At 70.1% G+C, this 51,125-nt stretch carries 51 protein-coding genes and 2 tRNA genes; 28 read left to right on the plus strand and 25 right to left on the minus strand.

The features are described from left to right. Positions 1-128: 128 nt before the first annotated feature. Positions 129-1,817, plus strand: a complete 1,689-nt coding sequence (locus tag ASD66_RS08460) for a serine/threonine protein kinase (RefSeq protein ID WP_156388605.1) — start codon at positions 129-131, stop codon at positions 1,815-1,817. A 30-nt stretch (positions 1,818-1,847) separates the two neighbouring features. On the opposite strand, the gene ASD66_RS08465 is transcribed toward ASD66_RS08460, so the two are convergent. After that, positions 1,848-2,510 (minus strand): MerR family transcriptional regulator, encoded by a 663-nt coding sequence (locus tag ASD66_RS08465; protein ID WP_056676089.1) that lies wholly within the window; start codon positions 2,508-2,510, stop codon positions 1,848-1,850. Positions 2,511-2,777: 267 nt separating this feature from the next. Between ASD66_RS08465 and cimA the strand changes: the two genes are divergently transcribed. Next, on the plus strand, positions 2,778-4,361 hold the full coding sequence (gene cimA, locus ASD66_RS08470; RefSeq protein WP_056890697.1) for a citramalate synthase: 1,584 nt from the start codon (positions 2,778-2,780) through the stop codon (positions 4,359-4,361). A 24-nt stretch (positions 4,362-4,385) separates the two neighbouring features. Here the strand turns inward: cimA and ASD66_RS08475 are convergent, their stop codons facing one another. Beyond that, positions 4,386-5,015 (minus strand): TetR/AcrR family transcriptional regulator, encoded by a 630-nt coding sequence (locus ASD66_RS08475; RefSeq protein WP_414858568.1) that lies wholly within the window; start codon positions 5,013-5,015, stop codon positions 4,386-4,388. An 88-nt stretch (positions 5,016-5,103) separates the two neighbouring features. Here ASD66_RS08475 and ASD66_RS08480 point away from each other — a divergent pair, with 88 nt between their 5' ends. Further along, on the plus strand, positions 5,104-5,652 hold the full coding sequence (locus ASD66_RS08480) for an NADPH-dependent FMN reductase (RefSeq protein WP_056890698.1): 549 nt from the start codon (positions 5,104-5,106) through the stop codon (positions 5,650-5,652). A gap of 68 nt (positions 5,653-5,720) precedes the next feature. Here ASD66_RS08480 and ASD66_RS08485 read toward each other — a convergent pair whose 3' ends face one another. From ASD66_RS08485 to ASD66_RS08520, 8 genes are all read right to left on the minus strand, one after another. Beyond that, positions 5,721-6,428 carry a hypothetical protein gene (locus tag ASD66_RS08485; RefSeq protein WP_056890699.1) on the minus strand — a complete coding sequence of 236 codons (708 nt, stop codon included), beginning with the start codon at positions 6,426-6,428 and terminating at the stop codon, positions 5,721-5,723. Positions 6,429-6,525: 97 nt separating this feature from the next. Beyond that, positions 6,526-7,206, minus strand: a complete 681-nt coding sequence (gene bioD / locus ASD66_RS08490; protein ID WP_056890700.1) for a dethiobiotin synthase — start codon at positions 7,204-7,206, stop codon at positions 6,526-6,528. Further along, positions 7,203-8,351 (minus strand): 8-amino-7-oxononanoate synthase, encoded by a 1,149-nt coding sequence (locus ASD66_RS08495; protein ID WP_056890701.1) that lies wholly within the window; start codon positions 8,349-8,351, stop codon positions 7,203-7,205. The genes bioD and ASD66_RS08495 overlap by 4 nt, the downstream gene beginning before the upstream one ends. Continuing rightward, positions 8,348-9,622: an adenosylmethionine--8-amino-7-oxononanoate transaminase gene (locus tag ASD66_RS08500; protein WP_082599411.1), complete on the minus strand. Its 1,275-nt coding sequence runs from the start codon at positions 9,620-9,622 to the stop codon at positions 8,348-8,350. Before ASD66_RS08500 ends, ASD66_RS08495 begins: the two co-directional genes overlap by 4 nt. A 4-nt stretch (positions 9,623-9,626) precedes the next feature. Beyond that, a complete protein-coding gene (gene bioB, locus ASD66_RS08505; RefSeq protein WP_056890702.1) occupies positions 9,627-10,838 on the minus strand; it encodes a biotin synthase BioB in 1,212 nt (403 codons plus the stop codon). Positions 10,839-11,034: 196 nt separating this feature from the next. Next, the gene (locus ASD66_RS08510; RefSeq protein WP_056890703.1) at positions 11,035-11,658 is read right to left on the minus strand and encodes an energy-coupling factor transporter transmembrane component T family protein; all 624 of its coding nucleotides are present in this window, start codon (positions 11,656-11,658) and stop codon (positions 11,035-11,037) included. Further along, positions 11,655-12,356, minus strand: a complete 702-nt coding sequence (locus ASD66_RS08515; RefSeq protein ID WP_056676112.1) for an energy-coupling factor ABC transporter ATP-binding protein — start codon at positions 12,354-12,356, stop codon at positions 11,655-11,657. Before ASD66_RS08515 ends, ASD66_RS08510 begins: the two co-directional genes overlap by 4 nt. A 2-nt stretch (positions 12,357-12,358) precedes the next feature. Beyond that, positions 12,359-13,006 carry a biotin transporter BioY gene (locus ASD66_RS08520; RefSeq protein WP_056891404.1) on the minus strand — a complete coding sequence of 216 codons (648 nt, stop codon included), beginning with the start codon at positions 13,004-13,006 and terminating at the stop codon, positions 12,359-12,361. 101 nt (positions 13,007-13,107) lie between these two features. Between ASD66_RS08520 and ASD66_RS08525 the strand changes: the two genes are divergently transcribed. Further along, complete coding sequence (locus ASD66_RS08525) at positions 13,108-13,668, plus strand: TetR/AcrR family transcriptional regulator C-terminal domain-containing protein (protein WP_056676115.1); 561 nt, start codon at positions 13,108-13,110, stop codon at positions 13,666-13,668. A gap of 28 nt (positions 13,669-13,696) precedes the next feature. On the opposite strand, the gene ASD66_RS08530 is transcribed toward ASD66_RS08525, so the two are convergent. Beyond that, the gene (locus ASD66_RS08530) at positions 13,697-15,457 is read right to left on the minus strand and encodes an MFS transporter (RefSeq protein WP_156388606.1); all 1,761 of its coding nucleotides are present in this window, start codon (positions 15,455-15,457) and stop codon (positions 13,697-13,699) included. Positions 15,458-15,592: 135 nt separating this feature from the next. Here ASD66_RS08530 and ASD66_RS08535 point away from each other — a divergent pair, with 135 nt between their 5' ends. Further along, positions 15,593-16,210: a pentapeptide repeat-containing protein gene (locus ASD66_RS08535; protein ID WP_056890704.1), complete on the plus strand. Its 618-nt coding sequence runs from the start codon at positions 15,593-15,595 to the stop codon at positions 16,208-16,210. A 34-nt stretch (positions 16,211-16,244) separates the two neighbouring features. On the opposite strand, the gene ASD66_RS08540 is transcribed toward ASD66_RS08535, so the two are convergent. Both ASD66_RS08540 and ASD66_RS08545 read right to left on the minus strand, forming a co-directional pair. Next, positions 16,245-16,511, minus strand: a complete 267-nt coding sequence (locus ASD66_RS08540) for a DUF2087 domain-containing protein (RefSeq protein WP_056676124.1) — start codon at positions 16,509-16,511, stop codon at positions 16,245-16,247. Between the two features lie 42 nt (positions 16,512-16,553). Beyond that, positions 16,554-17,771 (minus strand): MFS transporter, encoded by a 1,218-nt coding sequence (locus ASD66_RS08545; protein ID WP_056890705.1) that lies wholly within the window; start codon positions 17,769-17,771, stop codon positions 16,554-16,556. 140 nt (positions 17,772-17,911) lie between these two features. Here ASD66_RS08545 and ASD66_RS08550 point away from each other — a divergent pair, with 140 nt between their 5' ends. From ASD66_RS08550 to ASD66_RS08560, 3 genes are all read left to right on the plus strand, one after another. Then, positions 17,912-18,295: a VOC family protein gene (locus tag ASD66_RS08550; RefSeq protein WP_056890706.1), complete on the plus strand. Its 384-nt coding sequence runs from the start codon at positions 17,912-17,914 to the stop codon at positions 18,293-18,295. Between the two features lie 114 nt (positions 18,296-18,409). Further along, complete coding sequence (locus tag ASD66_RS08555; RefSeq protein ID WP_056676132.1) at positions 18,410-18,823, plus strand: YciI family protein; 414 nt, start codon at positions 18,410-18,412, stop codon at positions 18,821-18,823. A gap of 2 nt (positions 18,824-18,825) precedes the next feature. Next, positions 18,826-19,977: an RNA polymerase sigma factor gene (locus ASD66_RS08560; protein WP_056891405.1), complete on the plus strand. Its 1,152-nt coding sequence runs from the start codon at positions 18,826-18,828 to the stop codon at positions 19,975-19,977. A 154-nt stretch (positions 19,978-20,131) separates the two neighbouring features. Here ASD66_RS08560 and ASD66_RS08565 read toward each other — a convergent pair whose 3' ends face one another. Next, positions 20,132-21,064: a hypothetical protein gene (locus tag ASD66_RS08565; RefSeq protein WP_056890707.1), complete on the minus strand. Its 933-nt coding sequence runs from the start codon at positions 21,062-21,064 to the stop codon at positions 20,132-20,134. Positions 21,065-21,216: 152 nt separating this feature from the next. Between ASD66_RS08565 and ASD66_RS24410 the strand changes: the two genes are divergently transcribed. The 6 genes from ASD66_RS24410 (at position 21,217) to ASD66_RS08590 (ending at position 25,097) form a co-directional block, all read left to right on the plus strand. Beyond that, complete coding sequence (locus tag ASD66_RS24410; protein WP_156388609.1) at positions 21,217-21,357, plus strand: hypothetical protein; 141 nt, start codon at positions 21,217-21,219, stop codon at positions 21,355-21,357. Positions 21,358-21,545: 188 nt separating this feature from the next. Then, positions 21,546-22,355, plus strand: a complete 810-nt coding sequence (locus tag ASD66_RS08570) for a fumarylacetoacetate hydrolase family protein (protein ID WP_056890708.1) — start codon at positions 21,546-21,548, stop codon at positions 22,353-22,355. Next, a complete protein-coding gene (gene gltX / locus ASD66_RS08575; protein WP_268788518.1) occupies positions 22,352-23,845 on the plus strand; it encodes a glutamate--tRNA ligase in 1,494 nt (497 codons plus the stop codon). The genes ASD66_RS08570 and gltX overlap by 4 nt, the downstream gene beginning before the upstream one ends. A 14-nt stretch (positions 23,846-23,859) precedes the next feature. Next, positions 23,860-24,825, plus strand: coding sequence for a CPBP family intramembrane glutamic endopeptidase (locus tag ASD66_RS08580; protein ID WP_056890709.1), 966 nt, complete (start codon positions 23,860-23,862; stop codon positions 24,823-24,825). Between the two features lie 35 nt (positions 24,826-24,860). Then, positions 24,861-24,932 (plus strand) — tRNA-Gln (locus tag ASD66_RS08585). A gap of 92 nt (positions 24,933-25,024) precedes the next feature. Next, positions 25,025-25,097, plus strand: a tRNA-Glu gene (locus ASD66_RS08590). 211 nt (positions 25,098-25,308) lie between these two features. Here the strand turns inward: ASD66_RS08590 and ASD66_RS08595 are convergent. The 3 genes from ASD66_RS08595 to ASD66_RS08605 form a co-directional block, all read right to left on the minus strand. Continuing rightward, positions 25,309-26,169 (minus strand): alpha/beta fold hydrolase, encoded by an 861-nt coding sequence (locus ASD66_RS08595; protein WP_056890710.1) that lies wholly within the window; start codon positions 26,167-26,169, stop codon positions 25,309-25,311. A 163-nt stretch (positions 26,170-26,332) separates the two neighbouring features. Next, positions 26,333-27,325, minus strand: coding sequence for an NADP-dependent oxidoreductase (locus ASD66_RS08600; protein ID WP_056890711.1), 993 nt, complete (start codon positions 27,323-27,325; stop codon positions 26,333-26,335). Next, positions 27,322-27,933: a TetR/AcrR family transcriptional regulator gene (locus tag ASD66_RS08605; protein ID WP_056890712.1), complete on the minus strand. Its 612-nt coding sequence runs from the start codon at positions 27,931-27,933 to the stop codon at positions 27,322-27,324. Before ASD66_RS08605 ends, ASD66_RS08600 begins: the two co-directional genes overlap by 4 nt. Before the next feature lie 93 nt (positions 27,934-28,026). On the opposite strand from ASD66_RS08605, the gene ASD66_RS08610 reads away from it, so the two are divergent. From ASD66_RS08610 to ASD66_RS24920, 5 genes are read left to right on the plus strand one after another with little or no spacing between them, the layout of a single operon-like run. Then, positions 28,027-29,274: an NADH:flavin oxidoreductase/NADH oxidase family protein gene (locus ASD66_RS08610; protein ID WP_056890713.1), complete on the plus strand. Its 1,248-nt coding sequence runs from the start codon at positions 28,027-28,029 to the stop codon at positions 29,272-29,274. Continuing rightward, positions 29,271-30,161, plus strand: coding sequence for an SDR family NAD(P)-dependent oxidoreductase (locus ASD66_RS08615; protein ID WP_056890714.1), 891 nt, complete (start codon positions 29,271-29,273; stop codon positions 30,159-30,161). The genes ASD66_RS08610 and ASD66_RS08615 overlap by 4 nt, the downstream gene beginning before the upstream one ends. A 1-nt stretch (position 30,162) precedes the next feature. Beyond that, complete coding sequence (locus tag ASD66_RS08620; protein WP_056890715.1) at positions 30,163-30,996, plus strand: alpha/beta fold hydrolase; 834 nt, start codon at positions 30,163-30,165, stop codon at positions 30,994-30,996. Next, on the plus strand, positions 30,996-31,424 hold the full coding sequence (locus tag ASD66_RS24915; protein ID WP_200949974.1) for a hypothetical protein: 429 nt from the start codon (positions 30,996-30,998) through the stop codon (positions 31,422-31,424). Before ASD66_RS08620 ends, ASD66_RS24915 begins: the two co-directional genes overlap by 1 nt. Beyond that, positions 31,382-31,738 carry a hypothetical protein gene (locus ASD66_RS24920; protein WP_200949975.1) on the plus strand — a complete coding sequence of 119 codons (357 nt, stop codon included), beginning with the start codon at positions 31,382-31,384 and terminating at the stop codon, positions 31,736-31,738. The genes ASD66_RS24915 and ASD66_RS24920 overlap by 43 nt, the downstream gene beginning before the upstream one ends. A gap of 116 nt (positions 31,739-31,854) precedes the next feature. Here the strand turns inward: ASD66_RS24920 and ASD66_RS08630 are convergent, their stop codons facing one another. The 5 genes from ASD66_RS08630 to ASD66_RS08650 form a co-directional block, all read right to left on the minus strand. Continuing rightward, positions 31,855-32,244, minus strand: a complete 390-nt coding sequence (locus ASD66_RS08630; RefSeq protein ID WP_056890716.1) for a hypothetical protein — start codon at positions 32,242-32,244, stop codon at positions 31,855-31,857. Positions 32,245-32,406: 162 nt separating this feature from the next. Further along, the gene (locus ASD66_RS08635) at positions 32,407-32,805 is read right to left on the minus strand and encodes a universal stress protein (RefSeq protein WP_056890717.1); all 399 of its coding nucleotides are present in this window, start codon (positions 32,803-32,805) and stop codon (positions 32,407-32,409) included. After that, positions 32,802-34,379: a tripartite tricarboxylate transporter permease gene (locus ASD66_RS08640; RefSeq protein ID WP_056676171.1), complete on the minus strand. Its 1,578-nt coding sequence runs from the start codon at positions 34,377-34,379 to the stop codon at positions 32,802-32,804. The genes ASD66_RS08635 and ASD66_RS08640 overlap by 4 nt, the downstream gene beginning before the upstream one ends. Then, entirely contained in the window at positions 34,379-34,897 is a 519-nt protein-coding gene (locus ASD66_RS08645; RefSeq protein ID WP_056676176.1) for a tripartite tricarboxylate transporter TctB family protein, read from the minus strand. The genes ASD66_RS08640 and ASD66_RS08645 overlap by 1 nt, the downstream gene beginning before the upstream one ends. Continuing rightward, on the minus strand, positions 34,894-35,883 hold the full coding sequence (locus ASD66_RS08650) for a Bug family tripartite tricarboxylate transporter substrate binding protein (RefSeq protein ID WP_056890718.1): 990 nt from the start codon (positions 35,881-35,883) through the stop codon (positions 34,894-34,896). Before ASD66_RS08650 ends, ASD66_RS08645 begins: the two co-directional genes overlap by 4 nt. Positions 35,884-35,979: 96 nt before the next feature. Here ASD66_RS08650 and ASD66_RS08655 point away from each other — a divergent pair, with 96 nt between their 5' ends. Together ASD66_RS08655 and ASD66_RS08660 are read left to right on the plus strand one after the other, a co-directional pair. Beyond that, a complete protein-coding gene (locus ASD66_RS08655; protein ID WP_056890719.1) occupies positions 35,980-37,593 on the plus strand; it encodes an ATP-binding protein in 1,614 nt (537 codons plus the stop codon). A gap of 10 nt (positions 37,594-37,603) precedes the next feature. Continuing rightward, positions 37,604-38,281, plus strand: a complete 678-nt coding sequence (locus ASD66_RS08660) for a response regulator (RefSeq protein ID WP_056676185.1) — start codon at positions 37,604-37,606, stop codon at positions 38,279-38,281. 118 nt (positions 38,282-38,399) lie between these two features. Here ASD66_RS08660 and ASD66_RS08665 read toward each other — a convergent pair whose 3' ends face one another. Beyond that, positions 38,400-40,574 (minus strand): alpha/beta hydrolase, encoded by a 2,175-nt coding sequence (locus tag ASD66_RS08665; protein ID WP_235530013.1) that lies wholly within the window; start codon positions 40,572-40,574, stop codon positions 38,400-38,402. Next, the gene (locus tag ASD66_RS08670) at positions 40,574-41,659 is read right to left on the minus strand and encodes a class I SAM-dependent methyltransferase (RefSeq protein WP_056890720.1); all 1,086 of its coding nucleotides are present in this window, start codon (positions 41,657-41,659) and stop codon (positions 40,574-40,576) included. Before ASD66_RS08670 ends, ASD66_RS08665 begins: the two co-directional genes overlap by 1 nt. Before the next feature lie 269 nt (positions 41,660-41,928). On the opposite strand from ASD66_RS08670, the gene ASD66_RS08675 reads away from it, so the two are divergent. From ASD66_RS08675 to ASD66_RS08690, 4 genes are all read left to right on the plus strand, one after another. After that, on the plus strand, positions 41,929-44,655 hold the full coding sequence (locus tag ASD66_RS08675) for an ATP-binding protein (RefSeq protein ID WP_056890721.1): 2,727 nt from the start codon (positions 41,929-41,931) through the stop codon (positions 44,653-44,655). Between the two features lie 109 nt (positions 44,656-44,764). Continuing rightward, positions 44,765-46,243 carry a DNA-3-methyladenine glycosylase 2 gene (locus ASD66_RS08680; protein WP_056676203.1) on the plus strand — a complete coding sequence of 493 codons (1,479 nt, stop codon included), beginning with the start codon at positions 44,765-44,767 and terminating at the stop codon, positions 46,241-46,243. 13 nt (positions 46,244-46,256) lie between these two features. Continuing rightward, positions 46,257-46,727, plus strand: a complete 471-nt coding sequence (locus tag ASD66_RS08685; protein WP_321163500.1) for a methylated-DNA--[protein]-cysteine S-methyltransferase — start codon at positions 46,257-46,259, stop codon at positions 46,725-46,727. Then, positions 46,727-47,452: an SGNH/GDSL hydrolase family protein gene (locus ASD66_RS08690; RefSeq protein ID WP_082599415.1), complete on the plus strand. Its 726-nt coding sequence runs from the start codon at positions 46,727-46,729 to the stop codon at positions 47,450-47,452. Before ASD66_RS08685 ends, ASD66_RS08690 begins: the two co-directional genes overlap by 1 nt. 134 nt (positions 47,453-47,586) lie before the next feature. Here ASD66_RS08690 and ASD66_RS08695 read toward each other — a convergent pair whose 3' ends face one another. Further along, entirely contained in the window at positions 47,587-48,309 is a 723-nt protein-coding gene (locus ASD66_RS08695; RefSeq protein WP_056676208.1) for an IclR family transcriptional regulator, read from the minus strand. A gap of 90 nt (positions 48,310-48,399) precedes the next feature. Here ASD66_RS08695 and leuC point away from each other — a divergent pair, with 90 nt between their 5' ends. From leuC to ASD66_RS08710, 3 genes are all read left to right on the plus strand, one after another. Continuing rightward, positions 48,400-49,830, plus strand: coding sequence for a 3-isopropylmalate dehydratase large subunit (gene leuC, locus ASD66_RS08700; protein WP_056676211.1), 1,431 nt, complete (start codon positions 48,400-48,402; stop codon positions 49,828-49,830). A 5-nt stretch (positions 49,831-49,835) separates the two neighbouring features. Beyond that, on the plus strand, positions 49,836-50,435 hold the full coding sequence (gene leuD / locus ASD66_RS08705; protein WP_056890723.1) for a 3-isopropylmalate dehydratase small subunit: 600 nt from the start codon (positions 49,836-49,838) through the stop codon (positions 50,433-50,435). A gap of 249 nt (positions 50,436-50,684) precedes the next feature. After that, positions 50,685-51,125, plus strand: a 441-nt coding sequence (locus ASD66_RS08710; protein WP_056891409.1) for an HU family DNA-binding protein, incomplete at its 3' end; no start/stop codon positions are given.

A 51,125-nucleotide genomic window follows, 5' to 3' on the forward strand; every position in this document is an offset into this window, starting at 1 on the left:
GCTGCGCTGCTCGCCAAACCGGCAGCAGCATGACCGTTGCTTAGACCGATTGACCTAGCCGGGTGCAAAGCGTCACGGACAGCGCGTTACACGGGGTTCGGGGCGGTGGGCACGGGTAATCTCACGACGTGACGACGACTCCGGGCCGGCAGGCCCCACCTGGAATGCGCGTGGGGGACTACACCCTCCTCTCGCGCATCGGCGAGGGCGGCATGGGCGTCGTGCACCTCGCCCGCAAGCCCGGGGGAGAGCGCGTGGCGCTCAAGGTGCTGCGCCCGCACGTCGTCGGCGACGACGAGGCCCGCGCCCGGCTGGCCCGCGAGGTCAACTCGCTCACCCGGGTGCGCAGTGTCCGGGTCGCCGAGATCGTCGACTCCGACCCGTGGGGGCCGGTGCCGTTCGTGGCCACCCGCTACGTGCCCGGACTCTCGCTGCACGACCACGTGCGCGAGGAGGGTCCACTGACCGGAGACGACCTGGCGTGGTTCGCCCAGGGCCTGGCCGAGGCGCTGCAGGCCGTGCACCGGGTGGGCGTGCTGCACCGCGACATCAAGCCGTCGAACGTGCTGATGGAAGGTCGCAACCCGGTCCTGATCGACTTCGGCCTGGCCCGGGTCGCCGACGACGCGAACATCACCCGCACCGGCTGGCTTCTCGGCACACCGGGCTACCTCGCCCCCGAGATCCTCTACGGCATCGAGCCCACCACCGCGGCCGACGTGCATTCGTGGGCGGCGACCGTGGCCTTCGCCGGAACCGGTCGTGCGCCGTACGGCAAGGGGCCGTCGGTGGCGGTGATGGACCGCGTGCGCCGCGGCGAGCACGACCTGACCGGCCTGGATCCCGTGGTCCTCTCGCTGGTGACCTCCGCGCTCGCGCCCGAACCGGACCAGCGACCGAGCCTGCCGCAGGTGATCGAGACCCTCGGTGGCTCGCCGACCGCCGAACGCCCCGCTGTCCCCGGACCGGCGCCCACGATGACGATGCCGATCACCCCCGGGTTCGCGCAGGCCGCCCAGGAGGCGCTCGACGTCGCCGCCCCGCAGACCCGCAGGTTTGAGGACGACCCGACCCGCAGGCAGCCGCCCCCGGCGCCGCCGTCGCAATCACTGAACCAACCGCTGGCCGGCCCGGCGACCGAGGCGGCCCCGCCGCGGCCGGACCACACCCTGCCGCCGCCGATGCGCGAGCCCTACCAGGTGCCTGCCCCGGCGGGGGCGGCACCGGCGCGGGTGTCGTGGACCGAGCGCCTCCGCCGCTGGATCCTGGGTGCTGCCGTCCTCGGTGCGGTCGCCGGGGGACTCGTGCTGGCGCCGTACGTCGTGAGCGTGTCGATCGCGGTCGTGACCGTGGTGCTGCGCAGCCTGTCGCTCTCCGCGACCGCGGCCACCGATCGACGTGGTCGCCGCGGCCCGAAGTGGTACGACGGGGTGCTCAACCTGATGGCCGCGCCGTGGCACTTCCTCGTCTCGCTGCCTGCGTCGATCATGCTGCTGGTCTGGACCGCCCTGTTGGTGGGCTGCGTCGGACTGGTGATGGTGGCCCTCGACGTCGACGACCTGACGGCGCTCGGGGTCTCGGGCGTGTTCCTCGGTGTCGTGCACTGGACCGGCCCGGGCAGCTCCCGGCTGAGGTCACCCCTGCGTCGGATCGGGTTGCCCCTGGCCCGCACGCCGCTGCCCTGGCTGGTCGGCGTGCTGCTGTTGGTCGCCGCCTCCGCCCTCATGGTGTGGTGGGCGGTGGACCACGACCCGGTGTGGGCGCCGTTCGACGAGTCGCCGTGGGCCCCCGGCACCTGGTTGGGCCGCCACCTCTGACGGGTCCGTGCGCTGGATCAGCGACCGGGTTCAGGCGCTGGCGGCGGGCTGACGCGGTCCGGGCAGGTGGCGGGCCCCGCGCGGAACACCCCGGGAGTCGACCGGGTCGTTCTCCATGGCCAGCCGGTGGAGCGCGATCAGCACCTGGTCGAGCAGGACGGTGGTGGCCGCCACCGTCGTGGGCAGGTTCTCGGCGGACGTCTCGCTGATCGCGGTGCGGTCGCTGTGCGCGGCGAGTGCCGCCGCCTCGGCGTACGCCGAGAAGTGGTCGGGGTCGATCTCCAGGCCGACGGACTCGGCGGCCCACAGGGCACGGGCCAGGGCCGGGAGGTGAGGAGACGTGGCGGCCACGTGCCACCCGAGGTCGGCCAGGAGATCCTGCGCGGCGGTCACGTCGATGCTGTCGGAGACGCCGGACGAGGCCGCGATCGCCGCGCGGACCCGGGTGACCCGGGACTCCGTGTCGACGTCGGGAAGGTCCATCGCATCAAGGATCTCGTGGATGTCGGACAGCGAGAGCCGGCCGACCTCGAGCAGTGCGCGAATCAGGCGCAGGCGCTTCAGGTGCGTCTCGTCGTACAACGCCTGCGTGGCACTGGTCGCCCGGCCGGCGTGGAGGAGCCCCGAGCGAAGGTAGAACTTGACCGTGCCGACCGGCAGGCCGGCGCGCTCGCTGAGCTTGCTGATGCGCATGGGTGGGGAGTTCCTCAAAGCTGTCCGGATGTTGGATCGCCCAAGAGTAGGTCGGCTCCCGGGTGCCGCGCAGAAGAATGGGGAAGGTCGGATTCCGAGACGGCAGGCTTCGGGCACGTGGTTCCGTGGCAAACTGGGCACGTGCAGCAGATCGCGATCATTATTGACTAGCGCGTCAGGGACTCCCCGACGCGCAACCTCTCGTACTCCGGGAGGTTTTTTTGTTGCCACACCCCCGAACCGGACAACCGAAGCGAGATGAGACGAATGGACCTCCACGGGGCCTTCCACGTCTACGACACCACGATGCGCGACGGCGCACAGCAGGAAGGGTTGAACCTGTCGGTCGCCGACAAGCTCAACATCGCCCGGCTGCTCGACGAGCTCGGTGTCGGCTTCATCGAGGGCGGCTGGCCCGGCGCGAACCCGAAGGACACCGAGTTCTTCGCCCGCGCCGCCGACGAGCTCGACCTGCGCCACGCCAGGCTGGCCGCGTTCGGCAGCACCCGCAAGGCCGGCCTGGCCGCCGCTGACGACCCGCAGGTCGCCGCGCTCCGCGACAGCCGCGCGCCGTACGTCACGCTGGTGGCCAAGTCGCACACCCGCCACGTCGAGCTGGCGCTGCGCACCACGCTCGAGGAGAACCTCGCGATGGTGCGCGACACCGTGGCCCACCTGGCCGGCGAGGGACAGCGCGTGTTCCTCGACGCCGAGCACTTCTTCGACGGCTACAGGCTCGACCGTTCCTACGCGCTCGAGGTGCTGCGCACGGCGTACGACGCGGGCGCCGACGTGGTCGCGCTGTGCGACACCAACGGCGGCATGCTGCCGCACTGGGTGGGTGAGATCGTCGCCGACGTGATCGCCGAGACCGGCGGACGCGTGGGCATCCACGCCCACAACGACACCGGGTGCGCGGTCGCCAACTCGATCGCGGCCGTGCAGGCCGGCGCCACCCACGTGCAGGGCTGCATGAACGGGTACGGCGAGCGCACCGGCAACGCCGACCTCGTCTCGGTGATCGCCAACCTCGAGCTGAAGCTGGAGCGCCGGGTGCTGCCCGAGGGCGCCCTGGCCGAGGCGACCCGGATCGCCCACGCCGTCGCCGACATCACCAACTTCCCGCCCGCCTCACGCCAGCCGTACGTCGGCACCTCGGCGTTCGCGCACAAGGCCGGGCTGCACGCCTCGGCGATCAAGGTCGACCCCAACCTCTACCAGCACCTCGACCCGATGCAGGTCGGCAACGACATGCGGCTGCTGGTCTCCGACATGGCCGGCCGGGCGACCGTCGAGCTCAAGGGCAAGGAGCTCGGCTACGACCTCTCCAGCGACAAGGACCTCGTCACCCGGCTGACCAACCGGGTCAAGGAGATGGAGTCGCGCGGCTACACGTTCGAGGCGGCCGACGCGTCGTTCGAGCTGCTGCTCGTCGAGGAGGCCGAGGGAGTGCGCCCGGCGTACTTCGAGGTCGAGTCGTGGCGGGTGATCACCGAGACCTCGCCCGGCGGCGAGGCGATCTCCGAGGCGACCGTCAAGCTGCGCGCCGGCGGCGAGCGGTTCGTGGTGACCGGTGAGGGCAACGGCCCGGTCAACGCGCTCGACCACGCCCTGCGCCAGGCCATCGACCAGGCCTATCCGGAGGTCGCGAAGTTCGAGCTGATCGACTACAAGGTGCGCATCTTCGACCAGGGCCACGGCACCGACGCGACCACGCGGGTGCTGATCGAGACCACCGACGGCGAGTCGTCCTGGGTCACCGTCGGGGTCGGCCACAACGTCATCGAGGCGTCGTGGGGCGCGCTCGTCGACGGGCTGACGTTCGGGCTGCGCCGCCACCACGTGGAGTGACTGCGGGCCGGGTGCGCGGCTGGTTCAGCCCGCGAGGATGCGCCGGACCAGGTCGTCCCACCCGGCGATGATGCGCTCCTCGCCCACGCCCTCGGCCCTGTGCTGGCGCAGGATCTCGGCCTCGAGCGGCGCGAGCACCGCCGTGGTCAACAGGTGCAGGTCTCCGGTGGCGCCGAGCTCGGTGAGCAGGTAGCGGACGTGCATCGCGGCGAACGAGTAGGCGGCGTACGACCGGCCGTAGGAGGAGATCGCCGCCTCGATGAGGTCGGCGTGGCGCAGGTTCAGGTCGAGGCGGGAGCGCCCGAAGGCCCGGAGTCGTTCGAGTGGGGGAGCGCCCGGCCCGAGCGGCGGCGGACCGGAGATGACGGCGTTCTGCCAGGCCGACTCGGAGTGGTCGAGCACCGCGCCCATCAGGCCGGCCCGGCTCTCGAAACGCCGGAACACCGTGCCCTTGCCGACTCCCGCGGCCTCGGCCACCGCTTCCATGGTGACCGCGCAGGCGCCGTTGGCCTCGACGAGTCGCAGGGCCGCGTTCAGCACCGCGTCGCGGTTGCGCGCGGCGTCGCGGCGCTCCGGTGCCGGCTGGCCGAGCAGCGGCAGCTCGGCCCTGACCTGCCGGTCGTCGGCAGCTCGGGGCTTCGTGGGCGGTGTCACAACACTCATCCTAGAGGCCCGGAATAAAGCGGACCGCGGTCCGCTTATGCCCTCTGTTCGTCCAACAAACCTCTGAGGAGACAGCTCCATGTCTGACACCCGCGTGCTCGTCCTCGTCGGCAGCCTCCGCGCCGACTCCCTGAACCGCCGCATCGCCGAGACCCTCCAGGCCCAGGCCCCGGCCGGCGTCACCATCGACATCGCCGACGGCCTCGGTGAGATCCCGTTCTACAACGAGGACATCGACGGCGAGACCGCGCCCGAGGCAGCCACCCGCCTGCGCGCCGACGTCGCCGCCGCTGACCGCGTCCTGGTCGTCACCCCCGAGTACAACGGCACCATGCCCGCCGTGCTCAACAACGCCATCGACTGGCTGTCCCGCCCGTACGGCGCCGGCGCCGTCGTGGGCAAGCCGTTCGCCGTGGTCGGCGCCACCCCCACGCCGTACGGCGGCAAGTGGGCCCACGAGCACGCCCGCCACTCGGCCACCATCGCCGGTGCCCAGGTGCTCCAGGAGATCGTCGTGTCGCAGTCCGCGATGGAGGGCGACATCCTCGCCGACGACGAGGTCGTGGCCCGCCTGGTCAGCGCCGTCGAGGCACTGGTCGCCGCCGAGGCCGAGACCTCCGCAGCCTGACATTTCCGATACTCCCTGACGTTCCGGTCCCCAAGGAGGGGCCGGAACGTCAGGGAGTATCTGCGTCTTCAGCGCCAGAGCAGGGCGCTGGTGTAGTCGGCGTTCGTGTAGTGGAGGTAGTCCTTCACCTGCTTGGCGGTGACGCCCTTGCCGCCGGTGACCACCGTGAACACGGCATACTTCCCGGCGCTGCGCACGCGCCACTGGCCCTTGTCGAAGCCCGGGACGATGTCGGCCTTCTGGTAGTTGAAGTCTCCGTCGGTCAGCGACTTGTCGTTGGAGAACGTCTTGGCCTTCTTGTCGCTCTTCATCTCCAGGATCATGTGCGTGATCATCACCCGGCCGCCCAGTGCCTTGAGCGTCACCTTGACGCCGTACACGCATCCGCGCTTGGTGAGCGCGCCCTTGACCTCGAGGCCCGAGCAGTCCGGGTAGTCCTTGCCGCGCACGTGGTCGGCCGCCATGCGTACGCCGTCCAGCTTGAAGTCCCAGTCGTGGGCGTACTCCGCGGCCGTGAGTCGGCCGCCGGGCGGCGGCGTGGTGCTCGGGTCCGTGGTGGAGGGGGCGTCGGTCGGCGTCGTGCTGGGTGACTCGGTGGGGTCCGTCGACGGGTCGTCGGTGGGAATGCTGCTCGGCGCCACCGCCGGATCTCCGGCCACCACGCTGGACTTCTCGTCGGAGTCGCACCCGGCGAGCAGCCCGGCCACCAGGAGCGCCAGGACGATCGGCCCGGCGACCGCGCGCCGGCGACGGTTGCTCTGGATGGTTGAACGCATGACACTCCTCTGTCGGTGACTCCGGAGCACCACCCCTACCCGATGCTCCGCCCACGCAATCATTCCCGACACTCCCGGGACCGCAACCACGGGATCGTCAGGGAGTGTCGGTGAACCAGGTGGGGACGGCGGCGGTGAAGGACGCGCGGTCCAGGCCGCCGGCACCTTCGGTGAGTACGGCGACCACGGGTACGCCGGCCACGCGGGGCAGGTCGTCGAGGTTGCACGACTCGGCAAGGTCGGGGGAGTGCGGCCAGGCGCCGATGACGAGTCCGGCCGGTTCGAGGCCCCGGGACCGCAGGGCGCCCACGGTGAGCTCGGTGTGGTTCAGGGTGCCCAGCCCGGCCCGCACCACGACGTACACCTCGGCGTCGAGGTCGGCGGCCAGGTCGAGCAGCGTGCCGCCGTCGGTGTCGAGACGCACCAACAGGCCGCCGGCTCCCTCGACGATCACGGTGTCGACCTCCTCGGCGAGCGCACGCACCCGGACGGCGTACTCCGCCACTGCAGGGATCGTGACGCCGGCTCGACGCGCGGCGGTGTCGGGGGCCAGTGGGTCGGGCAGGCGGGTGTACTCCTCCACCGCGCAGCCGGTGAGGGCACGGACCACGTCGACGTCGCCGGGCTCGTCGGTGTTGGTCGGTCCGATGCCGGTCTGTGCGGGCTTCACGACGGTGACCGTGCCCCGCGCGGTCGCGCGTACGGCGAGGGCGGCGGTGGCGATCGTCTTGCCCACCCCGGTGTCGGTGCCGGTGACCACAATGATGCGACCGCTCACGGGTGCTCCTTGACGACGCGGCCGATGACGTCGGTGGCGTGCTGCCAGTGCGCCTCCGGCAGTCCGGCGTTGCAGGTGATGCGCAGCCGTGACACCCCGTCGGGCACCGACGGCGGCCGGAAGCAACCGACACGGATGCCCTCGGCGAGGCAGGCGGCCTGGGCGGCGACTGCCACCCGGGGAGCCCCGAGCGGCACCGAGAGCACGGCGCCGGCCGGGAGGTCGACCTCGAGCGCCTGACCGAGCGTCGCCACCCGGTCGTGGATGGCGCGCGGCAGTTCGGGGTGCGCCACGAGGTGGCGCAGGGCGGCCAGGGCGCCGGCGGTCGGTGCCGGGGCCAGCGCGGTGTCGAAGATGAACGGGCGGGCACGGTTGACCAGGTGCTCGCGCAGCGGCGCCGGGCCGAGGACCACGCCGCCCTGCGCGCCGAGCGCCTTCGACAGGGTGGCGGTGACGACGACGTGGGGGTGGTCGGCCAGGCCGAGCTCACGGACCAGCCCGTGACCGCCGGTGCCCTTCACCCCGACGCCGTGCGCCTCGTCGACGACGAGCAGGGCGTCGTGCTCCGCACAGACGGCGGCCAGGTCGACCAGGGGAGCGGCGTCGCCGAGCACGGAGTAGATCGACTCGGCGAGCACGAGCGCACGTCGGCCGTCGGCCGCCGCGAGCGCGCTCCGCACCGCGGCGACGTCGTTGTGCGGGGTCACCACGGTCTGGGCGCGGGAGAGGCGGACGGCGTCGATCAGCGAGGCATGGATGTGCGCATCGGAGACCACCAGGGCGTCGCGGTCAGCCAGCGCAGTGACCACCGAGAGATTCGCGTGGTAGCCGGTCGAGAAGACCAGGGCGGCCGGCCAGCCGAGGAAGCCGGCCAGCTCGCGCTCGAGGTCGGCGTGCAGGTCGAGGGTGCCGGTGACCAGTCGCGAGGCGCCCGCTCCGGCACCCCATTGCGTGACCGCGTCGGCTGCCGCCCGGACCACCTCGGGGTGGCGGGACAGGCCGAGGTAGTCGTTGCCCGCGAGGTCGATGGTGTCGTCGTCCGCCCTGCGTGGGTTGAGGATTCTCGTCAACCCGGCGTCTTCGCGTGCCTCCGCCTGCTCGGCCAGCCAGGCACGCCAGCCGGTCCCGCTGCTTCCGCCGCTCATCCCGCGACCGCCGCGGCGTGCAGCGCGGTGCAGATCCGGGCGACGTCGTCGTCGGACGAGATGTACGGCGGCATCGTGTAGATCAGGTCGCGGAACGGGCGGATCCACACACCGTTCGCGAGTGCGGCATCGGTCGCCGCCACCACGTCGACAGGGTGGTCGAGCTGTACGACGCCCACGGCGCCGAGGGTGCGGACGTCGTACACCCCGGGGAGCTGGCGCAGGCGAGCGAGGCCGCGCTCGAGCGCGGCGTTGACGCGGGCGACGTCGGCCTCCCATCCCCGGCTCAGCAGCAGGTCGATCGAGGCGGAGGCGACCGCGCAGGCCAGTGGGTTCCCCATGAACGTGGGGCCGTGCATCAGCACGCCGGACTCGCTGGCCGAGATGCCGCCCGCGATGTCGGAGGAGCAGAGCACGGCGGCCAGGGTGAGGTAGCCGCCGGTCAGCGCCTTGCCCAGGCAGAGGATGTCGGGCGTGACCACCTCGGAGACGAACAGGTGGCCGGTGCGGCCGAAGCCCGTGGCGATCTCGTCGAAGATCAGCACCAGTCCGAGCCGGTCGGCCACCTCGCGCATGACGGTGAGGCAGGCCGGGTCGTAGGGGTGCATGCCGCCGGCGCCCTGGAGCAGCGGCTCGACGATGATGCCGGCGAGCTCGTGGGCGTGTGCCTCGGCGAGTGCCGTGAACGAGGCGCTCCAGCCGGCCAGGTCGCCGCCCGGTGCCGGTGGCTGGTCGGCGAAGACGTGGGAGCGCAGCATGCCGGTGAACATCGTGTGCATGCCGCCCACGGGGTCGCACACGCCCATGCAGCCACAGGTGTCGCCGTGGTAGCCGCCGCGGACCGTGAGCAGGCGGGTGCGCTCGGGGCGGCCGCGGCCACGCTGGTGCTGCACGGCCATCTTGATCGCGACCTCGACGCTGACCGATCCGGAGTCGGCCAGGAAGACGTGCTGCAGTGGCTCCGGTGTGATCTCGACGAGGCTGCGGGCCAGGTCGATCGCCGGCCGGTGGGTCAGGCCGCCGAACATGACGTGCGCGAATTCCCTTGCCTGGTTGGCGATTGCCTCATCGAGCGCGGGGTGGCGGTAGCCGTGGATCGCCGACCACCACGAGCTCATCGCATCGATCACCTCGCCGGAACCCTCGAGCTCGAGACGTACGCCGGACGCCCCCGTCACGAGTCGCGTCGGAGTGGGGTCGGTCATCGACGTGTAGGGATGCCAGACGTGCTCGCGGTCGTAGGCGAGCAGGGAGGCGGTGTCGGTGCTCACGCGGTCACGCGTTGGCGGGAGCCTCGGTGCCCGCGCCACGCTTGCGGATCACGGGGTTGTGGGACGTCTCGCCCACTGCCTCGTCGGCATGCCCCGAGCAGCCGCCGCCACAGGCCGAGCCGCAGCCGGCCCCGTCGGAGGCACTGCCGCACGGGCTCGCGGATGCCGAGCCGCAGTCACCGGCCGCGGGCTCGAGGGAGTCGAGGCCCGGCAGGCTGCCGTTGGCGAACGCGTCCTCGTTGCCGAGGATCACGAAGCCGTTGTCGCGCAGCATCTCGAGGTCGGACCTGGCGTCCTGTCCCTCCGAGGTGAGGTAGTCGCCGAGGAAGATCGAGTTGGCCACCTGGAGGGCAGTGGCCTGCAGGGAGCGCAGGTGCATCTCCCGGCCGGCCGCGATGCGGATCTCCTTGTCGGGGCACACGAACCGGGCCATCGTCAGGATCCGCAGGCACCGCATCGGCGAGAGCTCCCACGTGTTCTCGTACGGCGTGCCGTCGAAGGGCATCAGGAAGTTCACCGGGATCGAGTCGGCGTCGAGCGCGCGGAGGGCGAAGAGCGCCTCGACCAGCTGCTCGTCGGTCTCGCCGAGTCCGGCGATCAGGCCGGAGCAGGGGGAGAGGCCGGCCGACTTCGCCTTGCCGATGGTGTCGATGCGGTCGTCGTACGTGTGGGTCTGGACGATGTTGTCGTGGTTGCTCTCGGCGGTGTTGATGTTGTGGTTGTAGGCGTCGACGCCGGCGGCCTTGAGCCGGTCGGCCTGGCCGTCCTTGAGCAGCCCGAGGCAGGCGCACACCTCGACCCCGTCGTAGGTCTCCTTGATCGCCTCGGTCATCTCCACGACCCTGTCGACGTCGCGGTCGGAGGGTCCGCGGCCCGACGACACCATGCACACCCGGGTGGCGCCGCCCTTGAGGCCGGCCCCGGCCTGCTGGAGGGCGTCGTCCTTCGTCAGCCAGGAGTACTTCAGGATCGGTGCCTGCGACCCGAGCGCCTGGGAGCAGTAGTTGCAGTTCTCGGGACACAGGCCCGACTTCAGGTTCACCAGGTAGTTCACCTTGACCGTGTTGCCGAAGTGCTCACGGCGCAGCCGGGCAGCCGCGGAGACCACGGAGAGCAGCTCCGCGTCCGTGGTCTGCAGCACGGCGAGGGCATCGGGCTCGGACGCGGCGCCGCCGTCGAGGATCCGGTCGGCGAGCTGGTCGAAGTGGGTCGTCATGTGGGTGCGTCTCCTGGTCGTCGGCGAACCTGAACGGTGTTCAGGCAACCTGAACGGTGTTCAGGTTAAGCGAGTTCGACGGGACGCCGCAACACACGTCGGGATGATGGACATCCTGCACGTGGGTGGTCGAACCGTGGACTCTTGCGTCGCGAACCGTGGATCGTTGCGCGTCGAGCCGTGGATCCTTGACGTATCAGTCGTCGCCGATGCCGCGGGCGTGGAGCGCGTCGCCGGTCTCCATGGCCCGGGCCACCACCCGGATCACGAACGGCGAGAGGTAGGCGCGCGGATGCCGGCCCAGGCCCCGCGCACGGGCCGCGTCGCGGGTCTCGTGGGCCAGGGTGACCGTGCCGGGCAGGGCGCCGATCGCCAGGGCGAAGGCCAGCGCGACCCGTTCGGGCTTCACCCCGATGCGGCGGAACGGTCCGAGCCAGCGGACGACGGCATCGAGCATGGCGTTGACCGACGTGGTCGCGGTGACCACCACCGCGGCCAGCGCCAGCGTGACCAGGTCGACGAACGACTCGATCGCCTTCGCGCCGCCGTACCACCACCACTGGAAGGCGGCCACGAACGCAGCCAGCACAAGGATGCTGCGGGCCGCCCGCCACAGGGTGCGCAGGCGCACCCGGGCCACGGAGACCAGCAGCAGGGCCACCGCGAGGAACGCGAACGACGCGGGCATGCTGCGCACCAGCACGATCGAGAGACTGAGCACGCCGAGCGCGACCACCTTCACCCCGACCGGCAGGCGGTGCAGCAGCGTCGTGCCGGGTTGATAGATCCCGACCAGGACGCTGCCGGAACCCTGGCTCATGCCGACACCGACGTGACGTAGTGCTCGACGGCCTCGTCCGCGTCGCCGTCGAAGGTGACCCGGGCGTCGGCGACCACCAGCACCCGGTCGCAGCGCCGCGCCAGGTCGAGGTCGTGGGTGACGAGCATGAGTTGTTGCTCGAGGTCGAAGAGCAGGTCGCCGACCCGTCGGGTGTTGGCCAGGTCGAGCAGCGTGGTGGGCTCGTCGGCGACGACCAGCGAGGGGCGTACGGCGAGCACCCCGGCCAGTGCCAGCATCTGCTTCTGCCCGCCCGAGAGCGAGTGCACCGAGTCGTGCGCGTGCTCGAGCAGTCCGTTCTCGTCGAGCACCGCCAGGGCGAGCTCGCGTCGCCGAGAGGGCGACTTCTCCTGCCGCCGCAGCGACAGCTCGATGTCCTCCACGCAGGTCGGCATCACGAGCTGGGCGGCGGGATCGGTGAAGCAGAACCCGACCGTACGACGCACTGCCGCGGCGTCGCGGCGTACGTCGAGGCCGTCGACGCGCACCGACCCGGTCGTGGCCAGGACCAGCCCGTTGAGCATGCGGGCCAGGGTCGACTTGCCCGATCCGTTGGCGCCGATCACGCCGATCCGGTGCTCGGTGAGCTCGAGGGTGGTGGGTTCGAGCACGACGCGGGATCCGCCGTCACCGGGAAGGGGGACGACGACGCCCGCCCGGTCGAACTCGATCCGCGGCACGGTCAGCCCGCGTCGGGTGCCGCGTCGCGAAGCGCTGCGTCGGGTGCCGCGTGGCGAGGGGCGCGGGCGAGCAGTTGCGGGAAGGCCCGGTGCACCTCGGCGGCGATCAGCGCGACCAGTGTGGTCTTGACGAAGTCGCCGAGCCAGAAGGGCAGGTCGTAGGTCATCGCCTCGTGCCAGCTGACGTCGAAGAAGAGCTTCATGCCGGCGATGCCCATCGGGTGGATGACCAGGATGCTGCCCGCGGCGGAGCACAGGAAGATCACCAGCGCGCTGGTGCGGCGCTGGCCGGCGACGTACTTCACCAGTAACCCCGCGACGAGCGCGGCGACCGGGAACGACCACAGGTAGCCGGCGCTGGCGCCGGTGAAGGTGCCCAGGCCCGAGGAGTGCTCGGCGAAGACCGGCAGGCCGATCGCGCCGAGGCCGAGGTAGAGCGCCACCGCGAGGAAGCCGCGCACGGGGCCGAGCAGGCAGCCGGTCAGCATCACCGCGAAGGTCTGCAGGGTGATCGGCACGCCGGCGCCGCCGACCGGGATCGCACCGACGTACGCGCAGGCCGAGATCAGTGCGGCGAACGCCGCGATCAGGGCGATGTCGGTGGTGCTCGACGTCGTACGCCGGGTGCTGGTCGGGGTCTGCGTGCTCAAGGTCGTCGTCTCTTCTGCAAGGTGTCGCGGGCCGGAGCCGTTGCTGAACACTGTTCAGGTTAAGGTCAGTGCATCGTAGATCCTCAAGGAGGGGTGGGAAGTTGAGCTACCGCAGGGCGGACGTCGTCGAACACGCCATCGTCGTGCTCGACGCCTACGGGCTGGCCGACCTCTCCATGCGCCGCCTGGCCAGCGAGCTCGGCGTGCAACCCAGCGCGCTCTACCACCACTTCGCCAACAAGCAGACCCTCCTGGCCGCCGTGGCCGACGAGATCCTGCACCGTGGCACCCGACCTCGGACGACGACCGCCTGGGACGACCGGGTCGTCGAGGTGTGCGGCCAGCTCCGCGACGCGATGCTGGCCTACCGTGACGGAGCCGAGCTCGTGGCGACGGTCAGCGCGTTCGGCCTCGGCGCGGAGGCCCCGGCACTCGAGCTGGCCGAGGCGCTCGCCGACGCCGACCTCGACGCCGACCTGGCGCCCGTCGCTGCCCGCACGCTGATCCACTTCGTGCTGGGCCACGTCATGGACGAGCAGACCCAGATGCAGGCCAGCAGCGCCGGTGCGATCGAGGACCGGCCGCGCGAGGAATCCGACTTCGCGCTGGGGCTGGCGCTGGTGCTCGACGGCATCCGGGTGCGTGCCGCGGTCTCGTCCTGACCGCAGTCGCCGCGAGGCGACATACGACTCACACGGTGAGCCTGCGGGAGACGATGTCGTCGGCCGCGAGGAACGCCTCGCGCTCCCCGGTGAGGGCCGCGAGGAAGTCATCACGGCCGAGGGCGTGGAGCACGGTGTCCTCCAACGCAGTGATGGTGGCCGTCCGCGGCACGTCACGCAGCAGGCCGATCTCACCGAAGAAGTCGCCGGGCCCTTCGCGGCGGAGCACCACGCCGTCCTGGGTGACCTCCACGAGCCCCGACTCGATGACGAAGAACCGGTCGGACTCCTCGCCCTGGCGCAGCACGACCGACCCGGCCGGCACCGCGAGGCGAACCAGTTGACCGGCCAGGCCCTCGACGACGGAACGGGGAAGTGGTGCGAACATCGGAACGGCGGCGAGCAGATCGGCTCCGAACGGCGCGGTGAGCCGTGCGTCGAGACGACGCATGCGGGCGATGAACGGTACGACGGCCAGGGCCACGCCCAGCCCGACGACGGCGAGCGCGGTGCGCAGGCTCCACAGGTCGAGGAGGAACGGCATGGCGAAGGCGCCGAGGGCCATGGTCGCGATCAGGCACGACTCGAGGGCCCCGAACACCCGCCCGAGGACCGCGTCCGGGCTGATGCGCTGGACGATGGTGTCGAGGTTGACGTCGACCAGTGGGTTGGCGAGGCCGAGGAGGGCAACGGCTGCGAACACCGTCACGGGTGAGGGCCACAGCGTGACCAGGACCAGCGGCACGGACCACAGCAGGACGCCCGTCGTGAGGTCCTGGGCGAGGCGCTGCCGGGACGCCCTCGAGATCGCCAGGAATCCACCCAGGACGGCGCCGACGCCGAGCGCCGACTCGAGGTAGCCGACACCGTGGGCTCCGGTGTCGAGGACCTCCACGGCCATCACCACGAGGAAGACGGTGGAGGCGCCGGCCACGATCGTCTGCATCGCGACCAGCCAGGTCACCACGACCAGGTCCTTGTCGGCCCAGATGCAGCGGAAGCCACCGGAGACCTCGGACAGGAAGCTCTCCCGCGGGGCGTCGTCCCCGTCGTCACCGCCTCCCGCGTCGTCACCGCCTCCCGTGTCGACGCCGGCTTCCTCGTCGGGGCCGCTGGTGGGGTGCGGGACCCGGATGCCGAGCACCATCGCCATCGACCACACGAACGTGACGACGTTGAGGCAGAACACCACCGACACGCTGGTCGCGCCGATCAGCAGCGCTCCGAGGGCGGGACCGACGAAGAAGGAGAGGCTCTCGATCGTGCTGGACGACCCGTTGGAGGCGGTCAGCTCCTCTGGGCTGTCGGCCAGAGTCGGCATCAGGGCTCGCTGCGCGCAGCGGAAAGGTGTCCCCAACAGTGAGGTGAGCGTGGCCAGCACGAAGACCGGTGCGGCGGGAGTGTCCAGGAAGAGACAGGCCGCGGCGGCGGCGACCAGCGTGGCGCGGCCGATGTCGCACAGGACCATAACCGCCTTGCGCGGCGCTCGGTCCGCCCAGGTGGAGGCGAAGGGTGCCGTCACCGACATCAGGGCGAGCCGGATCGCTGCCCAGATGCCGACGGCGCTGGCCCCGCCGACGCCGTACGCCCAGACCGTCACCGCCGTCGCGTAGGCCCAGTCGCCGATCATCGATCCGGCCAGGGCGAGCTGGACCCGCCTCAGTCCGGGGTTGCCGAAGACCGACCTGAGCGAAGCCTTCGTCTCGTGGAGGGCAGTGCGGGTGCTGGCGACGAGGCCGACCCGAGGCGCGGGAGCGGAGGCCACGGCGGATGTCTCGTCCGATGCCACGCCTGCCTCCTGGTGCACGCTGCCTTTCGACCGTAGTGCGCTCCGCACGGTCCTGGTGGGTTTCCGGTCAATCCGCGATCTGGTCTGGACCAGTCGGTGCCGCCGCCGTCGGCGGGCACGCCTACGGTGGGGGTCGTGACGGATCCGATCGAGAACACCGACCTCCACTACCGCGAGGAGGACTGGTACGCCGAGGACCTGGGCGCGGCCCGTTTCGTGCGCTGCACGTTCACCGACATGGACCTCAGTGAGGTGGTCACCTCCGGTGCGACGTTCGACCAGTGCACATTCGCCAACAGCAGGCTCAACGCCAGCACCCACCGTCACACCGCGTTCGTGGCCTGCGACTTCCAGCGGACCAGCCTGTTCGACGCGACCTTCGAGGGCTGCAAGATGATCGGCTCGGTCTTCGCCGACTGCACCGTCCGCCCGATCAAGGTCGTTGGCGGCCAGTGGCGGGGCGTGACGATGCGCGGGCTCAACCTCAGCAAGCTCGACCTCGCCGGCCTCGACCTGCGCGAGGCCGACCTCTCGATGAGCGACCTCACCTCGACGTCGCTCGCCGGCGCGAACCTCGACGGCGCCAACCTGCGCGAGACGAAGCTGGCGGGCGCCGACCTGAGGGGTGCCTCTCTCGACCGGGTCGACCTCGCGGCAGCCCATCTGCGGCGTACGCACCTCGACCTCGCGGGCGCCGTACTCCTCGCCGAGCTGCAGGGTGCGCTCGTCGACGCGGAGCCGGTCAGGCACTGACTGACGGCCGTCGCCCGCGCGTCGACCGGAACGGTCAGACGTCGACGGTGCCGCCGCTGCGCCAGTAGACGCTGTCCTCGCGGGTGAGGAACTGGTCGTCGACCAGGTAGCGCCGCAGCGCCGCGACATCGGGGTGGAACGCCCGGAGGATCTCGTTAACCTCGATCTCGGGGTAGGTCCGGCCGAGCTCGAACGACTGTGCCAGGTGGTCGAGCACGACGAGCCGCTTGGCCCGCTTCGTCGGGATCGTGTGCAGTCGTCCCTCGGCGTCGAGGAAGTTCCCGAGAACCTTTGAGTCCATGCTCCGAACCTAGGACGCGCGCGCCGGGCACGCCACCGGGTTTCAGGCCGACACACGCTCCGCCGTTCGCGCGAGCACCCGGCTGCCGCCCCACGACACGACGACCGCGACGACGCCGGCAGCCACGGTGACCGCGAAGGCCGGGGTCTGGCCGCCCCAGTCCGCGAGCCGGCCGGCGATGGCCGCGCCCACGGCGTACCCGAGACCGGTGGCGGCGGCCAGCAGCGTCATCGCGGCGCCGGTGCGGGCAGGCGGGGTGATCCTCTCGCCGAGGGTGAAGGTGGTGATCATGTACGGCGCCACGCTGACGCCGAGCACGAGCAGCACGGGGGCCAGCAGCGCGAGGGAGTCGACCAGCAGCAACGGCACGGCCAGCACGAGCAGGGCGACGGCGAACCAGCGCAGGCGTGCGGGCAGCGTGAAACGGTCCGGCAACCCGGCGATCGAGAGTCCGGCGACCACGCTGCCCACGCCGAGCAGCGCATGGAAGTAGCCGGTGAGACCCGGCTGCCCGGCGTCGGTGGCCAGCACCGACGTGCCGGTCTGCACCGACCCGAACACCGCGCCGATCACCAGCTGGGAGGCGCACAGCAGGATCAGGGCGGGGGTCACCAGGGTGAGGTCGTGGATGCCGGTGTCCTCGTGCGCGTCGTGGGCCTGTACGGCGGTGGGGTGCAGCGCGAACCACGCACCGAAGACCGCAAGCACCACGGCCGCGGCAGAGAGCGCGAAGGACGGGCTGGCCAGGGAGACGCCGAGGCCGATCAGGGCCGGGCCGAGCACGAACGAGGCCTCGTCGGCGGCGCCCTCGTAGGAGAACGCGATGTCGACGAGCTTCTTCTGGTGCTCGCTGCGCGCGGTGATCGGGCGCCACCGCACGCGTGCCATCGGTCCGACCTGCGGCATCACCAGGCCGGCCGCGGCACTGGCTACCGCCGACCAGCCCCACGGCACACCCGCGTGGGTGAGCACGAGCAGGACGATCATCGCGGCGGCTCCGGCCAGCGACTGGAGCAGGACGACGCTGCGTTGTCCGACCCGGTCTGCCGCCGTACCCCAGAACGGGGCGCCGACCGCGTTGGCGATCGCGAGTGCCCCGGCACAGGCGCCGCCGGCGCCGTAGCTGCCGGTGGTGCCGGCGACGAGGAGGAGCACGCCCAGCTGGCTCATGGCCAGGGGGAGGCGGGCCAGGAAGCCGACGAGGACGTAGGTGGGGCCGGTGAGGCCGAACAGCCTCTTGTAGCCGGTGAGGGGTGACACGGGAACTCCAGGGTTCGCAGAAGCGGGTGCGTACCTTCCCGCCCAACAGGTACGCCAGAGCCCTGTGCGCCGCCGATTCTACCGACTCCGGCGGGTCTCGGGCGATTCGTCGGGACGTGCTTCGCGATACGTTCCGACTCATGCATCGCAGCCGCATCGGTGTCGTCCTGGTCGACCATCCCGTGGACCGCTTCGAGAGCTCCGCCGCGTTCTGGGCGCAGGCGCGGGGCTCGACCCGGCAACCCGACGGGGAGGAACCGGTCTACGACAGCCTCGACCCTCTCGGCGGCGGCATCATGCTCGAGCTGCAGCGCACCGGCGCGGGCACGCCGCCGCGGGTGCACCTCGACATCGAGACCGACGACGTCGACGCCGAGATCGCGCGGCTGGTCGCGGCCGGGGCGAGGGTCGAGCAACGCCACGAGGCGTACGCCGTCATGCACGATCCGGGCGACCTCGTCTTCTGCGTCGTGCCGGTGCAGACCGGGAGCGACTTCGACGCGCACGCCACGACCTGGCCCTGAGCGTTCACCAGGTCTGGAAAAAACTTTCCCCGCCCATGTCGAGAACCGCTCGACGGCTCCGTCCCGGGGGTGAAGGTGCCCACGGGGGCACCTGAGGAATCCAAGGAGATCATCATGGCGAAGTACCTGTTGCTCAAGCACTACCGCGGCGGTCCCGAGCGGATGCCGATCGGCAATGTCCCGATGGACCAGTGGTCGCCGGAGGAGGTCACCGACCACATCCAGTTCATGCGGGACCTGGCCGACGAGCTCGAGGAGAACGGCGAGCTCGTCGATGCCCAGGCGCTCTCGCCCGAGGGCACGTTCGTGCGCTACGACGGCGAGGGCAAGCCGCCCGTGACCGACGGACCGTTCGTCGAGACCAAGGACCTCATCGCCGGCTGGATGGCGATCGACGTCGACTCGCAGGAACGTGCCTACGAGGTGGCGGCGCGTCTGTCGTCGGCCCCCGGCCCCGGCGGGCAGCCGCTCCACGAGTGGCTCGAGGTGCGCCCGTTCATGGTCGAGCCGCCCACGGTCACCGAGTGACGGTGCTCGACCTCGACGAGCAGCTCAAGCTGCTCGGCCCCCAGGTCCTGGGTGTCCTCGTCCGCCGCGGAGCAGACTTCGCGGCGGCCGAGGACGCCGTGCAGGAGGCCCTCCTCGCCGCCGTCGAGCGCTGGCCCGCCGAGACCCCGGCCGAGCCCAAGGGCTGGCTGATCACCGTCGCCTGGCGCAAGTACGTCGACATGGTGCGCTCGGCCGACGCCCGTCGCCGGCGCGAGGAGAGGTTCCACGACGAGCCCGAGCCCGGTGAGACCGAGAACGCCGACGACACCCTGCAGCTGCTGTTCCTCTGCTGCCACCCGGACCTGTCGCCGACCGCCGCGATCGCGTTGACGCTGCGTGCCGTCGGCGGCCTGACCACTCGCCAGATCGCTCTCGCCCATCTCGTGCCCGAGGCGACGATGGCCCAGCGGATCAGCCGGGCCAAGCGCACCGTCTCCGACCGTCGGCTCACCCGGCTCGGCGACCTCGGCCGGGTGCTCAAGGTGCTCTACCTGGTCTTCAACGAGGGGTACGGCGGCGAGGTCGACCTGGCCGCCGAGGCGATCCGGCTGACCCGGCAGCTGGCCCGGGCCTCTGACGATCCCGAGGTGGCCGGACTGCTGGCGCTGATGCTGCTCCACGATGCCCGGCGTACGTCGCGGCGCGGTTCCGACGGGTCGTTGATCGCGTTGGCCGACCAGGACCGGTCGCTCTGGGACACGACGCTGATCGCCGAGGGTGTCGAGATCCTCCAGGCCGCGCTCGCGAAGGACAGGCTGGGGGAGTACCAGGCGCAGGCCGCGATCGCCGCCCTGCACGCGGATGCGCCCAAGGCCGACGAGACCGACTGGCCACAGGTCCTCGAGTGGTACGACGAGCTCCTGCGACTGACCGACAGCCCGGTGGTGGCACTCAATCGTGTGGTGGCCCTCGGCGAGGTCGACGGCCCACTGGTCGCCCTGCGCGCCTTGGACGAGCTGCCCGCCGACCTGCCGCGACTGGTGGCCGTGCGGGCGCACTTCACCGAGCGGGCCGGTTCGCTCGAGCATGCTGCCGAGCTCTACGCGGACGCCGCACACCTCGCGACGAGCACGGCCGAGCGCGACCACCTCACCCGCCAGGCCGCCCGCCTCCGCCAGGGTCTGGCCGGCTGATGACCTCCGGTCACGCAGCGGACTCCGATCGGCGTTGTACCGGCGAACGGGCACAACGTGCCGAAACAGGCTGGAAAAGGGCGTCATCGCACTGTTGTGCCCGTTGATGTGCACGTGGGCTGTCAGTGCAGTGCGAGCAGGTCGACCGCGCCGCTCACGCCGACCGGGCGATCACCGTCAGCAGGCGCGCGCACTCGTCGATCAGGCGCTGTCTCAGCGGGGCACCGCGTTCGGCGAACCGGCGCTGGCGGGCGGCGTACTCCTGCTTGCCCTCGGGTGTCTCGATGCGCACCGGCTCGAAACCGAGGTCGACCAGGTCGTACGGCGCGGCCTGCATGTCGAGGATGCGGATGTCGCGGGCGAGCTCGAAGCAGTCGGCGACCAGGTCGGAGCAGGTCATCGGGGTCAACCGGAAGGCGTGCTTGTAGAGGTCCATTCCGCCGTGCAGGCAGCCGGGTTGCTCGTAGGCCTGCCGGTCGTCGCGGCCGGGCTGGAGCTGGTTGAGCGGCCGCGCCGGGGGAGTGAAGAAGCGGAACGCGTCGAAGTGCGAGCAGGTGATCCTGTGCGACTCGACCACGTCGTCGGTGCCGGTGGCGCCCAGGCGCAGCGGCCAGTCGGCGTGCCGGGTCTCGTCCTCGGAGAGCTTGTAGACCATCGCCCACTCGTGCAGCCCGAAGCAGCCGAACGTCGGTGCCCGGCCGGCGGTGGCGGTCAGCAGCCGGTGCAGCGACTCGACCAACGGCCGCTGCGTGGCGACGTACTCGGCCGACACCGTGACCGCACCTTCGCCGGCGTCCCCGGTGATTGAGGAGTGCGTGCTGGCGCGCGTCTCCAAACCACCGGCACTCACATAGCCCTTCAGGCCAGCGTACGCCGAGACGTCGCCGGCCAGCCCCACGCCGTACCCCGGATGCCAGCGGCGCAGCTGGGCGGGACGCTGGGAGTAGTAGGTGAACAGGAAGTCGTGGACCGGGTGCTTCACGCTGGATCCGCGGCGGGCGAGGTGCGGCTCGATGTAGGCGTCGACGCGCTCGGCGTGCGCGTTCGCCCGCGCCCGCCACGTGGTCTCGTCCAGCACCTCGATCATGGGGACAAGGGTAGGAGCGACGGCGCCAAGCCCGCGAAACGGTGCGCGCGACCCCCGACCAAAGTCGTACGCAAACAATCCCCTGGGTGGATGCAACCAAATCGGGTCCGGGGGAGTCTGTATGTAGAGAAGAGCGACGAACGGAGAAGGGCATGGCCAGCACCGCACGACGCATCAGTCCCGAAGAGGCAGCACGGCGCCTGACCGTGCAGCTCGAGGCTGCCCGTCGCCGTCGGCGCGCCGAGACCAGCGCCGGGTCGAGGGCGCTGCGCAGTCGCCTCATGCGCTCCTGACTCGCTCCCGAACCACCGGAGCGAGTCGGCACGAGTCGACGTAGTGGGACTGAGCGGGGGCTCCCCACTGCGTCGGCTCGTGCCGACTCGTGGTTTCGAGACGCTCGTTCCTCACTCCTCCACCACCGAGGGGAGCTCGTCAACCACCGTGGCAGGGGTCCAGCCGCACGGCAGATAGGCTCGGGTCCGTGCGTATCTGCAGATTCACCACCGGCGAAGACCCCCTGTACGGCGTCCTGACGGGCGAGCTCGACGAGTTCGGCCAACCCGAGGAGGGCGCGGTCATCGTGGCGTTGGCCGGCGACCCGCTCTACGTCGGCGTCAAGCTGCTCCAGCAGGAGTACAAGCTCGACGACGTGCGACTCCTCGCGCCGGTGCTCCCGCGCAGCAAGGTCGTGGGCATCGGTCGCAACTACGCGGCCCACGCCGCCGAGCTCGGCAACGACCTGCCCTCGGAGCCGCTGATGTTCCTCAAGCCCAACACCAGCGTCAGCGGGCCGGGTGACCCGATCTTCTACCCGCACCAGAGCGAGAACGTCCAGTACGAAGGCGAGCTGGCCGTGGTGATCGGGCGCATCTGCCGCGACGTCCCGGTCGAGAAGGCCACCGACGTGATCCACGGCTACACGATCGCCAACGACGTGACCGCACGCGACCTGCAGAAGTCCGACGTGCAGTTCACCCGCGCCAAGGGCTTCGACTCGTTCTGCCCGATCGGCCCGTGGATCGAGACCGACCTCGACCCGCAGACCTTCATCGACGGCGTCAGCATCCAGACCCACCTCAACGGTGACATCGTCCAGGACGGCTCCACCAAGGACATGATCTTCGACATCCCGGCGCTGATCGCGCACATCTCCAGCGTGATGACGTTGCTGCCCGGCGACGTCATCCTCACCGGCACCCCCGAGGGTGTCGGTCCCATGAACGTCGGTGACGAGGTCGAGGTCTCGATCGCCGGCATCGGCACTCTCACGAACAAGGTGGCAGCACGTTGACCAATCCCGTACTCGGTGACCTGAAGCCCGAGCAGGTGCGCGTGCGCATGGCTCCGTCCCCGACCGGCAGCCCCCACGTGGGCCTGGCGCGCACGGCGCTCTACAACTGGGCGTTCGCCCGCCACTTCGGCGGCACGTTCGTGTTCCGCATCGAAGACACCGACAAGGCGCGCAACACCGTCGAGTCCTACGACTCGCTGCTCGACCTGATGCAGTGGCTCGGCCTCGACTGGGACGAGGGCCCGCTCAAGGGCGGCGACTTCGGCCCCTACCGGCAGTCCGAGCGGTCCGACATCTACGTCGACGTCCTGGCGAAGCTGCGTGAGCACGGGTCGACGTACGACTGCTACTGCACCAACGAGGAGGTCGACGCGCGGCGCAAGGCCAGTGGCTCCAAGGTGATGGGGTACGACGGCTTCTGCCGCGAGCTGACCGGCGAGCAGGTCGCGGCCTTCAAGGCGGACGACCGCTCGTCCGTGGTGCGGTTCCGCATGCCCGACGGCGAGATCACCTTCGACGACCTGGTGCGCGGTGACATCACCTTCGACACCCAGTTCGTGCCCGACTTCGCGCTGGCCCGCGCCAACGGCGACCCGCTCTACACGCTGGTCGCCCCGGTCGACGACGCGCTGATGAAGATCACCCACGTGCTGCGCGGTGAGGACCTTCTCTCCAGCACGCCGCGCCAGGTCGCGCTCTTCGACGCGCTCAAGGAGATCGGCGTCGCCGACCGTACGCCGCGCTTCGGCCACCTGCCCTACGTCATGGGCGAGGGCAACAAGAAGCTCTCCAAGCGCGACCCCGAGGCGCACATGGAGCTCTACCGCGACCAGGGCTTCCTGCCCGAGGGCCTGCTGAACTACGTGGCCCTGCTCGGCTGGTCGATCGCCGCCGACCGCGACATCTTCAGCCTCGAGGAGATGGTCGAGGCCTTCGAGATCGGTGACGTCAACCCGAACCCGGCGCGCTTCGACCTGAAGAAGTGCGAGGCGATCAACGGCTCGCACATGCGCCTGCTGAGCATCGAGGACATCACGCACCGCTCGATCCCGTTCCTCAAGAAGGCCGGTGTGGTCAGCGACCCGGTCAGCGACGCCGACGCGAAGCTGCTCGAGCTGGCCATGCCGCTGGTCGGCGAGCGCATCAACAAGCTCGCCGAGGTGCCCGACATGCTCGGCTTCCTCTTCGTCGACGAGGCCGACTTCACCCGTGACGAGGCGGATGTCGCCAAGCTCCTCAACGACGAAGGCTTGGCGATCGTGCAGGCGTCGTACGACGTGCTGTCGCCCCTGTCGACGTGGAGCACGGCGACCATCGAAGAGGCGCTGCGCGCCAAGCTGATCGACGAGCTCGGACTCAAGCCGCGCGTCGCGTTCGGGCCGGTGCGGGTCGCGATCACCGGCAAGCGGATCAGCCCGCCGCTCTTCGAGTCGCTCGAGCTGCTCGGTCGCGAGCGGGGCCTGGCCCGGCTGCAGAGCGCCCTGGCCTGAACGGCCGATCGACGATGGGGGACACCACACCCGCGCCCGCTGACCGGCTGCCGGCGCTCGCGTACCACCAGTTGCAGCGCGCGGGTGCGCACAGCTGGTGGCGGTCCGTGCTCGGCGTGCTGCTCCTGGGACTGTTCGGCCTGATCGTGGTGCCGGGCGTCCTGCAGGTGTTCGTGCTGATCGGCCTGGCGATCTCGGGTTCCTCCGACATCGGCAGTGACGCCATGGACCTGCTCGACCTCAACGACCCGACGCCGATCGGCCTGGCCTACCTCAACCTGACCCTCGCGGCGTTGATCCCCGCGACGTTCCTGGTCACCTTGTGGCTGCACCGGCTGCGCCCGGGCTGGCTGACGTCGGTCCTCCCGCGGATGCGGTGGAAGCTCTTCGCAGCCTGCCTCGGGCTCTCGTTCGTGGCCCTCTTCGCCACCTTGCTGGTCAGCGCGTTCCTGCCGACGTCCTCTGGACAGGAGGTCTCCGGCGACCTCAACGCCTTCGACAGCCAGGCCCAGCAGTTCGCCCTCGTCGTACTCCTGCTGACGCCGCTGCAGGCCGCGGGGGAGGAGTACGCCTTCCGCGGCTACCTCACCCAGGTCTTCGGCGCGCACTTCCCGACTGCGGTCGCCGTGCTGGCCCCGGCCGTGCTCTTCGCGCTGGCGCACGGCGCCCAGGACGCCCCGATCTTCGTCGACCGGCTCGCGTTCGGCATCGTCGCCGGCATCCTTGTCGTGCGCACCGGCGGGCTCGAGGCGGGCATCGCGATGCACGTGCTGAACAACTGGCTGGCCTTCTCGCTGGCGCTGATGTTCTCCGACTTCGGGTCCGCGCTGAACCCGACCGGAGGCACCTGGTGGAGCCTTCCGGTGACGCTCACACAGTCGCTGGTCTACCTCGGCCTGGTGCTCTGGGTGACCCGGAACATGGGTGTCTCACGCACTGCGGACGGGGCCGTTTTGGCGGCCTCCACGAGTCGCGTGTAAGGTTTCCCGCGGCTCTCCAGAGGGCCCGAAACCATTGGGATATGGTGTAATTGGCAGCACGACTGGTTCTGGTCCAGTTAGTCTAGGTTCGAGTCCTAGTATCCCAGCGAAGCCCGCACGAGACCGAAGCCACACGGCCGAGATTTGGTGCAGGGCCTGGCGAAACGCTAGAGTTTCGCTCGCTGTTCGCAGCAAGTTTGCCCCCGTTGTGTAGTGGCCTAGCACGCCGCCCTCTCACGGCGGTAGCGCCGGTTCGAATCCGGTCGGGGGTACAAACACGAAGTGGGGCCCTGGTCAGCGGAAACGCTGGCCAGGGCCCCTTCGTCATTTCTTCCCGAATCGGGCCTGGGCAACACCGGGGGCAAGAACAGGATCAGCCTGGCCCACGACGTGGAGCAGGGCACGGCTCTCGCGTGCTGCCTCGCGGGCCCGGCCGATGCCCTCGCCCACCTCGTCCCGCGGAAGTGTGACGGGGTGTCCCGTTCAGTCGGTGAGGAAGGCGGCCACGACGGGTGCGAACCTGTCGTGGAACTGGAAGATCCCGCCGTGTCCGGAATGGGGGTAGATGATCAGCTCAGAACCCTTGATCCTGCGGTGGAGGTCCTCGGACAGGGGAGTGGGCACCATACGGTCGTGGTCGCCGTTGGCGATCAGCGTCGGCTGGGTGAAGGTCGACAGGTCCGAGGGAGCTGAGCGCCCGTACTTCTGGATGGCCTTGAGCTGCGTCCGGAGGGCTCTGAGTTTGATCGGCTCGTCGCGGTCGACGGTGCGCTCCTCGAGCCGCTCGATGAACGCCTTGGCGGCGCGCTTGCCGGTCGCGTCGCGGTTGAAGAACAGGAACTCCTTCGGGTCCGAACGTGTCACGGTCGCGCGAAGGATGTCCCAGTACGTGGTGGTGACGACCTTGTCGATGTCCTTGCCGCCGCGGGGTCCGGTGCCGGTCAACACGAGTTTGCGGACCAGGTCGGGGTGCTTGACGATCAGGTCCTGGGCGATGAAACCGCCCATCGAGAACGAGAAGATGTCGATCTGGTCGAACCCGAGTGCGCTGATGAATTCGTGGGCGTGGTCGGCGGCCTCCTCGAGGGTGGCGGGCACCTTCCCGTTGGACGCGCCCACGCCACGTTGATCGAACGTGATGACGTGCCGGTTCGCAGCGATCGGGTCGATGATGCGGGGGTCCCAGTTGTCCAGGGTGGCCGCGAGGTGGACGAAGAAGACGACGGGGATGCCGCCCTTGGGGCCGAGCTCCCGGTAGGCGTAGGTCACCCCGCCCGCGCTGATCGTGCGGGTAGGGGCCAGGGCGTACGACGTGATGACGGGCTCGTTGCTGCTGTCGTGCATGGGTCCTCCTCAGGAAGTGCTGGCCTCGGGCCTGGCGCAGAAGATCGAGCAGTTCAGGGACGAACCGGTCATGGTGTTGGAAGACGCCGCCGTGCCCCGCGTCCGGGTAGATCGCGAGGCGGGTGTTCGGAAGTCGATGCGCCAGCTCGAAGGAGGCCCGTGGTCACCGGGTGACCACGATCTTGCCGTTGGCCTTGCCCTGCTCGACATGGGCCATGGCGTCCACGGTCTGGGCGAAGGGGAAGGTGCGGTCCAGGACTGGCCGGAGGGTGCCGTTGTCGTACAGCGCGGCGAGGGTCTTCAGCTGTGCTCCACTCGCCTTCATGAAGAGGAACGAGTAGCGCACGTCGAGCTTCTTGGCCTGCTTGCGGATCTTGCGGCTCAGCACCTTCATCACGGGTGCGAGCAGCGGTTGGCCGAGTTGCTTGGCGAACGTCGGGTCGGGCGGGCCGACGACACTGATCGCCAGGCCGCCCGGCTTGAGCACGGTCAGGGACTTCTCGAGGTTGACGCCGCCGAGGGAGTCCAGCACGACGTCGTAGTCACTCAGCAACTCGGCGAAGTCCTGCGAGGTGTAGTCGATGATCTCGTCAGCCCCCAGCGAGCGGACCTTCTCGACGTCCTTGGTGCTGGCCGTCGTGGCGACGTGGGCACCGAGGTGCTTGGCGACCTGGATGACGGTGGAGCCGAGGCCACCGGCGCCAGCATGCACGAGCACCTTCTGGCCGGCCTTCACTGCAGCCACGTCAACCAGGGCCTGCCAGGCCGCGAGTGCGACCAGCGGCACGGCGCCGGCTTCGTCGAACGACAACGAGGCCGGCTTCAGGGCCACGTCGTCGGCGTCGATGGCGATGGCCTCGGCGAAGGTGCCGATACGCAGGTCGCGTGGCCGGGAGTAGACCTCGTCGCCGACCTTGAACTCGCGAACCTGCGAGCCGACCTCGGTGATGACGCCGGCGACGTCGTGGCCGAGGACGAAGGGTGGCTTGTACTTGAGGAGCTGCTTGAACTCCCCGTTGCGCACCATCTTGTCGAGCGGGTTGATGCTCGCTGCCCTGATGTCGACGAGCACGTCGCGCGGCCCAACGGCTGGGGTGGGTACGTCGGCCGGCTGGAGGCCGTCGGGGCCGTAGTGATGGACGACGAAGGCTTTCACTTGGTCTCCTGGTGTGGTGTTGGGGTGGTCGTGGGGCCGCCGGCGATGCGCATCGCGTTGCGATAGGCCGAGGCAAGGATCTGGTCGGACAGTGCGGGGTCGGTCACCGCGCGGGCGAGTTGGAGCGAGGAGACCAGGAGGGTGTAGAGCCCGATTGCGCGCTCGTCGGCGTCGACGGGGTTGTCGGCTGCGAGGTGTCGCGTGATCGCCTCGATGAGGCCGCGGGCGCCGTCGGTGTAGGCCTCGCGGGCGGCGACGTGTTGTCGGGGGATCTCGTCGAGCAGTGCGGCCGAGGGACAGCCTCCACCCGGATCGTCGCGGTGTTCGGGGGAGACGTACCAGCTGACGAAGGCATCCACGGAGTCATGGCCGAGGGGAAGTTCCTCGATCCGTGCGAGTTGGGCGGCGAGTTGCTCGGCGACGACGGAGGCGATGAGGTCGTCCTTCGACGAGAAGTGTCCGTAGAAGGCGCCGTTGGTCAGTCCGGCGTCGGCGACCAGTGTGGAGATGCCGGCCCCGTCGAAGCCGTCGCGCTTGAACCTGGCGCCGGCGGTCTCGATCAGGCGGCGCCGGGTCGCGACCTTGTGGTCAGGTGCGTATCTGGCCATCGGAACTTCCTTCCGTCGTGGTGCTTGCCAACAACATAGCATTATGACCATACTATTACGAACGTACTGCAAACAGACCCCAGGAGAGCCCCGATGTCCTCGCTCCACGACCCGCTCGAACTGCCGTCCGGCGTACGGCTTCCCAACCGCATTGCGAAGGCGGCCCTCAGCGAGGCACTCGGGGATGTCGACAACTCGCCAGATGAGCGGCTGGTGACGCTGTACCGCCGGTGGGCCGAGGGCGGCTACGGCCTGCTGATCACGGGCAACATCATGGTCGACCGCAACCACCTCGGCGAGCCCGGCAACGTCGCGATCGAGGATGACCGAGCTCTCGAACGGCTCACTGCCTGGACGAAGGCGGCTCACGATGGCGGCGCGGCGATCTTCGCCCAGCTCAATCACCCCGGCCGGCAGGCCAACCTGCTCGCCCTGGGCCACACCCCGGTCGCGCCGAGTGCCGTCGCTCTCGCGATGCCGGGGGCGACGACACCGCGGGCGCTGACCCCCACCGAGATCGAGGACATCATCGAGCGCTTCGCGACCGCCGCGGCAGTCTGCGAGGCCGCCGGCTTCGACGGCGTGCAGCTCCACGCCGCTCACGGCTACCTGGTCACCCAGTTCCTGTCGCCGCTGACCAACCTGCGCACCGACGAGTGGGGTGGCACGCCTGAGCGCCGGATGCGGTTCCTGCTCGAGATCGTTCGCCGGGTCCGGCAGCGGGTGAGCCCCGGATTCGCTGTCGCGGTGAAGCTGAACTCGGCCGACTTCCAGCGCGGCGGTTTCACCGAGGAGGACTCGCGAGCCGTGGTCGCGGCCCTGGCGGCAGAGTCCGTCGACCTGATCGAGGTCAGCGGTGGCAACTACGAGTCCCCGGCGATGGGTGGCTCCGAGGCGGCCTCGACGCGGGCCCGTGAGGCCTACTTCCTCGACTACGCCCGTTCCGTACGACGCGAGGCGGGCGCCGTCCCGATCGCGGTGACGGGTGGATTCCGCAGCCGCACGGCGATGGACGACGCACTGACGGCAGGTGACTGCGATCTCATCGGCATCGCTCGGCCGACGGTCACGGCCACCGACGCGGCGTCGAGCATCCTCGAGGGGCGCACGGCAACCCTGGAGGCCCATGAGATCCAGGCCGGCATGCGCGGACTCCTCGGCCGCATCACCGATCTGAAGGCGCTCGACGGCTTCTTGAACATCAGCTGGAACACCGACCAGCTGCACCGCCTCGCTCGCGGTCTCGAACCGGACCTCGACCGAGGCCCTCTGGTGACTGCGCTGGCGATGGTGCGGCGCAACGGCCGTGTCTCGTTCAGCCCGAAGCGCGGTGTGGCGTGAGCCGGACGTCGTACGACCTCGACGACAAGGTCGTGCTGATCACCGGCGGCAACGGCGGAATCGGTGGGGCGACCGCGCGTGCCCTGCTGACCCGCGGTGCCCGGGTAGTCATTGCCGACATCGACCCCGAGACCCCGCAGCGGGCAGCAGCTCTCGACCCGGATCGGGCCCTCGGTCGTGTCGCCGACGTCCGCGACCGGTCATCGCTCGACGATGTCGTCGCTCAAGCAGTGCAGCGCTTCGGCCGACTCGACGTCGTGATGGCCAACGCGGGCCTCCTGGCCAAGGCGGCGACCCTCCGCAACACGCCGATCGCCGATCTCGAGGCGACGTTGGCCGTCAACGTCACCGGTGTCGTCAACACTGTCGCGTCGGGGCTTGAGCAGGTGATCAGCAATCGCGGGCAGATCGTGCTGCTCAGTTCGGTGTTCGCATTCGTCAACGGCATGGGCACCATCCCCTATGCCATGAGCAAGGCCGCGGTCGAGCAGCTCGGTCGCGGTCTCCGGCTCGAACTGGCCGACCATGGGGTGTCGGTGCTGACCGCCTATTTCTCCCTGGTCGACACCGACATGATCAAGCACGGCGTCGACGCCGACGACATGGTTCTCGAACTGCTCTCGACCCTGCCCAGGCCCATGCTCAAGCGGGTCCCCCCGGCCTCAGCGGCCGCGGCCGTCGTCAAGGGTCTCGAACAACGATCCGTCCGCGTCATCCACCCTCGGGTGTGGCGACCCGTCTCTGCATGGCGCGGCATCCTCGGCCCGGCCCTGGACTCCCGGTTCGCCAAGGATCGTCGTGTGCTCGACGTGCTTGCCCGGCTGGATACCCGCACCAGTACCACCGCCCCTGCCCGTCCATCTCTGACCGCCATCCAAGGAAGCTGACATGACCACCTGGCGTGACACGCCCACGAAGACCATCACGATCGACGGCACCTCCTTCGCGTACCGCGAGCTGGGCACGCCCGGCGGCGTACCCGTGGTGTTCCTCCACCACTTCACCGCAGTCCTGGACGACTGGGACCCCCGGATCCTCGACGGCGTCGCGGCGCAGCACCACGTGATCGCGTTCGACAACCGTGGCGTCGGTTCGACCGGTTCCCGCGTCCCCAGCGACCTCGAGCAGATGGGTGCCGACGCCATCGCCTTCATCAAGGCCCTGGACCACGACCAGGTCGACCTGTTCGGGTTCTCGCTCGGTGGGGCGGTCGCGCAGATGGTCGCGTTGCAGGCTCCCGAGCTCGTACGCCGCATGGTGCTCGCCGGCACCGGTCCCCGAGGCGGTGGCGGCATCTGGAAGATGCCGTTCATCGTCGGCGGCGCCTACGCCAAGGCGTTCGCTGCCCGCAAGGACCCGCGTCACTTCCTGTTCTTCCCCCGCAATGCCGAAGGCAAGAAGGCGGCCGAGGACTACTTCGCCCGCCTTGCCGAACGGTCGGGAGACCGCAGCAAGTCGATCTCCCGTCAGGCCACGCTCGCGCAACTGCGCGCGATCACCGCCGGTGGAATGCACGCCCCCGACGACCTGTCCACCATCACGGTCCCGGTCCTCGTCGCCAACGGCGATCACGACCTGATGGTCGCGAGTGAGCACTCCGCAGACATGGCCCGACGCCTGCCGGACGCCAGACTGATCGTCTATCCCAACTCGGGACATGGTGGCGTCTTCCAGCACCATGAGAAGTTCGTGCCGGCAGTCCTCGCGTTCCTGGCCGCCTGATGAGCAACCCGGACTTCGTGACGGTCGACGCCTTCGATCGCCCTGCGGGTGGGCGGATCAGGTGGCGTCGCAACCTGCGGCGCGTCCTGGGCGGTGGCATCGAGGGACTGCGCGGGGCGAGCGTGAACTACTCCAACAACGCGACCCACACGGTTCCGCCCGGGCTGCTGCCGGGCGGATGCGCGCTCGTCGCCGCCTGGGAGTCGCCCGAGGCGGCCGAGGCCGCCTTTGCCGGCCCGCTCCGGCGCGCCATCGACGGCCCGGACCGGTTCAGCCTCGACGGTGAAATCGTGCGGGTGAGAATCGACTCCGAGTCCAGCGCGACAACTGGCACGGATGGGAGCCCCGAGCCGACGGCGCGCAGCCACTGGAGAAGGATGAGCCGATGGTCGCCATCGTCCACGGCATACTGCGGCGCGGCGAACTGATCACGTTCGTGCGGAACAACGTGCACGCGGCCAGCCGTGCCGCCCACCACCCCGGACATCGCGGCAGCGTCGACATCTCTGCGCAGCTTCCGTTCGAACACACCTCGATCAGCCTGTGGAAGACCTACGAACTCGCCCAGGTCTTTGCCTACAGGCCGGGAGGGCATGCCAGCGCCATGAAGCATGCCCTGAAGAAGAAGACTCATCGCGTCGGTGTGTTCCTGCAGGCGCGGCCGACGGCGTGCACAGGAGCGCTCGGCATCGACCAGCCTCCGTTCCCTCAGCTTCCTCCAGCCAATCGCGCCGGCCTCTGAGCAGGGCGAAGGTCGCCACCCCTCGTGGCGAGGGAACACCTCGAGGCCGCCGGCGAGCAACGTCCTGCGTGGTGGTCCTCGGAGTGGCCGATGTGCAGGACGTCCGGAGGACCGCCCTAGTCGGCCTTCGGCGTCGCCGTCGCCGTCGACGTGGCGCCGGCCAGCCCGAGCACGGGTGCGCTGAGCCGCTCCATCGCTTCGACCACGTCGGCATGCCGTTGCGCCACGGCGGCCACGAGCTCGGCCATGTCGGCGTGCAGCTTCGCCAGTCCGGCCATCGTGTCGGCGAGCTCGCGCTGGCGTGTCACGAAGTCCTGCAGCGGTTGGGCCGTGGCGCTGGCCAGGTCGCCGACGGCGCCGAGCAGGTCGGTGACCTGGGTGAGCACGAGCTCCGGTGCCGCGGCGCCGCTGCGGCCGGCGTCGAGCAGGGCGTTGAAGGTTGCCGACGTCATCTTGAGCGCGGCGCGCTGCGACTTGGTCAGCAGCTCGATCGGGTTGTCCACCATGACCGAAGACTGGCACAGCGACGGGTCCCCGGGAAGGCGCTGCAGACGGCCCGAACGACCGCGATCGTGCAGGTGTCGAGCTGCGACACCGGAAATCGAGAAACGGCGACCCGGATCATGCAGGAGCACGATCCGGGTCGCCGACCGGTCACAGGCGAAGGCTCAGCGCGGCGGCTTCACCGTGAGTACGGCGCACTCGGCACCCAGCAGCACCTTCTGCGCGACACTGCCCATCAGCAGCTTGCCGACCGGGCTGCGTCGCTTGATCCCGAGCACCACCAGGTCGGCCCTGGTCTCGTCGACGACGGCCAGGATCGCCTCGGCCACGTCGGTGCCGACCTTCTGGCGCACCTCGTGGACCACTCCCGACCCGGCCAGCCGCTGCTCGAGCTCGGCCAGCTGCTTGGCGGTCGCGAAGTGCTCGTCGACGTAGGCGTCTCCCCGGCTGCCGTTGACCAGGACGAGGTCTGCGTCGCGGAGCCTGGCCTCGTCGAGCGCCCGCTCCACCGCCACCTCGCCGTACTCGTCGGGCGTCCAGCCGACCACGATCGTCGTGCTCATCGCTGCACCAGCTCCTTCTCCTCGTCAGTTGCGTCAACAGCGTCCGATCCGTCGTCGGACCTGCCTCCCGGTCCGCCCGTGACGTCGTCGCCGGAGGCGGGACGCCGGCGCTTCGTCACCATCGGCACGATGATCACCAGGGCGGCCAGCACGTAGAGCACGATCGCCAGGTTCTCGCTCCACAGCGCCGAGAGGTCGCCACCGGAGATGGCCAGCGCCTCGCGGAACCGGGTCTCCATCAGCGGCCCGAGGATGACACCGATGATCAGCGGCAGAACCGGGAAGGCGAAGCGCCGCATCATGAAGCCGACCATCCCGAAGACCAGCAGCAGGAAGATGTCGAACGCGCGCTGGCTGGCGGCGTACGCACCGAGCGAGGCGAAGAACAGGATCCCCGAGTAGAGGTACGGGCGGGGGATCGCCAGCAGCTTGGCCCACAGGGGAGCCAGCGGCAGGTTCAGCACCAGCAGCAGGGCGTTGCCGATCAGGAGGCTGGCCAGCAGCGTCCAGACCAGGTCGGCCTGGTCGGTCATCAGTTGCGGCCCGGGCTGGATGCCGTACGACGTCAGCGCCGCGAGCATCACCGCCGAGGTGGCCGTGACCGGGATGCCCATCGCCAGGAGCGGGACGAACGTGCCGGCGGCAGAGGCGTTGTTGGCCGCCTCCGGACCGGCAACGCCTTCGATCGCCCCGTGGCCGAACTCGTCCTTCTTCCGGGCCAGCTTCCGCTCGAGGATGTAGGAGAGGAAGGTCGGCGTCTCCGCGCCACCGGCCGGGATGGCGCCGAACGGGAAGCCGATCGCGGTGCCGCGCAGCCACGGCTTCCAGGAGCGACCCCAGTCGTCCTTGCCCATCCACGGCTGGCCGACCGGGATGATCTCCAGCGGCTTGCGGCGCAGGTGCGCAGCGACCCAGAGTGCCTCGCCGAGGGCGAAGATGCCCACCGCGACGATCACGATGTCGAGCCGGTCACCGAGCTCGGGGCGACCGAACGTGAGCCGCGGCTGGCCGGTGTTGAGGTCCATGCCGACCAGGCCGAACGTGAGGCCGAGGAAGAGCGAGATGAAGCCGCGCAGCCGGGCGTCACCGAGCAGGCTGGTCACCAGCACCATCGCGAAGACGATGATGGCGAAGAACGACGGGGCGCCGATGGTCACCGCCACGTCGGCCAGGATCGGGGCGAAGAACACGACCAGCAGGGTGCCGATCGTGCCGGCGATGAAGGAGCCGATGGCCGCGGTGGCCAGGGCCTGGGCGGCCCGGCCCTTCTTGGCCATCTTGTTGCCCTCGATCGCCGTCATCACCGATGAGGACTCACCCGGCGTGTTCAGCAGGATCGAGGTCGTCGAGCCGCCGTACATGCCGCCGTAGTAGATGCCGGCGAACATGATGAACGCCTGCGTGGGCTCGAGGCCGAACGTGACGGGCAGCAGTAGGGCGACGGCCATGGCCGGGCCGATGCCGGGGAGCACGCCGACGAAGGTGCCGAGCAGAACGCCGATGGCGGCGTACATGAGGTTCTCAGGGGTGAGGGCGGCGCCGAGGCCGTCCGCGAGCAGTCCGAGGTTGTCCATCAGAGGATCCCGTCCAGGATGCCGGGGGTGAGCGGGATGCCCAGCCCGACGTAGAAGCCGTACCAGCTGCCGACCGACATCACGATCCCGACGAGGATGTCGCGGATCAGGGTGCGGCTGCCCAGCGACCAGGCGGCGCCGGCGAAGAGGAAGGCGCCCGAGATGGCCCAGCTGAGCCAGTTCACCGTGGCGATGGTGATCAGCAGGACGCCGATCAGCTTCGCGACCGTCAGCCAGTCGGCGGGATGCGTCAGGTCGACGTCCTCACCGCCCTCGGCCTCGGGCTTGTCGCCGCGGGCGGTCGCGACGACCAGCAGCAGCGACAGCACGACCATCGCCCCGCCGATGGCGTAGGGGAACATCTTCGGCCCGACCGGGTCGGCGAACCCGACCGTCAGCGTGGTCGCGTCGTAGAGCGTGTAGGCGCCGATCGCGAACAGCAGGGCGGCGACGCCGTACTGCGCCCGGTCCTGAGACGTGGCCGCCGGTGCGGCCGGGTCGACTGTCTGCGTGCTCACAGTCCCAACTCCTTCATGGTGTCGTCGACACGGGTGTTCTGCTCCTCGAGGAAGGTCTCGAACTCGTCACCGGTCTTGAACTCGTCGATCCACTTGTTGTCCTTGAGCGCCTTCTGCCACTCGGGGCTGTCATGCATCTCCTCGAGGTAGGCGATCATCTCGTCGCGACGCTTGTCCGAGATGCCGGGCGGCGCCAGCACTCCGCGCCAGTTGGTGAAGACCAGGTCGACGCCCGACTCCTTGAGGGTGGGGAACTTGCTGAACAGCTCGCCGTCCAGCCGCTCCTCGCCGGAGACGGCCAGGACCCGCAGCTCGCCCTCCTCGATCTGCCCCTCGAACTCGCCGAGGCCGGAGAAGCCGACCTTGATCTTCTTTCCGAGCAGGGCACTGGTCAGCGGTCCGCCGCCGTCGTAGGGGACGTAGCGCACGTCCCGCGGCTCGATGCCGACCGCTTCGGCCAGCTGCATCGGGAAGAGGTGGTCCGGGCCGCCGGGGGAGGAGCCGCCGCCGACCGCGATGCTGTCGGGGTGCTTCTTCCAGTCCTCGAGGAAGTCGTCGATCGTCTTGTACGGCGACGAGGCCGGCACCAGGACTCCTTCCTGGTCCTCGATCAGCTGGGCCAGGGGCGTGGCGTCCTGCAGCTTGTCGTCGAGGCCGAAGGAGTACGCCGACCCGACCACGCCGAGCCCGACGGTCAACATGGTGTGGTCGTCGTCGGAGCGCATCAGCTGTGAGAAGGCGACGGTGCCGCCGGCGCCGATGATGTTGTGCACCTCGAAGGTGCCACCGGTGATGTCCTGGGCCTCCATCGCGGCGACCGCGGCACGGCCGGTCTGGTCGTAGCCGCCGCCGGGGGCGTTGGGGATCAGCATGGTCATGTCCTTGGAGGGGTCACCGCGGGTGACCCCACACCCGGTGGCGAACATGCCGACCATGGCCAGCACGAGGCCGGCCACGCAGCGGGTTGTCGTGGAGCGGGACGACATCACAGCTCCTTCGATGGGCGAGAGAATGGGACAACCCGATAGTGGTGAATGATGTGGCGGGCGTCACCCTTGCGGAACCAAAGGAGGTTGTGGAACTTGTGGTCACCAGTCCGACGCGGACGCATCCGGCTGAGCCTGGCCGGCCAGTTCCTCGCCCTCCAGCTGATGGTGCTGCTCGTCGTGCTGGCCTTCGCGGCCGTCGTGCTGACCCGGCAGAGCGACTCGGAGTTCCGTGACGACCGGGGTACGACGCTGCGCGCGTCCGCCCAGCAGCTGGCCAACCTGGAGCCGATCCGCAGCAGCCTGACCAGTGGCGACATCTTCGAGTCGCTGGCCGGCTACGTCGCCACCACGCAGTCGCGCAACGCCGCGACGTACGTCGCACTCGCCGGCCCGGACGGCACGATCGTGATGTCGGTCGACCCCGACGACGTCGGACGGCAGCTCGACCTCGACCACTCCGACGTACAGGAGATGCGCATGTGGACCGGCGACGTGACCGTCGACGGCAAGCGCGCGTTCGCCGCCCAGGTGCCGGTCGTGTTCGTGCCGCCGCGGGCCCAGAACAAGCCGCCCCGGGTCGTCGGCATCGTGATGGTCTCCGAGCCCTACCCCACACTGGCCGACCGGGTCGACCGCTGGCTGCCGGACCTGGCGCGCTTCCTGGGCATCGGCCTGGCCGTCGGGCTTCTGGGTGCGTGGTTGCTCTCCCGCCTGATCAAGCGGCGCACCCGTGGCCTGGAGCCGGTCGAGATCGCCGCGCTCGCCGACCAGCGCGAGGCGGTGCTGCACTCGATCCGCGAGGGCGTGGTCGTGGTGGCACCCGACGGCACGATGACGGTGCTCAGTGACAGTGCCCGCGAGCTGCTCGGCATCGACCGGGCCGACGAGGGCACACGGGTGGCGGACCTGTCGCTCGACGAGCACGTGCGGGCGGCCCTCGAGGGCACCGACGACGTGCACGACCAGGTGCTGGTCGTGGGCGGTCGTGTGATCGTGCTCAACCGCAACCGCGTGATGGAGCAGGGGCGCCAGGTCGGCACGGTGACCACACTGCGCGACCGCACCGAGCTGCTGGCCATGCAGAGCGAGCTGAGCGCCCGCGAGTCGATCACCGAGACCCTGCGGGCGCAGACCCACGAGTTCAACAACCAGCTGCACACGATCTCCGGGCTGGTCCAGCTCGAGGAGTACGCCGAGGTGTCGGCGCTGATCGGCAACCTCACCCGCAAGCGCGCGGAGATCAGCGAGTTCGTGACCAAGCGGGTCGACGACCCGGCGGTGGCCGCACTGCTGATCGCGAAGTCCAGCCTCGCCGCCGAGCGTGGTGTGACGATGGTGCTGGCCGGCGACTCGTCGCTGCCGCGCCTGGACCCCGACCTCTCCGCCGATGTCGGCACGGTGCTCGGCAACCTCGTCGACAATGCGGTCGACGCCACGGTCGCGTCGGGGGGTCGGCGGGTCGACGTACACGTCCTGCTCGACGACGCCGTGGTGCTCGTGCAGGTCGCCGACACCGGCCCCGGCGTCACCGACACGACCGAGATCTTCCGCCGCGGCTACTCCACGAAACCCAGCGACGCGAGCGGTCGCGGAGTCGGGCTCGCCCTCGTGCAGGTGGTGTGCGAGAGACGCGGCGGCATGGTCTCGGTGCACAATGACGAGGGCGCGGTCTTCACCGCCCGACTGCCGCTGGAAGCCAGAACATGAGGGACTTGGCATGAGTGACGCCGACGTGACGGTGCTGATCGTCGACGACGACTTCATGGTCGCCTCGATCCACACGAAGTTCGTGGAGCGCACCGACGGCTTCCAGGTGGTCGGGGTCGCCGCGACCGGTGCCTCCGCGCTGGCCGAGATCGAGCGCCTCGCCCCCGAGCTGGTGCTGCTCGACGTGCACCTGCCCGACATGACCGGCATCGACGTGCTGCGCACGCTCCGCGGTGGCGGCAACGACGTCGGCGTCGTGATGGTGACCGCGGCACGGGAGGCCGACACGGTGCGCGCGGCCGCGGCCAACGGCGCCGCGCACTACCTCGTCAAGCCGTTCGGGTACGACGACCTGCGGGTGCGACTCGAGGCCTTCCGTTCGGCCCAACGGGCGTTGACCGACGACACCGCCGCCGACCAGGAGGACATCGATGCGGTGTTCTCCCCGGTGGCCTCCGCCCGGTCCTCGGCCTTGCCCAAGGGCCTGAGCCCGGAGACCGCCGACAGCGTGCTCTCCGCGCTGCGCGAGCGCGGCGACCTCTCGGCCGCGGAGTGCGCCGAGGCGGTCGGCATCTCACGGGTCTCGGCACGCCGCTACCTGGAGTACTTCGCGCTCACCGGCCAGCTCGACGTGCGGCTGAGGTACGGCGGTGCCGGCCGCCCCGAACGTCGCTACCACCCCCGTTGACCCGTCGCCAGTTCGGGTCGACCCGTCGTGAGTTCGGGTCGACCCGTCGTGAGTTCTCGAATTCACGACGGGTCAACGAGAACTGGCGACAGGTCAACGAGAACTGGCGACAGGTCGGTCAGAGGAGCTCGGCGAGCATTGCGGCGGCCCGCGCGGCACCGTCGGACTCCACCGGCAGCACGTGCGGCTCGACCAGCAGCTCCTTGACGATCGCCTCTGCCAGGAAGCCCGGATCGGACGCCTCGCCGTACGACAGGTGCCGGCCCGCGCCGTACCTCTCCAGGCGGTGCCGGACGTGGAAGTTCTGCTCGAAGTGGTGCTCCAGCGGGACGTAGAGGAACGGGGTCCGGGCCGAGGCCAGCTCCATGCACGTGGTCAGGCCGCCCTGGACCACGGCGACGTCGGCGGCGGCCAGATGCTCGTGGAGTCGCGGCAGGTAGCCGCGAACCCGTACTCCGGTGCGGCGGGGGAGCGAGGCGGGGTCGATCCGCGGCCCGCAGACCACGAGGAACCGCAGCTCGGGCAGCAGTCGCCGGGCCAGTGGCGCCGCGTCCAGGACCCGTTGCAGCAAGGGTCCACCGACGCCGGAGCCGCCGACCGTCACCACGCACAGCTTGTGCTCCGGCCGGTAGCCCAGCGATCGCCTCAGCCGCTCGGTCTCCGGCCGGGTCGGTGCCTCGAATCCCGTCACGTAGCCCGCGAAGTCGAAGTTCTGCTCGGTCCACTCACGGATCCTCGGCAGGCCCGGACCGAACGCACCGTCGACGATGTCGGAGGGGTTGCCGACGAACACCGACCGGTCGCGCAGCTGTCGGAACCTGGCCCGCTGCTCGATCATCTCCGCGTTGTGGTCGCTGGTCAGGCGGGCCTCCTCCTCGCCACCGTCCGGCATCGGCAACCACCCCACGAAGTCCGTCATCCAGGCGTAGGCGAACCGCTTGCGCTCAGGGTTCTCGTGGAGGAAGTGGTCGACGTCCCACGCCTCGTCGCCGACCACGAGGTCGTAGTGCTCCTCACCCACGACGTCGTCGAAGACCATGAAGTTGTTGACCAGGATCTCGTCCATCCGGCGGATGGTGCGGAAGGCATGGAGGTCGTGCTCGCCGGCCTCCTCCTCGATGTGGGTCGACTCGTTGAGCAGCCACTGCGAGGCCGGGTGGATGCGTTCGCCGGCGGCCTCGAGAACCGTCGTGACGGGATGCTGGGCCAGCCAGTCGACCTGCAGGCCGGGGCAGCATCGGCGGAGCTCCTCGGCGATGGCGACGTCGCGCCGGGCGTGACCGAGCCCGATCGGCGAGCTCAGGTAGAGCACCCGGCGCGGCCGGTCGAGCGCGCGCTGCCACGTACGTCGTACAGGCGGACGGCCGAGCCCTTCGACGAACGCGCGGACCATCGTGTTGACCAGCACGGGCTGCCGGCCCGGCGGACCGTGGCCCACGCCTTCCAGAAGGGTGAACGAGCCACCCGTGAGCTCGGCCAGCCGCTTCCCGACACCCCACGGCCGGATCCGGTCATGGTCGCCGTGCACCACGGCGACCGGACAGGTGACCCGGGCGCAGACCGGCTCCAGCGGCTCGTTGACCGCGCCCTCCAGCCCCAGGCGCCCGGCGGTCGTGTCGCAGAGGCCCTGTGCGGTGATGTCGGCGGACCACAGCAGGCAGTCCTCGATCTGCTTGGTGGAATGCGGCTCCGAGAACATCTGCTCGAAGAAGAAACGGCGGAAGCCGTCGTAGTCGCCCTCCAGCCAGATGTGCTTGTTGTACGCCGCCCACCCGTCGGTCGTGTCGTGCCGCTGGTCCCAGGCGAACCGTTCGCGGGCGGGGTCGGCCACCGCCAACCCGCACGACGGGGCGATCGCGAACAGGCCACGGACCCGCTCGGGATGGTCGGCCGCCACGTGCACCGACCAGGTCACGGCACACGACAGGGCGACCAGAACGGCGGAGTCCGTGTCGGTGGCGTCCATCACCGCGACCGTGTCGGCGGCGTACTCGAGGTTCGCGTACGCCGCCGCGCCCGACGGCCGCCCGGAGCGTCCGCTCCCGCGACCGTCGAAGGTGACCACCCGGAAATGCCGCGCCAGGTATGGGATCTGCAGCTTCCAGAACCTCGACGGGATGATCGACCAGGTGGGCATCAGCAGCACCGTGACCGGCCCGTCGCCGTACACCTCCCAGGCGAGGGACACCCCGTCCCTCACCACGGTTCCGGTCCGGTCGGGTGACCGGGCACGGCGCTGCTCCTGCACCATCTCCCCATCGTGCTCCCGCACGAGCGGGCCTGCCAGACCCATCAGGGCCGCACCTCGTACACCTTGTTGAACGGCGTCTCGGCGGCCACCCGGAACTGCGTGAACCCGGCGGTGGTCACGACGTCCCTGATCCGGGCCGGGCCGGCCTGGGCACCGAGTCCGAGACCGACGTCCTGGGCCAGCGACGACGGCGTGCACAGCAGGGTCGAGAAGCCGTAGTAGGCGCGGCCGACCGGGTTGAGGTTGTCCTCGACGTGGTCGCCGGCGGCCGGTTCGACGATCATCCAGGTGCCGTCGTCCTTGATGGTGCGCCGGATGTTGCGGGCCGCCCCCACGGGGTCACCCATGTCGTGCAGGCAGTCGAACGTGGTGACGAGGTCGAAGCCACCGTCCACGGCCCGCGCGTCGTCGGTGACGAAGGAGACCCGGTCGCCGACACCGGCGTCCTCGGCCCGCGAGCGGGCGGTCTCGATCGACCCGGCGTGGTAGTCGGAGCCGACGAAGCTCGATCTGGGGAACGCCTGGGCCATCAGGATCGTCGAGGCGCCGTGCCCGCAACCGATGTCGGCGACGGTCGCTCCGGCCTCCAGACGCGGTACGACGCCCTCGAGTGCGGGCAACCAGGCGCCGACGAGGTTGGCGACGTACCCCGGGCGGAAGAACCGCTCGCACCCGACGTGCACGTCGCCGTTGTGCTCGCCCCAGCCGAAGCCGTCGCCGTTGCGCGCGGCCTCGACGATCAGGTGCGCGTCGCGGATCGAGCCGTGCGCGGTCTGGAACAGCCCCGGGAGGTACGCCGGACTCTCACTGTCGGTCATCGCCACCGCCTGTTCGGGCGGGAGCGTGTAGCGCCCGGTGTCGGGGTCGTAGGTGACGTAGGCGCCGGCGGCCTGGCAGTTGAGCCACTCGCGGGCGTAGTGCGGCTCCGTGCCGGTGCGCTCGGCCAGCTCGGCCGCGGTGGTCGGCCCGTGATCGGCGAGGCTCCGGTAGTAGCCGAGCTGGTCGCCCATCACGACGAGGGCGCCGTTGAGGCCGGCGCCCACCTCCTCGACGGCGCGGAAGACGAAGGCCATCAGCTTGTCGGGGTCGACGGCGGTGCTGGCGGGGGTCTGGTCGATGGTGCTCATGTCGGTGCTCCTCCGGTGGTGGATGTGCCGACCACAGTGACGCCGGACGTGGCCGCTCCGAATCCGGTGACCCACCTAGCGAGTGATTCCAAGGGGAAGTGCCGGGCGCGCGATGCCCCGCATCCCGACCGGCGGCGTTGTCCTCGACTCGACGGGACTCCGTCCCGCCTTCGCTCGTCCGCCTTGCCGGATCGGGCGCGGATGCACCGCTCGCTGATCCGGCACCCCTTGGAATCACTCGCTAGCGTTGGTGTCCGTACGATCAGAAGATGCTGGTCGGGCGCGACGCCGAGATCCTGGCCCTGGACAGGCTGGTCGGCGGCGCCCGGATCCAGCAGAGCGGCGTACTCGTCGTGACGGGCGAGCCGGGGATCGGCAAGTCGACGCTGCTGCGCAACCTGGCCGACAAGGCCGAGTCGGTGCGCATCCTGAAGGCTGACGGGGTGGAGTCGGAGAGCGGTCTCGCGTTCGCGGGACTGCACCAGCTCCTGCTGCCGTTGCTCGACCTGCTCCCGGCCCTGCCGGGTCCCCAGGCCACGGCCCTGGAGGTGGCGTTGGCACTGCGCGAGGGTACGGCGGGGGACAGGTTCGCGGTCGGTGCAGCCACCCTGGGACTGCTCAGCCGTTGTGCGGAGGAGGAGCCCCTGCTCCTGCTCGTCGACGACGCCCACTTCTTCGACCATCCCTCGGCGGAGGCCCTCGTCTTCGCCAGCCGCCGACTGATGGCCGACCCGATCGCGGTCGTGGTGGCGACGCGACCCACCACGGGCACACCGGTCTTCGACTCCGACCTTCCACGCCTGGAGCTCGAAGGGCTGCCGCCCGAGTCCGTGGCGCGGCTGCTCGCCGACTCCGCGAACGCTCCCGTGGCACCCGACACCGTCGCCCGGGTGCACCGGGCTACCGCGGGGAACCCGCTCGCCGTCGTGGAGCTGGCGGAGGAGGTCGATGCGATCGACCGGTTGGCGCCGACCACGCCCCTGACCGTGCCGGACCGGCTGCTGGGTGAGTTCGGACGGCGGGTCCTCGCCCTGCCCGCCCGCACGAGGACGGCGCTCCTGATCGCCTCGATCGCCGAAGCCGACGCCGCCGTGGTCGGTCGTGCGCTCACTGAGCTGGGCACGAGCATCGGTGACCTGACCGCCGCGGAGGAGGTCGGACTCGTCGCCCTCTCGTCCGGCGGCATCACGTTCCGCCATCCGCTCGTGCGCTCCAGTGCCTATGGGGCCGCCTCGCCGGCAGAGCGGAGGAGTGCCCATCTGGCTGTCGCGCACTCCCAGCCCCAGTCGGACCCCGACCGGAGGGCCTGGCATCTCAGCGAGACCGTGATCGGCGTCGACGAACACGTCGGTGACCTGCTGGCCGAGGTGGGCAGCCGGGCGGCCGGCCGGGGCGCCCACTCGGTCGCGGCCACGGCGTACGAGCGGGCAGCGGCACTGAGCGGGAGCGTGCGGGCGACGGCTCAGCGACTGCTCCTTGCGGGGGAGGCGGCGTGGCTGGCCGGGCAGTTGGCTCGGGCAGAGACCCTGCTCGAGCACGCCTCCGAGGTGGCTCCGGGCTCGGAGCTGGGTGCCGCGGTGGACGGTGTGCGCGGCAACCTGGAGATGCGGGCCGGCTCGCTCGATCTGGCCGGGACGCTCCTGCGTCGGGCCAGCCTCGCCCTCGCCGTCACCGACCCCGATGCGGCCGCGATGCTGGCTGCCGACCAGATCAACGCGTGCTTCCTTTTGGGCGCGACCGCGGAGGGACTTGCCGCAGCCACCCGGCTCGAGGCGCTCCTGGACTCGGTGACGTCGACGTACGTCGGAGTGCGTGGCCGGATGACGATCGGCATGGCGCGGGTGCTCGCCGGTGAGCCGGGCATCGAGCTGATCCGCTCGGCGGTCGAGGAGCTGGAGCAGGGCACCTGGTGGAGCGACGACCTGCGTCGCCCCGGGTGGATGGTGTTGGGCTCCTTGTTCCTGCGTGAGTCGAGCACCGGACGGGACCTGGTCGACCACGTCGTGCAGGAGCTGCGCGACAGGTGTGCGTTGGGGACGCTGCCCACCCTGCTCTTCCACGTGGCCCGCGACCACGCCACCACCGACCGGTGGTCGAGTGCCCTGGCGGTCTACCACGAGGCGGTGGCGCTGGCCCGTGAGTCGGGGCAGACCACCGACCTGGCGATGTCGCTGGCCGGTCGCGCCTGGCTGTCGGCCCGGATGGGGCAGGCGGACGACTGCCGTCGTGACGCCGACGAGGCCAGCACACTGGCCGATGGACACGGCATTGCGTTGGCGCGTGCCTGGGCGTTGTCCGCGCTGGGAGACCTCGCCCTCGGGGCCGGGCGCGCCCACGAGGCGCTCGGCCACTTCGAGGCGCTCGAGTCCCTGTTGTCGCGGATCGGCTTGCTGGACGTCGACCTGTCCCCGGGACCAGAACGGGCCGAAGCGCTGGTCCGGCTCGGTCGGGCGGCCGAGGCCGGGGAGATCGCCGCCGTGTATCGGTCCCGGGCGCTGGCGAAGGGGCAACCGTGGGCGATCGCGCGTGCGGAGCGCACCTTGGCGCTGCTGGCAGGGGGCGGGGCGTCCGTACACTTCGACGCGGCGCTGTCCCTGCACGACGGCAGCCCCGACCTCTTCGAGCGAGCCAGGACCCAACTGGCGGTGGGGTCCTGGCACCGCCGGTCTCGGCGCAGGGTGGCCGCGCGGCCGGTCCTTCGGGAGGCGCTGGCGACGTTCGAGGAGCTGGGTGCCGGGCCGTGGGCCGAGCAGGCAGCGGCCGAGCTCGAGGCCACGGGGGAGCAGCCACATCGTCGCGGAGACCGGAGCATCGACCTGCTCACCCCGCAGGAGCTGCAGATCGCCGGTCTGCTCGGCGCCGGCCGCACCACCCGTGAAGCGGCGGCGGCGTTGTTCCTCAGCCCGAAGACCGTGGAGTACCACCTGCGGCACGTCTACATGAAGCTCGGCATCCACACGCGGGCCGAGCTCCGTTCACACATCGACCTGTCGTGAGTTCTGATCGACCCGTCGTGAGTTCTGCTCGACCCGTCGCGAGCTCGCTCCCGATGGCCGTGTCTGATTTCCGCTAGAACGGGCTTCGTGGGTGCGGCAGGATGGAGCCATGTTCACCGACACCGAGGCCTGCTACCGGGCCGTGAAGAGCAAGGACCGCCGCTTCGACGGGGTGTTCTACACGGCGGTGCACACGACCGGCATCTACTGCCGCCCCTCGTGCCCGGCGCGCACCCCGGCCTCGAAGAACGTCTCGTTCTTCCCGACCGCCGCCGCTGCACAGTCGGCGGGCTTCCGGGCCTGCAAGCGCTGCCTTCCCGATGCCACTCCGGGCAGTCCTGACTGGGATGTCGCCGCCGACGTGGCCGGTCGCGCGATGCGTCTCATCGCCGACGGCGTGGTCGACCGCGACGGCGTCGAGGGGCTCGCCACGTCGCTGGGATACACCTCGCGACACCTGACCCGCATCCTCAACGCCGAGCTCGGTGCCGGCCCCCTCGCCCTGGCCAGGGCCCGCCGCGCGCAGACCGCGCGGATCCTCGTCGAGACGACGACGATGACGTTCGCGGACGTCGCGTTCGCCGCCGGGTTCTCCAGCATCCGCCAGTTCAACGACACGATCCGCGAGGTCTATGCGTCGTCGCCGACCGACCTGCGCGGTCGTCGTACGCCCTCCCGCGGAGCGGCCGGACAGCTGTCGATGCGGTTGGCCGTGCGTACGCCGTTCGCGGGACGCGCGTTGCTCGACTTCCTTGCCCTGCGAGCGATTCCGGGCGTCGAGGCGGTCGGCGACGGGTGGTATGCCCGGGCGCTGGCGTTGCCCTACGGACCCGGCACCGTGCACCTCGAGCTCGACGACGCCGTCGACGAGGGAGGCATCGCGCTGGTGTCGGCGACGTTCCGGTTGGCCGACCTGCGCGACACGTCAGCTGCCGTCGAGCGCGTCCGCCGGCTGCTCGACGCCGACTGCGACCCGATGGCGGTCGCTGACCAACTGGTCGAGGACCCGCTGGTCGGTGCCCTGGTCCGCGCGTTGCCCGGACTCCGGGTGCCCGGTCACGTCGACGGCGACGAGATCGCCGTCCGCGCGGTCCTGGGCCAGCAGGTGAGTGTCGCCGGGGCCCGAACCGTGGCCGGCCGACTGGCCGCGGCCCACGGTGTGCCGCTGCCCGACGAGCTGGGGTCCGACGGACTCACGACCCTGTTCCCGACGGCCACTGCGTTGGCGGCGCTCGATCCCGAGGACCTGCCGATGCCCCGCGCCCGGGGTCGAGCGCTCACCGAACTGTGCGCTTCCCTGGCCGACGGCCGGGTGAGCCTCGACCGCCGGGCCGACCGCGCCGACGTACGCCGTGGGCTCCTGGCCGTGCCCGGCATCGGGCCGTGGACGGCCGACTACATAGCGATGCGGGCGTTGGGCGATCCCGACGTGTTCCTGCCTACCGACGTGGCCGTGCGCCATGCGCTGGCCGGCCTCGGCGCCGACCCGAAGGACGCCGACGGCATCGCGGAACCATGGCGCCCGTGGCGCTCCTATGCACTGATGTACCTGTGGCGTTCGCTCGCCCACCCAGAGGAGATGAACTGACATGTGGACCCTGATGGATTCGCCCGTGGGCGAGCTGCGCATCATCGAACGCGAGGGCGCGGTGTCGGCGATCGAGTTCTCGCCGTTCCGCCAGCCCAGTGACGGGCGACCTCTCGGTGCCCGCGATGACGACCACCCGGTGCTCGTCGAGACGATCCGGCAGCTGACGGCGTACTTCGCTCGCGACCTGACCGACTTCGACCTTCCCCTGGCCCCGCACGGCACCGAGTTCCAGCAGCGGGTCTGGAAGGAGCTCCAGCTGATCCCGCACGGAGAGACCGCGTCGTACGGTCAGATCGCGCATCGCCTGGGCCACACGAACGCGGCATCGCGCGCGGTCGGTCTGGCCAACGGGCGCAACCCGATCCCGATTGTCATCCCGTGCCATCGGGTGATCGGTGCGGACGGCTCGCTCACCGGCTACGCCGGGGGAGTGGAGCGCAAGCAGACGCTGCTCGACATCGAGCAGGAGGCCCTCTTCTGATGGGGGCTGTCCGGCTGCTGCTCGTGCCCCTGTCCCTGGTCGCCGGTGCGGTCGGACTCGTCGCCGTGCAGGGCGTCAGCGCCCGGCGCACCATCGAGCGACTGCCCGAGGCCGACGGTCTCGAGGACACCCGTGGTCCTTTCTCCGGTGCACCGCTGCATCTGGTGGTGCTCGGTGACTCCGTGGCTGCCGGTGTCGGGATCGCCCACCACGACGCCACGCTCGCGGGTCGGCTGGCCGTCCTGCTCTCGGACGGTCACGCCGTACGACGCGCGGTGGTGGCGCAGTCAGGCCTGACCGCGGGCGGTGTGCTCGACCTGGTCGATTCACGTGCGCCGGAGCTCGCCTCCGCCGACGTCGTGGTGCTGTCGGTGGGTGTCAACGATGCGAAGGGGCTGCACTCCACGCGACGCTGGCGCGCTGAGCTCACTGCCCTGCTCGACGCCCTCAGCCGTACGGCGCCGCGCGCCCAGGTCGTGCTCCTCGGGGTGCCGGACATGTCGATGTTCACGCGTCTGCCGCGACCGCTGCGTTCGGTGATGGGCCTGCGTTCACGGGCACTCGACCGCGCCGGACGGTCGATCGTGTCGTCGTACCCGAGCGTTCAGCACCTGCCCCTGAACGGTCCCGCCTTCGACGTCGAGAGGCCGTTCGCCTCTGACGGGTTCCATCCGTCCGAGGCCGTGCACGCGGCCTTCGCCGACGAGATCCACCGCCTGTTGTGAGCCAGTCTGCTGGCACTCTCGAGCTGGCCTACAGGGTGATGCTCGAGTGTCGCGGTGGCGGCACAGTCATCAAGAACCCACGGTTCGAAGCGCAACAATCCACGGCTCGCGCATCAAGAATGCACGGTTCGTGGTCACTCGGCGGCGGCGCGGCGGAGTGACTCGGAGAGCCGCTCGGCGGCGGCAATGACAGCGGGTGCGTGCATCCGGCCGGGCTGACGGGAAAGCCGCTCGAGCGGGCCGGAGACGGACACCGCCGCGATGATCTTGCCGCTGGGGGAGCGCACCGGTGCGGAGACCGAGGCCACCCCCTGCTCGCGCTCGCCGACCGACTGCGCCCAGCCTCGGCGCCGGATGCCCGAGAGGGCGGTGGCGGAGTACGCCGCGTTCTGCAGGCCGCGGTGCATGCGCTCGGGGTCCTCCCAGGCCAGCAGCACCTGGGCGGCGGAACCCGCGCGCATGGTCAGCTGCGAGCCGACCGGGATGGTGTCGCGCAGGCCGCTGGGACGCTCGGCGGCAGCGACGCAGACGCGGTGCTCACCCTGACGGCGCCACAGCTGTGCGGACTCGCCGGTGATGTCGCGCAGGCGGGCCAGGACCGGACCGGCCGCGGCGAGCAGGCGGTCCTCGCCGGCGGCGGCGGAGAGCTCGGCCAGGCGCGGTCCGAGGACGAAGCGGCCCTGCATGTCGCGGGCCACCAGGCGGTGGTGTTCGAGGGCCACGGCCAGGCGGTGCGCCGTCGGTCGTGCCAGCCCTGTGCCTGCGACCAGTCCCGCAAGGGTGGCCGGGCCGGCCTCCAGTGCGGCGAGCACCAGGGCGGCTTTGTCGAGAACGCCGACTCCGCTAGAGTTGTCCATATGGCAATACTGCCGTCTCAGATCATGGGATGCAAGAGCTAGTCTCTGTGACCTGAGGAACGTCGCTCGAGAAAGTCGTGGAGGGAAGTCATGGGCAAGACCCTGTCGGAGAAGGTGTGGGACGAGCATGTCGTCCGCAGTGCTGAAGGAGAACCCGACCTCCTCTTCATCGACCTCCACCTCATTCACGAAGTCACCTCGCCGCAGGCCTTCGACGGTCTCCGTCTCGCTGGCCGCAAGGTGCGTCGCCCCGACCTGACCCTGGCCACCGAGGACCACAACGTCCCGACCATCGACTGGGACAAGCCGATCGCCGACCCGGTCTCCAAAACCCAGGTCGACACCCTGCGCAAGAACGCCGAGGAGTTCGGCGTACGCCTGCACCCGCTCGGCGACATCGAGCAGGGCATCGTGCACGTGGTCGGTCCGCAGCTCGGGCTGACCCAGCCCGGCATGACCATCGTGTGCGGCGACTCGCACACCAGCACCCACGGCGCGTTCGGCGCCATCGCGTTCGGCATCGGTACGTCGGAGGTCGAGCACGTGCTGGCCACCCAGACGCTGATGCAGGCCAAGCCGAAGACGATGGCCGTGACCATCAACGGCTCGCTGCCCGAGGGCGTCACCGCCAAGGACATGGTGCTCACCCTGATCACGCACACCGGCACCGGTGGTGGCCAGGGCTACATCGTCGAATACCGCGGCCAGGCCATCGAGGAGCTCTCGATGGAGGGCCGCATGACGGTCTGCAACATGTCGATCGAGTGGGGTGCCAAGGCCGGCCTGATCGCCCCTGACCAGACCACCTTCGACTACATCGAGGGCAAGCCCGAGGCCCCCAAGGGTGCCGACTGGGACGCCGCGGTCGCGCACTGGAAGACCCTGGTCACCGACGACGACGCGGAGTTCGACAAGGAGATCGTGCTCGACGCCTCCGAGATGACGCCGTTCGTCACGTGGGGCACGAACCCCGGCCAGGGCGTGCCGCTGGGCGGCAACGTCCCGATCCCCGCGGAGTTCGAGGAAGAGCAGGACCGCGTCGCCGCCGAGAACGCCCTCAAGTACATGGGCCTCGAGGCCGGTACGCCGATGCGCGAGGTCCACGTCGACACCGTGTTCGTCGGCTCGTGCACCAACGGTCGCATCGAGGACCTCCGCCTCGCCGCCGAGATCATCAAGGGCCACAAGGTCGCCGACGGCACCCGTCTGCTCGTCGTGCCCGGCTCGGTGCGGGTGCGCCTGCAGGCCCAGGAAGAAGGGCTCGACAAGGTATTCATCGAGGCCGGCGCAGAGTGGCGCGGAGCTGGTTGCTCCATGTGCCTGGGCATGAACCCCGACCAGTTGACCCCGGGTGAGCGCAGCGCGTCGACGTCCAACCGCAACTTCGAGGGACGTCAGGGCAAGGGCGGTCGCACGCACCTCGTGTCGATCCCCGTCGCCGCTGCCACCGCCGTACGCGGCACGCTGTCTTCCCCCGCCGACCTGGTCTCCGCAAGCGCGACCGCCGGAAAGGACGCCTGAGCATCATGGACAAGTTCACCACCCACACCGGTGTCGCCGTACCGCTCAAGCGCAGCAACGTCGACACCGACCAGATCATCCCCGCGGTCTACCTGAAGCGGGTGACCCGCACCGGCTTCGAGGACGGCCTCTTCGCGGCCTGGCGCAACGACCCCGACTTCGTGCTGAACAAGCCGGAGTACGCCGAGGCGTCGGTGCTGGTCGCCGGACCCGACTTCGGCACCGGCTCGTCGCGTGAGCACGCGGTGTGGGCCCTGCAGAACTACGGGTTCAGGGCCGTCATCTCCTCGCGCTTCGCCGACATCTTCCGCGGCAACTCCGGCAAGGCCGGACTGTTGGCGGCGCAGGTCGACGAGAAGGTCGTGCAGAAGATCTGGGACCACCTCGCCGAGCACCCGGGCACGACGGTCACCGTCGACCTCGAGAGCCGCACCGTGAGGGCCGGAGAAGGGCCTGACGCGATCGAGGATTCCTTCGACATCGACGACTACACGCGCTACCGGCTGCTCAACGGGCTCGACGACATCGGCATCACGCTGTCGAACGAGGTCGACATCGCGGCATACGAATCAAATCGTCCTGCGTGGAAGCCGGCGACTCTTTGAGAGCCTCTACTTCTGACTGATTGACCGCGAATCCCTTGCCTGGCAAGGGATTCGCGCATTTCACGACTTCTCCTCGGAACCCAATTCCACACCGGACAAGGGAAATGGTGGTCTGGACCGCGAATTTCCCGTAAAGGAATTCGGTCGAAAACGCGCCGTGGTCATTGTGAGTTGAGCCACGAATGCCTAGCGTGCATGGGAGATGTCGGGCAGGAGCTCGGCCGGATTGGTTCATTGGAAGGGAAGCTAGTGAACAAGACTCAGCTCATCGACACCCTGGCCGCACGCTACGAGGGCAACCGGAAGGCCGCCGCCCACGCGCTGGAGTCCGTCCTGGACACCATCACCCGTGAGGTCGCCAAGGGGGAGAAGGTCGCCATCACGGGCTTCGGCTCGTTCGAGAAGAAGATCCGCGAGGCGCGCACGGTGCGGAACCCGCGCACCGGCGAGAAGATGCGGGCCAAGAAGAAGGCGATCCCGAAGTTCACCCCGGGTGCCGACCTCAAGGCCGTGATCTCCGGTGCGAAGAAGCTGCCGAAGCTCACCCTGGCCAAGGCGACTGCACCGGCCAAGAAGGCGGCCAGTGCAGCAGGTGCAGCCACCAAGGCCGCAGCCAAGAAGGCGCCCGCGAAGAAGGCGCCGGCGAAGAAGGCCACGAAGGCTGCTGCTCCGGCGAAGACGACGGCGACC

The sequence above is a fragment of the Nocardioides sp. Root151 genome (assembly GCF_001427925.1).
Classification (GTDB): domain Bacteria; phylum Actinomycetota; class Actinomycetes; order Propionibacteriales; family Nocardioidaceae; genus Nocardioides.

Bases quoted from the DNA above. Each gene is read 5' to 3' on its own strand.
- ASD66_RS08465 (WP_056676089.1), bottom strand. From the start codon at position 2,510: ATGCGCATCAGCAAGCTCAGCGAGCGCGCCGGCCTGCCGGTCGGCACG.
- cimA (WP_056890697.1), top strand. From the start codon at position 2,778: ATGGACCTCCACGGGGCCTTCCACGTCTACGACACCACGATGCGCGAC.
- ASD66_RS08480 (WP_056890698.1), top strand. From the start codon at position 5,104: ATGTCTGACACCCGCGTGCTCGTCCTCGTCGGCAGCCTCCGCGCCGAC.
- ASD66_RS08485 (WP_056890699.1), bottom strand. From the start codon at position 6,428: ATGCGTTCAACCATCCAGAGCAACCGTCGCCGGCGCGCGGTCGCCGGG.
- ASD66_RS08495 (WP_056890701.1), bottom strand. From the start codon at position 8,351: ATGAGCGGCGGAAGCAGCGGGACCGGCTGGCGTGCCTGGCTGGCCGAG.
- bioB (WP_056890702.1), bottom strand. From the start codon at position 10,838: ATGACGACCCACTTCGACCAGCTCGCCGACCGGATCCTCGACGGCGGC.
- ASD66_RS08510 (WP_056890703.1), bottom strand. From the start codon at position 11,658: ATGAGCCAGGGTTCCGGCAGCGTCCTGGTCGGGATCTATCAACCCGGC.
- ASD66_RS08540 (WP_056676124.1), bottom strand. From the start codon at position 16,511: ATGGACTCAAAGGTTCTCGGGAACTTCCTCGACGCCGAGGGACGACTG.
- ASD66_RS08550 (WP_056890706.1), top strand. From the start codon at position 17,912: ATGCATCGCAGCCGCATCGGTGTCGTCCTGGTCGACCATCCCGTGGAC.
- ASD66_RS08555 (WP_056676132.1), top strand. From the start codon at position 18,410: ATGGCGAAGTACCTGTTGCTCAAGCACTACCGCGGCGGTCCCGAGCGG.
- ASD66_RS08565 (WP_056890707.1), bottom strand. From the start codon at position 21,064: ATGATCGAGGTGCTGGACGAGACCACGTGGCGGGCGCGGGCGAACGCG.
- ASD66_RS24410 (WP_156388609.1), top strand. From the start codon at position 21,217: ATGGCCAGCACCGCACGACGCATCAGTCCCGAAGAGGCAGCACGGCGC.
- ASD66_RS08580 (WP_056890709.1), top strand. From the start codon at position 23,860: ATGGGGGACACCACACCCGCGCCCGCTGACCGGCTGCCGGCGCTCGCG.
- ASD66_RS08595 (WP_056890710.1), bottom strand. From the start codon at position 26,169: ATGCACGACAGCAGCAACGAGCCCGTCATCACGTCGTACGCCCTGGCC.
- ASD66_RS08605 (WP_056890712.1), bottom strand. From the start codon at position 27,933: ATGGCCAGATACGCACCTGACCACAAGGTCGCGACCCGGCGCCGCCTG.
- ASD66_RS08610 (WP_056890713.1), top strand. From the start codon at position 28,027: ATGTCCTCGCTCCACGACCCGCTCGAACTGCCGTCCGGCGTACGGCTT.
- ASD66_RS08620 (WP_056890715.1), top strand. From the start codon at position 30,163: ATGACCACCTGGCGTGACACGCCCACGAAGACCATCACGATCGACGGC.
- ASD66_RS24915 (WP_200949974.1), top strand. From the start codon at position 30,996: ATGAGCAACCCGGACTTCGTGACGGTCGACGCCTTCGATCGCCCTGCG.
- ASD66_RS24920 (WP_200949975.1), top strand. From the start codon at position 31,382: ATGGTCGCCATCGTCCACGGCATACTGCGGCGCGGCGAACTGATCACG.
- ASD66_RS08630 (WP_056890716.1), bottom strand. From the start codon at position 32,244: ATGGTGGACAACCCGATCGAGCTGCTGACCAAGTCGCAGCGCGCCGCG.
- ASD66_RS08635 (WP_056890717.1), bottom strand. From the start codon at position 32,805: ATGAGCACGACGATCGTGGTCGGCTGGACGCCCGACGAGTACGGCGAG.
- ASD66_RS08640 (WP_056676171.1), bottom strand. From the start codon at position 34,379: ATGGACAACCTCGGACTGCTCGCGGACGGCCTCGGCGCCGCCCTCACC.
- ASD66_RS08650 (WP_056890718.1), bottom strand. From the start codon at position 35,883: ATGTCGTCCCGCTCCACGACAACCCGCTGCGTGGCCGGCCTCGTGCTG.
- ASD66_RS08660 (WP_056676185.1), top strand. From the start codon at position 37,604: ATGAGTGACGCCGACGTGACGGTGCTGATCGTCGACGACGACTTCATG.
- ASD66_RS08665 (WP_235530013.1), bottom strand. From the start codon at position 40,574: ATGGGTCTGGCAGGCCCGCTCGTGCGGGAGCACGATGGGGAGATGGTG.
- ASD66_RS08670 (WP_056890720.1), bottom strand. From the start codon at position 41,659: ATGAGCACCATCGACCAGACCCCCGCCAGCACCGCCGTCGACCCCGAC.
- ASD66_RS08675 (WP_056890721.1), top strand. From the start codon at position 41,929: ATGCTGGTCGGGCGCGACGCCGAGATCCTGGCCCTGGACAGGCTGGTC.
- ASD66_RS08680 (WP_056676203.1), top strand. From the start codon at position 44,765: ATGTTCACCGACACCGAGGCCTGCTACCGGGCCGTGAAGAGCAAGGAC.
- ASD66_RS08685 (WP_321163500.1), top strand. From the start codon at position 46,257: ATGGATTCGCCCGTGGGCGAGCTGCGCATCATCGAACGCGAGGGCGCG.
- ASD66_RS08690 (WP_082599415.1), top strand. From the start codon at position 46,727: ATGGGGGCTGTCCGGCTGCTGCTCGTGCCCCTGTCCCTGGTCGCCGGT.
- ASD66_RS08695 (WP_056676208.1), bottom strand. From the start codon at position 48,309: ATGGACAACTCTAGCGGAGTCGGCGTTCTCGACAAAGCCGCCCTGGTG.
- leuC (WP_056676211.1), top strand. From the start codon at position 48,400: ATGGGCAAGACCCTGTCGGAGAAGGTGTGGGACGAGCATGTCGTCCGC.
- leuD (WP_056890723.1), top strand. From the start codon at position 49,836: ATGGACAAGTTCACCACCCACACCGGTGTCGCCGTACCGCTCAAGCGC.